A 57,450-nucleotide genomic window follows, 5' to 3' on the forward strand; every position below is an offset into this window, starting at 1 on the left:
GGGTTCGCCTGCGAACTGTTCACGAGATCCCGATCCGACGGTCACCGTCGGATCGGGATCTCGTCGATTGGGCCTCTAATTGTGTGAAAGTCGGCCTGGCGGGCCGCCGGGAAGCGCGGCGAACCGCGTCGGAACGGACCGGGGATAGAGATGCGGGCATGCCGCAGGGACCGCAGGCGTGGAGTCAGGCTCCTGCAGTCTCGCGACGTGTCGATCTTCAATTACGGGGTGTCTGCCCGGTCAGGGGCTGCGGCTCAACACCCGGGGGCGGGGCGTGATTGGCTCTTCAGCCGTCGGGTAGGGCGGGAGGACTTCGCTCGGCCCGAGGTCGAGGCCGGTGACGGGACTCATCTTGCTGGCGACCAGGTACTGCTCAAGTTCCTTGATGTTGTGCACCATGACGGTGATGGCGGACAGGAGAGTCTGCGCGACGCGGCCTCGCGGCTGACGTCTCTCACGGGCATGCAAGGCGGAGTCGACAGATTTCAGTCGCCCGTTGCCGCCCTCGATGTGTGCGCGCAGTGTCTGGTAAGCCAAGGCCCAGGAAGGTGTCTGCCAGGGCAGTTCCTGTCGCGTACGGGGCATGACGTGTGCCTGCACCGTGACAGAGGACTGGCGACAGCACTTAGGGCGTTCGTCGATGGGAAGGTCGGGGGGTGCGACGGTGGGCCGGTTGGCGGGGTGAGCAGCGCGGGGGCTTGCCCCCGGATGGGCCGGCCGGGGCACCTTGCAGTGCATCAAGTCTGTGCGCAGTGCAAGTCGTCCATCTTCATGGGGGCGACGAATTGGGAGGGACACTATGGAACACGCGACGGACGAGCCCGAGGCGTCTCGGCTCCAGAAGGTCGTCGAGGGGATCGCCATCACGCCGGAGGCCGCCACTACGCTCGTGGACGGTTACCGCGCGACCTTCGAGGCCAAGTTCAAGCGGGAGCCCGAGAGCCTGGAGGACAAGCGCCGGGTCGCCAACAAGATCGTTGGCCGGTACTCCAAACTTTCCGCAGCCGCTGGGGCGGTCACCGCAGTCCCGAGCGTGATTCCGGGCGTCGGTACGGCGGTCGCAGTCCTGGGCGGCGGTGTCACCGACATCGCCGCGGCACTCAAGCTCCAGATCGACATGTGCATGTGCCTGGTTGAGGTGTACGAGACCGAGATGAGCGCGGAGGACAAGAAGCACCTCGCCTTCACGATCGCGTTGGCGGGTTCGGCTGAACAGATGGCGACGAAGGGCGGCAAGGCGGCGGTCCAGAAGATCGCCGAGAAGCTGGTCTACCAGTACCTCAGAGGGCCCGCCTTGGTCACGATCAAGCAGTTGTTCAAGCGGGCATCCATCACCTTCACCCAGAAGGCGGCGGCCAAGGCGATCCCAGCCGGTGTAGGTGTCGCTTTCAGCAGCTCGACGAACTACGTCCTGACGACGGTGGTGGGCAAGGTCGCCGTCGCCGTCCTGGCAAAAGATGTGAAGTAGCAACGCTGAAGCGGATCCGCCCCCGCCGACTCAGTTCGTGGGGGCGTCCTGTCGCGGATGAGCCCTCCGGCCAGGCAGCCGAGGTATTCGTCCGCGTACGGCACGGCGGCGGCCTGTAGGGGAGCGCGGCTTCGGCTACGCGGAGGGCTCGGGGGTTTCGGGGAAGGGTGGCAGCGGGTCGGCCACGAACGAACCCCGGGCGCGCACAGTCACCACCAGCCCTCGGTCCCGAAGAATGTCCAGAGCACGGCGGACGGTACCCGGACCGACTTTGTAGTCGTGCGTCATCGTCAGTTCTCCCGGCAGCCGGGTACCGGGCGCGTACTCACCGGAGCGGATCTTCCGCTCAATGATCGCGGCCAGCTGCTCATACACGTACTGCGGCGAGTCAGGGCTGATCGTGTCCACGTTTTGACCGTAGAGCGCCACTCTCCACTACGCATTACCTAGTACTACTACCCACCACTACTACCCACCACTACTCATCACGACTCTCATGAGAGTAGGGTTCGGAGACTCTGCTGCTCAATTCGGCGAGCGATCACGTGCCATGTTTTCAGGGCTCGGCCGCGCCCGGCCTGCCTGCATCTGCGACGCGCTCTGAAGGCCGTATCGGCACGGCGTCATCACGCCGGGTAATTGCGCAGCAGAGTCTTCGGAGGGAACAAAGACGCCCCGGCAGGAAGGTTCAGAGCTTCCACGCCGGGGCTGAGCCGACTGATTGGGAGTCGACCTATGCGCAGCCTACTGGCCGCGATTCTGGCCCTGTTCCTGCCCGCCCGCGGTGCCCATCGCGCCGCAGCGCCGCCACCACTGCCCCCCATCTCCTGTCCGCCCGCTCCGGAACCCGCACCCGTGATCACGTGCCTGCACCCGGCGGACGTCATCACCGTCGACGCCATGCCCCTGGTCCGCTCGTATGTCGTCGAGTGGGAACGCGAGCGGGACGAACATGACCGGCGCCGGGCGGCGGTCCTGGCGACGCTGGGTCAGGACTACGTTGCGGTTCCGTGGGAGGTCGCCGTATGAGCACGCGTACGCCGCGTCTGCGCAGCCTCGGCCTCGACCCGGCCACCGGCAAGGAGGCCCTGGCGGTCACACGCCCCGGTGGCCTCCTTGAGGAGCTGGCCGACGCGCACGCGCTGAAGGCCGCCGCTGTCCTGGTGATGGTCGTCGGCGCCGTACTGGAGGCGGGGAAGGCGTCGGACGCCGAACTCGCCGCCTTCGTCACGCCGTTGCACGCCGCGCTCGAAGAATGCGTCGGGATCATGGCGGCCGACAGGAACAGGGAGTGACGGCGTAGCGGCAAGTCGGCCGCATGGCCGGTGGTGCCTTCTGCTTGCCCTCGCCGTCGCCCGCTTCACCGCGCTGCTCGACAGCGACGACGAGGACGACCCGGAGACGGCGGAGGGCTTCCGCGCCGACCTCAACGACTACGTCAGGAAGTACGGCTTCCTCGCGGCAGATCGTCCCCTACGGCGGCCTGGCGGATGATCCGCCGCGAGAAGGGGCTGGACTACGACATCTGATGCGTGTGCCCCGGCTGGATATGCTGGCCGGGGCATCCCTTGGAGGACATCGTGAGCACACAGCGCGACCACGGCACAGAGCTGATCCCGCGCCCCGCGCGGACCCCCGAGGCCCTCCGGGCCGCCCTTGCCGCCATCGCGCCGGAGCGGCTGCCGGAAATGGACGCCGATCAGCGCAAGGCCGTCGCCGCCGCCATCGAGCAGAGCAGCATCAAGCCCCTCCAGCTCTTCATGATCGCGTGGGCCGCCAACATCGAAATCGAGCGGTTTCCCGAGGCGGTGCGTGAGCTGCGCCGCGCCGAGTACATGGCCAACGCCGCCGAGACTCTTGAAGAAAGCCGCCGCTACGTAAGGATCTCCGGCGACATCATCCGCGCCGCGTACAAGGCGGTGTCCGAGTGACCTGGAGATGGGAGTACGACCCTGGCGAGGAGTACGTGGCGGGCGGAGCTCCGCCGGCCTTCATTGCCGAGGTCGAGAAGAAAGCCGACGAGTTGATCCGCGCCGCTGAAGCTCTCTACCTCGACGGCACGAGGTACGAAGGCATGGGGCCGAAGAGCGAAACCGTGGATGTCCCCGGAGGCATGTTCGTCTTCCTGATCGTCCCCCGGTTCGAGTGCGGCTACGTCCTCCAGGTCACCTGGATCTGACCCCAGCAGGTGGCCCCCGGCTCTTCGGAGCGGGGGGCGTTTTTCTGTCTCGGCTGACCGCCCAAGAATGACAGAGAGGGGTGGCCGTCCGGGCTGATGGTCTGATGGGGCGGGAGGGCGGATGGCCACGCGGGTGTTCTCCGATGAGGAGCTGGAGGGGTTGCGGTCCTTCCCGGCGATCGGCAAGGACGAGCTGATCCGCTACTTCACCCTCACTCCGGCGGATGAGGCGTTCCTGCGGAAGTTTCTGCGTCCCCAGACGGTTCTCGGCGCCGCGGTGCAGTTGTGCACGCTGCCGTGGCTGGGGTTTGTCCCGGACGAGGTTCCCTCTGCGCCGCCGGCGGCGGTGGGGCGGCTGGCGAGGCAGCTTGGCCTGCCGGTCGAGGTGCTGCGCGGCTACGGGGTGTCCCGTGGGCAGACGCGTACAGACCATCTGCGTCAGGTGGCGGGATATCTGGGGTGGCGTGCGGCGAAGGTGCTGGAGCTGGAGGAGCTGGACGAGTTCCTGCTGGCCCGCGCGATGGAGCACGACTCGCCGAGTCTGCTGTTTAGGCTGGGGTGTGAGTACCTGCGGTCGGCGAAGGTGATCCGGCCGGGCGTGGTCTCGCTGCTGGAGAGGGTCGCGACCGCCCGCCGGGCCGCCGAGCGCGAGACCCACGCTCGTGTGGCCCACCTGCTGGATGCCGGGCGCGTGCCGGGGCTGGAGGGGCTGCTGGTCGTCGAGCCGGAGCTGAAGTCCTCGCGGCTGCACTGGCTGGTGACCGGACCGGTGCAGGCGTCGCCGAACAGTGTGGGCGGCGAGGTCGAGAAGCTGAAGTTCCTGCGGGGGTTGGGTGCGGACACACTGGACCTGTCCGGGCTGCCCGCGGAACGGCGCCGCCACCTGGCCCAGATCGGGCGACGGCTAACCGCGCAGGCCCTGGTGCGGCGCGAGCCGAACCGGCGTCACCCGATCCTGCTCACGCTGCTCGCGCAGTCCGCCGTCGATGTCCTGGACTGCGTGGTGCAGCTGTTCGACCAGACCCTGTCCGGTTCGGAGTCCCGCGCCCGGTTCAAGCTGCGCGACGCGCTCGCCGAGCGGGCCAGGCTGTCGGAGGATCGGCTCACCCTCCTCGATGAGATCCTGCCCGTGCTCGCCGACACCGGCATCCCCGACGAGGACGTCGGCACGCTGCTGCGCGAGAAGATCGGCATGGACCGCATCCGCACCGCGCACGCCGGGGCCGCCGTGCGGCTGCCGAGGGATCACGGGCATCTGCGGCTGCTGGAGGGCTCCTACACCTACATCCGGCAGTTCGCGCCCAAGGTGTTGGAGGCGGTGAGGTTCGCCGGCGGGACCGAGGCGAAGCCGCTGATCGAGGCGCTGGAGATCCTGCGGGAGCTGAATGCCACCGGCACCCGCAACGTCCCCCATGGTGCCCCGACGCTGTTCGTGCCGGCGCGCTGGCAGGGCTACCTCGACGAGGCCGCCGCGAAGGGGGACGCGACCGCCTACCGGCACTACTGGGAGCTGTGCACGCTGCTCGCGCTGCGCGACGGCCTGCGCAGCGGGGACGTGTACGTGCCAGGTTCGCGCCGCTACGACAACCCGGCCGCCTACCTGTTCACCCCTGCCCAGTGGGAGTCGCACCGCACGGAGTTCTGCCGCCTGGTCGGCAAGAGCCCCGACGCCTCCCAGGCCCTGCCACTGGTGATGGACGAACTCGACGACGCCCTTGCCGACCTGGAGAGCACCCTGAGGAAGGGTGACGGGCCGGTCCGTCTGGGCGACGACGGGGAACTGGTCATCTCCCCGCTGAGCGCGGAGGACATCCCGTCCGAGGCCGAGGACCTGCACGCGGAGCTGGAGCGGATGCTGCCGAACGTGCCGATCGCCTCGCTGCTGGTGGAGATGGACCGGCACACCCGCTTCCTGGACTGCTTCACCCACGCCGGCGGCAAACAGACCCGCTCCCCGCAGCTCAAGCGCAACCTGATCGCCTGCCTGATCGGGCTGTCCACGAATCTCGGGCTGCACGGGATGGCCGCCTCCTGCGGAATCCCGTACGACGTGCTGGCCTGGACGGCGGAGTGGTACATCCGCGAGGAGACGCTGCGGGAGGCGAACATCTGCCTGGTCAACTACCACCACGCCCTGCCGATGACCGCGATGTTCGGCTCCGGCACCCTGTCCTCGTCGGACGGGCAGCGGTTCCCCACCCGGGGGAAGTCGATCACCGCGCGGCACCTGAACAAGTACTTCGTCGCCGAGGGCATCTCCACCTACACCCACGTCAGCGACCAGCACTCCACCTTCGGCACCAGGGTGATCGTGGCCACCCACCGCGAGGCGCACTACGTGCTGGACGAGATCCTCGGCAACGCCACCGACCTGCCGATCACCGAGCACGCCACGGACACGCACGGCGTCACCCTGGTCAACTTCGCGCTCTTCGATCTCGTGGGCAAGCAGCTCTCTCCCCGCATCCGCGACCTCGGCAAGATCACCCTCTACCGGATGGGCGCGAGGAACGACTACGAGGAGCGGTTCCCGGCAGCGGGGCCGCTGCTGACGAAGAAGGCCAACCTCGACCTCGTGGCAGCGCGCTGGGACGATCTGCTGCGGCTCGCGGGGTCGCTGAAGTACGGGCACGCCACCGCCTCCCTGATCGTCGGCAAGCTGTCCGCATCCTCACGGCAGAACGCGCTCGCCGCAGCGCTGAAGGAGTACGGGGCGATCAGGCGGACGATCTACGCCGCAAAGTACTTGTCCATCGAGTCCTACCGTCGCAAGATCGCGCGGCAGCTCAACAAGGGCGAGTCCATCCACGCCCTGCGCCGCCGGCTCCACTACGCCCGTGAGGGCAAGGTCACCCGCCGCCGGCCCGAGCAGCAGAACGAGCAGGCCTGGTGCCTGACCGTCGCGACGAACACGGTCATCTGCTGGCACACCACCTACCTCGGCCTGGCCGTCGATGAACTGCGCAGGGCCGGCCGCGAGGTGGACGCCGAGGTCCTGGCGCACATCTCCCCGGCCCGCAGCTCCGCGGTCAACTACTACGGCTCCATCACCGTCGACTACGACCGCGAACTCGCCCAGCTCGACGAGCACGGCCACCGCCCCCTGCGCACCGGCGCAGACCGCGCTGATCCCGCCGGAGAGGCCCCGGAACCACGCTGACGCGGGACGCGTTTCATGTTTCACACGAAAAAATCGCGAGACCACAGCAATTGGCGGAGCGTCAGCCAGATCCGGCGGGCCGCCACATGACGAAGGGGGAGGGCCGGCATGACGCAGAGGCGGAAGCCCGCGGTCCTGGTGCTGGCGGTGGTGGGGATCGTCTCCACGCCGCTGATCTGGCTGCTGGACAGCCCCGATGCCGGCCAGCTGGCCGGGGCCTCCATCCAGGCCGCCGTCGGCATCGCCGCCCTGGTCTGGGCCCTGTTCCAGCGCCCGTCCCCGGCCGGCCCCAAAGACAAGGCCACCCGGACCGGGAAAGCCACCCGCGGTGGTGTCACCGGCATCAAGCGGCCTGGCGGCCGCGGTAAGGGCTCGGCCACGGCCGAGCGAACGGGAGAGGCCAGCGGCGAGGGCTCCGTCTCCGGCATCGACTACTCGAACTAGGACCCGCACACCCATGGCGAAAGCACCACGCAAGACGTGGGACGAGGAGCCCGAGCCGTCCGTGACCGTGACGGGCACCGGCAACGCCGAGGCCTCCGGTGGCGGCACGTCCGTGACCGGCTACCGCGGCCCGGCCCCGGGAAGTGGTCCTGCCTTCCCCGCCTCCGTACACCTGTCCGACACCGGGCACGCGACCGCCACCGGGGGCGCAGTCGCCAACACCGGAAACCTGTCCATCGGCACGCTGGCCATGCAGCAGCGCGCCCCTCAGGAACCGGCCCCCTGGCCGCACCAGGTCGGCCTCATCCCTCCCGCGGCACGGTCCTACCAGCAGCGCGCCGAGGCGGACCGGCTGCGCACGAAGGTCGACGGCGGCGGCACCGCCGTGCTGACCCAGCTGCTGACCGGCATGGGCGGCGTGGGCAAGACTCAGCTGGCCGCCGACTACGCCCGCACCGCCTGGAACGACGACAGCCCAGCTGGCGGCCTGGATGTCCTGGTGTGGGTCACCGCGAGCGCCCGCTCCCCCATCGTGACCGGCTACGCCCAGGCCGGCATCGAGTTGTGCCGGGCCGACCCGGGCGATGTGGAGCAGGCCGCCCGCGCCTTCCTGGCCTGGCTCACCCCCAAGGCCGCAGCGAAGCCGTGCCGGTGGCTGATCGTCCTGGACGACGTCGCCGACCCCGACGACCTGAAAGGCCTGTGGCCACCCGACAGCCCCCACGGCCGCACCCTGGTCACCACCCGCCGCCGGGACGCCGCCCTCGCCGCCCACGGCCGCCGCACCATCGAGGTCGGCCTGTTCACCGAGGCCGAAGCCCTCACCTACCTCACCGCCTCCCTGACCGGACACGGCCACGACGAATCCGCCGACGAGCTGACCGCTCTCGCCGAAGACCTGGGGCGCCTGCCGCTGGCTCTCGCCCAGGCCGCCGCCTACCTCATCGACACCGGCGAGAGTGTGGCCGGCTACCGCCAGCTGCTGGCCGACCGCACCACCACCCTCGCCGACGCCGCCCCCGACGCCCTGCCCGACGACCAGGCCCTGCCCCTGGCCGCCGCCTGGTCCCTGTCCATCGATCGCGCTGACGAACTACGCCCGGCTGGCCTGGCTCGCCCGATGCTGCAACTGACCTCTCTCCTCGACGCCAACGGCATCCCCCAGGACGTCCTGACCAGCGCCCCCGCCCTCGCCCACCTCACCGCACACCGCACCCGCACCGGCCCGGAGCACGCCGGAGAACCGGACCCGGTCTCCGCCCGGGACGCCGTACGGGCCCTGAGCGCCCTGCACCGGCTCAGCCTCGTCGACCACGATCGGCAGGCCCCCCACCGGGCTGTCCGCGTCCACCAGCTCATCCAGCGCACCACACGCGACACCCTCACCCCCCACCAGCACGACATCACCGCCCGCGCCGCCGCCGACGCCCTCATCGCCGTCTGGCCCGAGATCGAACGCGACGCCGCCCTCGCCCAGACCTTCCGCGCCAACACCACCGCCCTGGCCGGCCACGCAGGGCAGGCCCTGTACCGGCCGGACGCGCACGCGGTGCTGTACCGCACCGGCCGCAGCCTCGGCGAGACCGGCCAGGTCACCGCCGCCCGCGACCACTTCCAGCACCTCACCGAAACCACCCGCCACCACCTCGGCCCCGATGCCCCCGACACCCTCACCGCCCGGAACAACCTCGCCACCATGCGGGGGGAGGCGGGGGATGCGGCGGGTGCCGCGGAGGCCTTCGCCGAGCTGCTGGCCGACCGCATCCGGGTGCTGGGCCCCGATGCCCCCGCCACCCTCACCACCCGGAACAACCTCGCCACCTGGCGGGGGGAGGCGGGGGATGCGGCGGGTGCCGCGGAGGCCTTCGCCGAGCTGCTGGCCGACCGCATCCGGGTGCTGGGCCCCGATGCCCCCGCCACCCTCACCACCCGGAACAACCTCGCCACCTGGCGGGGGGAGGCGGGGGATGCGGCGGGTGCCGCGGAGGCCTTCGCCGAGCTGCTGGCCGACCGCATCCGGGTGCTGGGCCCCGATGCCCCCGCCACCCTCACCACCCGGGGCAACCTCGCCACCTGGCGGGGGGAGGCGGGGGATGCGGCGGGTGCCGCGGAGGCCTTCGCCGAGCTGCTGGAGCACATGGTGGGGGTGCTGGGCCCCGATGCCCCCGCCACCCTCACCGCCCGGGGCAACCTCGCCACCATGCGAGGCCAGGCAGGGGATGCGGCCGGGGCTGTCACCGTGACCGAGCAACTCCTTGAGCACATGGTGCGGGCGTTGGGCGCCGACCATCCCCACGTGCCGATCATCCGGAACAACCTGGCCCACTGGCGGAAGGAGGCGGAGAGGGCACCCGGGCTGTCGGGTAACGATCGTTCATGAGACACAAAGATCGTCAAGGTGTTTCCGCAGGCCACGACTGACACGCATGCCGTGTCCGCGCCTATGTAACGCACAACCCCCTTCGCGATACACTCCGGCGATGAGAATCGGCGTCGCCCGCGTCAGCACCCGCGACCAGCACCCCGAAGCCCAGGAGGACGCCCTCCGCACGGCCGGCTGCGAGAAGGTCTTCACCGACAAGGCATCCGGAAAGCTCGCCCGCCGCCCCGAACTCGACAAGGCCCTCCTCATCGCCCGCGAAGGCGACCAGCTCGTCGTCACCAAGCTCGACCGGCTCGGCCGCTCCCTGGAGAACCTCATCGACCTCTCCAAGGACCTCCAGGCCCGCGGCGTCGACCTGGTCGTCCTCGACCAGGGCATCGACACCTCCACCGCCCTCGGCCGCATGTTCTTCCAGATCCTCGGCGCCATCGCCGAGTTCGAGCACGCCCTGATGTCCGAACGCACCAGGGACGGCCTGGCCGCCGCCCGCGCCCGCGGCCGCACCGGCGGCCAGAAACCCAAACTCGGCCCCCGCCAGGTCAAGCTCGCCCGCGAGATGTACGACTCCGGCGACTACACCGTCCAGCAGATCGCCGACGAATTCGGCGTCGCCCGCCCCACCATCTACCGCCATCTCAGCAACGTCCCCAGCCAGCCCGAGGGCACCGCGTAACCCGGCATCTCCGCAGCTCAGGCGCTACTCCGTTGGTTTTTCCGCGAGAACTACCGGGACCCCGAAAAGCGACGGCCTTCTTCGCGCAGCAGAAGACGAAGTAGCCGCGCGCTACCGGTTCATCGACGCGGAGAAGGCCGGCGCGGACAATCCCGGCGGCTACAGCGTGTCGTTGCTGTGCCGGGCGCTGAAGGTGGGCCGCTCGGCCTGTTACGCGTATCTGGCGGGCCGGGAGGCTGCCCTGGTCCGGGTGGAGGTCGAGGACGAGCTCGCTGCGGAGATCCGGCGGATCCATGCCGGATCACGTGGTGCCTACGGTTCCCCGCGGGTGGCCGCGGTCCTGCGACGCGACGGGCGGCGGCTCAACCGGAAGAAGGTCGAGCGGATCATGCGGGAGCGGGGCATTCGCGGTATCACCCGCCGTCGGCGTCGCAGCCTGACGAAGGCCGACACCAAGGCGGCACCGTCGCCGGACTTGGTCGGCCGGGACTTCACCGCCGCCGAGCCCGGCACGAAGCTGGTGTCCGACATCACCTACCTACCTACCTACCTACCTACCTACCTACCTACCTACCTACCTACCCGCACTGGCCGCACTGGCCGGCCGGTGGTATCTCGCGACGGTCCTCGACCTGGCCACACGCGAGGTGATCGGGTACGCGATGGCCGACCACCACCGGGCCTGTCTCGTCGTCGACGCCCTGCGGATGGCCGCCGCCCGAGGCGGACTGAAGGAAGGCTGCATCACGCACTCGGACCGTGGCTCGGAATACACATCACGTGAACACCGAGCCCTGATACAGGAGTTGGGCCTGAGGCAGAGCATGGGACGAACAGGGTCATGTTGCGATAAAGCCGCCGCCGGGAGTTTCTTCGGTCTGCTGAAGGCGGAGAGCGGCACCACGGTCTGGGAGTCCCATGAAACCGCCCGGGCCGATGTCTTGCACTTCATCGAGGTCGAGTACAACCGCACCCGCTTGCGCAAGCACCCCGAGTACGGCTACGTCACCCCACTCGAAACCAGAGCCCTGGCGACGCAAGACCTCACCCCCGCAGCGTAAACACCCGCTGTCCAGGCACAGGGTGGAACTTCAGGTGACGCCTCCACCGTGGACGAGCACCACAGCTTGGGGGGTTGGTTGCTCCGGCGTGACCAAGGTGCCCGCCAGGTGGAGGCCGTCGAGAGTGCGGACGCTCACGTCAGTTGAAGGCATGGGGGCGAGCGTAGGGAGTTCGGGGGCGGGGCGGCCAGGTGGAGGGGCTGCTGTCACCACTCGAAACCCACAAGACCATGCAATAGCCGGATCCGCCTACTCGAGCGAATCTGGCATTCAAGCATCTTTGATGAAGATGTCCGAGGTGTCACCTATCCCGCTGTGGAGCGTTGGGCTCCGGAGACTCGGCGCCTCGAGGCAGCAGACGCTTTTCTAGATCATCTCAGTTTGTTCAACGGCCTTGTGAAGGCTGCCGTCCCTATCCGCGACGCCCAGCAGTGCCGCCTCCCGTACTGCCACCGCTCCCGCCTCCACCATTGCCACCACCGCCCGCACCGCCTCCTCCGCCGCCTGGCCGCCCACCACCGGCGCCGCCTCCGCAGTCAGTGCCAATAGTGATCGCACCGTGTGCGGTAGCCGGTGCGTGGACACCGTCACCGATCATGACTGCGTCGTAGCCACTCAGCAGCTCTTGAACGGTTCCAGGGCCGAAGTTCTCCGGACTGGTGATCGAAGCAATGCCTTCGGCGTTGGTATAGGCACTGCCGAGGAGGCGACCGCCGGTGGTGTAGAACTGCACCCTCTGCCCAGCCAGGGGCTGGCCGGTATGAGCGTCGAGTGCGGTCGCGTTCAGGTTCTCCAACTGCATCTGCGTGATGTTGATCGATGCTTGGCTGGCCGACAACAAGGTCGGCCGCAAGGAAGAGCATTCAGCCGCGCCGCCCTCGCACCCGGACGAGGTGGTCGCGGATGCACTGGCACCACTCGCTACACCGAGTGCGGTCAACGCGACAGCTGCCACTGCGACAGCCTTGCGCCCGGGAATTCCCATGAGTTTCCTCCAGTGTGTTCTGACTCGTCGCAGCTCGATATGGGCCCGACGTGTGCCCCTGAGGCTCGGGTAGTTGATGCCAATTGGGGTGGCACGGGGAACACTACGACCCGTAAATGCGACAAATGGAATGCGGAGATTCGGATGCCACGATCGAATGACGAACTCACCCTGAGGTTGTCACCGTCGATCGACCATTCACTCGAGTCTCGGCCGCCCGTTGTTGCTAGCTCGTGAACCACCAGGGGCTGTTGCATGATCGCGATCGGTCCGGAACGTCGGGCTGGTCCGGCCCTGGGGCGGACATCCCGGTTCGGGCAGGGGCAAACGCAGTGCAGGCACGGTCTCGGTGATCATGTGAGTGTCGAAGTCCCATGAACACTTGGCGAGTCCGTGCCTGCTCCTGCATCTTCCCCCATGCCCACCGCGCTGGACCAACTGGCCCAGACTCCCGCACCGGCCCCTCTGGCGGACGCGGTCCGCCTGTCCGGATTTTTGGATCTGCTTCCCGATCCACGAGGCGTCCGGGGCCGCCGCTACTCGCTGCCGGCCCTGGTCGCCGCGGCCGCAGCGAGTGTCCTGGCCGGCGCCCGTTCGTTCACCGCGATCACAGAATGGATCAGCGACGCGCCCGGATGGGCCTGCCGGGCTCTCGGTTTCCCCGTCGACCCGCTGACCGGCACCGTGTCCGTGCCGCACCCCCACATCCTGCGCCGTCTCCTCGTCCAGCTCGACGGCGACGCCCTGGGCCAGGCGATCGGAGCCTTCCTCGCCTCCCGCGCCACCCCGGCCGGTCCCGAGCTGAGGGCGATCGCGGTCGACGGCAAGGCCCTGCGCGGCTCACGCACCGTCACCACCACGCACATCACCCTGCCGGCCGCGATGGACCACGCGGGCCACGTCCTGGCCCAGCGTCAGGTCGCCGACAAGAGCAACGAGATCCCCGCCTTCCAGCCCCTGCTGTCCACCATCGACCTGACCGGCACGGTCATCACCGCCGACGCCCTGCACACCCAGCACGCCCACGGCAGCTACCTCCGCGCCCGCGGTGCCCACCACATCGCCCAGGTCAAGGCCAACCACCCCGGTCTGTTCGACCGCGTCCGCCATCTGCCCCGGCGCGAGATCGCGCTCGACCACTACGACCGCACCCGGGCCCACCACCGCCTGGAGATCCGGCGGCTGAAGACCGCTGCCTTCGCCCACCTCGACTACCCCGACGCCAAGCAGGCCCTCCAAGTCGTCCGCCGGAGGAAGGACTTCACCAGCGGCAAGCTGACCATCGAGCGCGTCTACCTGATCACCAGCCTGCCGCCCGGCACCGCCAGCGGCGCCCGGCTCGCCGACTGGATCAGAGGGCACTGGAAGATCGAAAATCTTCTGCATCACGTCCGCGACCGCACGTTCCGCGAGGACGACTCCAAGATTCACGCCGGCCGCCTCCCACGCGTCATGGCCGGCCTGCGCAACCTCGCCATCGGCGTCCACCGCCAGGACGGCCACATCAACATCGCCGCCGCTCTACGCCACACCGCCCGCGACTGCCACAGGCCCCTGGCCGCCCTCGACCTCACCCGATGAACCCGGACAGATCTTGATCATGCAAGGGCGTGGCGGTGTCGTTCCGTTCCGTCTCGGCTGCGGCAGGGGCCGCCTCGTACGGATCAGGCGTTTCGGAGAACGTGAAGCTTCAGCGGGCCGGTCCCCACGTCTTCGGCATGATCCGCCGGACAGGCTCCAGCAGGCGGTGTCCCGCTGCTACAGGGCCTTCGCGTAGCAGCGGCTCGACTCGTGGAAGCGGTAGTGGCCGAACTTCTCGCAGGGCTCGTAGCCGCTGGAGGTGTACAGGGCGATGGCTTCCGGCTGCTTGGTGCCCGTTTCCAGGACCATGCGCAGGCGGCCGGCCGTGCGGGCGTCCTCCTCCAGGGCGGCCAGGACGCGGCGGGCCAGGCCCCGGCCGCGCATCTGCTCGATCACGTACATCCGCTTCAGTTCGGCGTCCCCGTCGAGGTTGCCCTCGCCGTTGGCGTTCTGGACGCGCCAGCCGCCGGAGGCGACGGGGGTGTCGTTCTCGTCGTAGGCGACCAGGTAGATGCCGTTCGGCGGCTGGAAGTGCGCCGGGTCCATGGGGGTGGCGTCGCCGCCGTCGCCGTAGCGGACGTGGTACTCGGCCTGGACCTCGTCGTTCAGCTTGACGGCGTCGGGGTGGTCGTAGGAGACACGGCGGATATTCATGCGAAGTAAAGTATATCAATCCGATAGGTGGGAGGGATCCGTTTTCGGGCCCCGTCCAGTGTGCCGGTATCGTGCCCTGATGCTCACTGTGACCTCCGTCAACGTCAACGGACTGCGTGCCGCCGCCGAGAAGGGCTTCGTGGAGTGGCTGGCCGGGACCTCCGCCGACACGGTGTGCCTGCAGGAGGTGCGCGCGGAGCCGGAGCAGTTGCCCGGGCACGTCCGGGAACCCGAGGGGTGGCACGTGGTGCACGCGCCCGCCGCCGCGAAGGGGCGCGCCGGAGTTTCGCTGTACACGCGGCGTGAGCCCGATCGCGTCCAGGTCGGCTTCGGGTCGGTCGAGTTCGACGGCAGTGGGCGGTACGTGGAGGTGGACCTCCCCGGGGTCACCGTCGCGTCCCTGTACCTGCCCTCCGGCGAGGTCGGTACCGAGCGGCAGGACGAGAAGCTCCGCTTCATGGGGGAGTTCCTCGCGTACCTGAAAGGGCTGAGGGAGCGGGCCGCTGCCGAGGGGCGGGAGGTCGTCGTCTGCGGGGACTGGAACATCGCGCACGAGCGGGCCGACCTGAAGAACTGGCGCGGCAACACCAAGAACTCCGGGTTCCTGCCGGAGGAGCGGGAGTGGCTGGGACGGGTCCTCGACCCGGCCGACGGCGGGTACGTGGACGTCGTTCGGGCGCTGCATCCGGAGGCCGAGGGACCGTACTCGTGGTGGTCGTACCGGGGGCGGGCTTTCGACAACGACGCGGGGTGGCGCATCGACCTCGCCGTGGCCACCCCCGGGCTCGCCGCCCGCGCGGTCGAGGGCTACGTGGAACGCGCGGCCACGCACGCCGAACGCTGGTCGGACCACGCGCCGGTGACGGTGGTCTTCCGGCCTCGGGACTGATGAACCCGCACGCCGAGGTGGCGCGTGTTCACCGACCGGGGGTCTCGCCAGTCACCCGGAGCAGGAGTGGCGCGTCCGTCAGAGGCGGACAGGAGCGAACGGCCAAAGGCGCGGTCGAAATCGCGCCGCTGGTCAGGCCGTCGTCATCGTGCAGAGGCGCCGCACGTCCTGCGGGAGCGCGTACAGGGTGCTGAGGAAGATCACAGCTTCCGCCGCGATCCATCATGCCGGCGCCCGGAGCGGTACTCACGAACGGCCCCGCCCGTCCCTGCCCACGTGGCCGTCAGTCCCTGTCGGGCGGTGGAGGCAGAACGCCGCAGAGGGCGTCGAGCGCCGCTTCGAAACCGTGGTCGGGAGGTGCGGCGTAGCCGACGACCAGGCCGTCGTGCGCGGGCATGCTGGCGGCCGGGTGCCGGAAGCCGGCGAGCCCGTCCACGGCGATGTGCTGCCAGGCCGCGGCCCTGGTCACCGGGCGTTCGGTGCCGGGCGGCAGGCTCAGCACCGCGTGCAGCCCGGCGGCGACGCCCGTGAGCGTGATGTGCGGCGCCCGGCGGGCGAGAAGCGCGACGAGACGGTCCCTGCGGTCCCGGTAACGTTGCCGGGTCCGGCGGATGTGCCGGTCGTAATGGCCCGACTCGATGAGATCGGCGAGTGTCAACTGGTCCGTGACGCCGGCCCACGCCTCGCGCTCACCCTTGACGCGCAGGACGGGCTCCACCAGGTGGTCCGGCAGTACCATCCACCCCAGCCTCAACGCGGGGGAGAGGCTCTTGCTGAGCGAGCCCAGGTACACGACACGCTGCGGATCGAGACCCTGGACGGAGCCCACCGGCTCCCGGTCGTAGCGGAATTCCCCGTCGTAGTCGTCCTCCAGCAGCACACCCTCGTTCCCGCGAGCCCAGTCCACGGCGGCGGCCCGCCGCTCGGGGTGGAGCGGTCCTCCCGTGGGGAACTGATGGGCGGGGGTGAGCAGCGTCGCCCGTGCGCCCTTCAGCGCGAACAGTTCCGTGGCGCGCGCCCCGTGCTCATCCAGTGTCAGGGGAACGGTCCGGACGCGTGCGGCCCGCAGGATCGACCGGTGGAACGGCAGACCGTAGGACTCCACCGCCAGAGGGCCGCGCAGCACCTTCCCGCCGAAGAGAAGCCGCAGGGCGGGCGCGACACCGGAGCACACGACGATCGTCTCGGGGCTGGTGCGCACGCCTCGCGCGCGTGACAGGTATCCGGCCAGGGCGCGTCGCAGCTCGGGCCGGCCGCGGGGGTCACCGGGCCCGAACGCGTCGTTGGGCGCCGCGTTCAGTGCCCGCCGCGCGGCAGCCAGCCAGGCGGTACGGGGGAAGGAGGCGGCATCCGGCAGGCCCTGCCGCAGGTTGTGGGCGGGTGGTTCCGCACGTGCCGGCATCGGTTTGGGCACGCGGGGGGAACCGACCGGCTTCGCTCTGGGCGCCACCCGCGTCCCCGACCCCTGTCGGGCGACCAGCCAGCCCTCGGCGACGAGTTCGCCGTAGGTCTCGGCGACGGTGTTGCGGGCCAGCCCGAGGTCGGCGGCGAGCGACCGGTAAGGAGGGAGCCGGGTGCCCGGTGCCAGCCGCCCGCTCCCTATCGCCTCGCGCAGCGCGCGACCGAGCGCGGCGCGGCGGCCACCGCCTTTGGCCATCTCCGGGTTCAGGTCCAAGTGCAGGTCGCTGCCGATGCGTTCGGCCGGATTGACCCATGAATCAGCCACGGAAATGCACCCTACACGGGGTCTTTCGAGTGCATAGCGTGGTGGTCAGGAGGGACGGGGACCGGCGCGGGGCCGGGGACCGGACACGGCCCGGGGCAACCCGCGCGGGCCCGCCCCTCCGTGGTTGCACCGATCTGATCGCATCCGGGGAGAACCTCATGAACGCGTCCGCCCGCCCCGTCCTCGTCCGTGCCGGTTCCGCCGAGACGTTGCAGGACGGGCCCACCGGTCTCATCACGCTCCTCGCCGACTCCGCCCAGACCCAGGGGGCGTTGACGGCCAACCGGGCCAGTCTGCGCAGGGGTTCTCCGGGCGCCCCCGTCCACTTCCACACCGAGGCGACCGAGATGTTCTTCGTGCTCGGAGGCAGTCTGCGGGTGCTGCTGGGTGACCGGATCGTCACCCTGGAGCCCGGCGACTTCGTGACGGTGCCGCCGCGGTTGCTGCACGCCTTCGCTCCGGCCCGGGGGGAGGAGGCCGACGTGCTGGTCGCCTTCACCCCCGGTATGGACCGCTTCGACTACTACCGGCTGCTGGAGCGCGTCCATCGGGGGGAGGCCTCCGTCGAGGACATCAAGGCCGGCTCCGCGCAGTACGACAACCACTACCGCACCAGCTCCCTCTGGCAGGCGGAGCTCGCCGGCGACTGACCGGCCCAGGGGGCGGGGCCGCCCGCGGTCAGCCCCGTTTGCGCAGCCGGCGGTCCATCGCCAGGGAGAGTTCGGCGTCGACCACGCTGCGGGCCAGGGGGCGCAGGCGCTGCACGGCCTCCTCGGGGGCGTGGCGCACGATCAGCTCGGCGAAGAGGCCGGCCATGGCCTCGGTGTGGGTACGGACCTCGCGGCCCGCGCGCAGCACCTCCGCGAGCGGGATGCCCTCGCGGACCAGGGCGGACGAGACGTCCAGCAGGCGGCGGCTGATGTGGACGATCTCCCCGCCGTCCGTGCCGAGGTAACCGAGGTCCATCGCGGCGGCCAGGTTCTCCGGGGTCACGTCGCCCGCGAAGCAGTCGGCGAGTTCCTCGGGGGTGAGGCGGACCGGTGTTTCCTCGGTGGGGGTGTCCATGCCGAGGAGTTCGCCGACGTCGCGACCGTGGTCGAAGGCCTCGGCGAGTTCCGCTATGCCGTTCAGGGTGTGACCGCGTTCCAGCAGCGCCGTGATCGTGCGCAGCCGGGTCAGGTGATGGTCGTCGTACCAGGCTATGCGGCCCTCACGGCGGGGCGGCGGCATCAGCTTGCGTTCGCGGTAGAAGCGCAGCGTGCGCACCGTGATGCCGGCCAGGCGGGCCAGTTCCTCCATGCGGTACTCGCGCCGCTCGCCCCTGGGTTCCGCTTCCTCTGCCACATCAGCAGCCTAGGCCCTGCTGTCGAACCCACGTGTGCCCGACGAACGCGGCCCCCGAAGGCGTACCGGCGGTAACTTTTTTCCTGCGTGCCCCCTGCCCGTCAGTAGCCGACTGCTCTACCCTCCCCATTGCGCCAGTGGTCACTGGCAAGGTTCTCTGTGGTGGGCAAGAGCTGGAGGCTTCGGGATGGCCGAGCACGAACACGAGCACGAACACGAGCACGAACACGTACGGGTCGCGGTGATCGGGTCCGGGTTCGGCGGGCTGGGGGCCGCCGTGCGGCTGAGGCGCGAAGGGGTCACCGACTTCGTCGTCCTGGAGCGGGCCGGGTCCGTCGGCGGGACCTGGCGGGACAACAGCTATCCGGGGTGCGCGTGCGACGTGCCCTCGCATCTGTACTCGTTCTCCTTCGCGCCCCACCCCGACTGGCCGCGCTCCTTCTCCGGGCAGGAACACATCCGCGCCTACCTCGAACACGTCACCGACGTCTTCGGGCTGCGCCCGCACATCCGCTTCGACTCGGAGGTGAAGCGGATGGTGTGGAACACGGAACGGCTGCGCTGGGACATCGAGACCAGCAGCGGCAACCTCAGCGCCGATGTGGTCGTGTCCGCCACCGGGCCGCTGTCGGAGCCCAAGGTCCCCGGCATCCCGGGACTCGACGCCTTTCCCGGCAAGGTCTTCCACTCCGCCCGCTGGGACCACGGATACGACCTGCGCGGCAAGCGGGTCGCCATGGTCGGCACGGGCGCGTCGGCGATCCAGATCGTGCCGGCCGTCCAGCCGCTCGTCTCCCGCCTCACCCTCTTCCAGCGCACCCCGCCCTGGGTCCTGCCCCGCGTCGACCGGCCCATCGGCGGAGCCGAACGGGCCCTGCACCGGGCGCTGCCCTTCACCACCCAGCTGCGCCGCGGACTGCTCTGGGGCGTAAGGGAGTTGCAGGTCCAGGCGTTCACCAGGCACCCGGGCGCGCTGGGCTTCGCGGAGCAACTGGCCAAGCGCAACATGGCCCGTGCCGTCAAGGACCCCGCCCTGCGTGCCCGGCTCACCCCCCACTACCGCATCGGCTGCAAGCGCATCCTGCTGTCCAGTACGTACTATCCGGCGATCGCGCAGCCCAACGTCGACGTCGTCGACGGAGGGCTGGGCGAGGTCCGTGGGTCGACCGTCGTGGCGGCCGACGGGACCGAGGCCGAGGTCGACGCGATCGTGTTCGGAACCGGGTTCCACGTCACCGACATGCCCATCGCCGAGCGGGTCGTCGGCGCGCAGGGGAAGAGCCTCGCCGAGACCTGGACGGGCGGCATGGAGGCGCTGCGCGGTGCCGCGGCCGCCGGGTTCCCCAACTTCATGACGCTCATCGGGCCCAACACCGGCCTCGGGAACTCCTCCATGATCCTCATGATCGAGTCCCAGCTGAACTACCTGGCCGACTACCTCCGCCAACTCGACGTCCTCGGCGGCCGGGTCGCCCTCGACGCGCGTCCCGGTGCCGTCCGCGGCTGGAACCGCCGGGTGCAGGAGCGGATGAAGCGCACGGTGTGGAACACCGGTGGCTGCACCAGTTGGTACCTGGACGCCAATGGCCGCAACACCACCGTCTGGCCGGGTACCACCGCCGAGTTCCGGCGGGCCACCCGGCGCGTGGACCTCGCGGAGTACGCCGTCCTGCGGGCGGCGCCCGGGAAGAGGGCCGCGCCCCACGAGAGCGCCGGGGTGGTCGCGTGAGCCGGCCGGCGCACGTCTCCGCGGGCCCCTACGCCCCACCCGTCCCCGCCCGCGAACTCACCGCCGTCTCCGCCGACGGCACCCGGCTGCACGCCGAGGCGCACGGGCCCGACGGGGCGCCCGCGGTCGTCCTCGCCCACGGCTGGGCCTGCTCGACCGCCTTCTGGGCGGCCCAGATCCGCGAACTCGCCACCGACCACCGGGTGATCGCCTACGACCAGCGCGGTCACGGACGTACCCCCGCGAGCCGGAACTGCACCACCGACACCCTCGCCGACGACCTGGAAGCCGTCCTGGCCGCCACGCTCGCACCCGGCCAGCAGGCCGTGATCGCAGGGCACTCCATGGGCGGCATGACGGTCGTGGCCGCGTCCGCCCGGCCCGCCTTCGTCGAGCACGCGGGGGCCGTCCTGCTGTGCAGTACCGGCAGTTCACGGCTGATCGCCGGGTCGACGGTGCTGCCGATCCGGCCGGGACGGGTACGGAACTGGCTGACCCGGCGTGTCCTCGGCTCCCGGGTCCCGCTCGGGCCCGTCACACCGGCCGCCCGCCGCATCCTCAGGTACGCGACGATGGGGCCCGGTTCGACGCCGCACATGGTCGAGGCGTGTGCCCGTATCGTGCACGCCTGCCCGCGCACGGTCCGCCACTCCTGGTCGCACGTGCTCGGCCTGCTCGATCTCGGCCACGCCGTGAGGGAGTTGCGGGTGCCCGCGGCCGTCGTCGTCGGCACCGCGGACCGGCTCACCCCGCCGGTGCACGCGCGGGCGATCGCCGCCGAGCTGCCGCACTGCCTCGGGCTCACCGAACTGCCCGGCGTCGGCCACATGACACCCGTGGAGGCGCCCGGCCTGGTCACCGCGCGGATCCGGGAACTCGCCGCCGCCCACCTGCCTGCCGCGCCTGCTGTACCGATCGTGTCTGCCGCGCCTGCTGTACCGATCGTGTCTGCCGCGCCTGCTGTACTGACCGTGTCTGCCGCGCCTGCTGTACCGATCGTGTCTGCCGCGCCTGCTGTACCGATCGTGTCTGCCGCGCCTGCTGTACCGATCGTGTCTGCCGCGCCTGCTGTACCCGTCGTACCCGCCGCACCTGCCGAGGAGAGCGCATGAGTGGACAGCGCATGACCGGGGGCCGTCTCGAAGGCCAGGTCGCCGTCGTCACCGGAGCGGCGCGCGGGGTCGGGGAGCTGCTTGCCCGCAAGCTGTCCGCGCGGGGGGTGAAGGTGGCGCTGGTCGGGCTGGAGCCGGACGGACTCAAGCAGGTCTCGGCGAGGCTGCACAGCGAGAGCGACCACTGGTACGCCGACGTCACCGACCACGAGGCGATGACCCGGGTCGCGGCGGAGGTGAAGGAGCGCTTCGGGCGGGTCGACATGGTCGTCGCCAACGCCGGTGTGGCGAACGGCGGTCCGTTCGCCGACTCCGACCCGGAGGCCTGGCGGCGGGTCATCGAGGTCAACCTGATCGGGTCGGCCGTCACCGCCCGCGCGTTCCTGCCGCTGCTGACCGAGAGCCGCGGCTACCTGCTCCAGATCGCCTCGCTCGCCGCGATCACCCCGGCCCCGATGATGACCGCGTACTGCGCGTCCAAGTCCGGTGTGGAGGCGTACGCGCACAGCCTGCGCGCCGAGGTCGGACACCGGGGTGTGCGGGTCGGCGTCGGCTATCTGTCGTGGACCGACACGGACATGGTGCGCGGGGCCGACCAGGACACGGTGCTGCGGGAGCTGCGGCAGCGACTGCCGTGGCCGGCGAACAAGACGTACCCGTTGGGCCCCGCGGTGGACCGACTCGTCGCCGGGATCGAACGGCGCTCCAGCCATGTGTACGGGCAGTGGTGGCTGCGCGGGATGCAGGGCGTACGCGGATACCTGCCCGGAATGATCGGGACCGTCGGTCAGCGGGAGGTGCGGCGGTTCTCGGACCGGCTCGCCGGCATGCGGACGGGGCTGGTCGGGGCCGGCGGCACCGCCGACGAACAGCACCGGACCGGGCTCGGAACAGCACCGGACCACGCTGCGTGACTGATCGACGTGCGCAGGGTGATGGCCCGTGTGAATCTGGTCGGGCAACAGCCCCCACACCCCAACGGGAGTGAACCCACATGGGTATGAAGGACCAGTTCCAGGAGAAGTCCGAGCGGATGAAGGACCAGGCCAAGCAGAAGATGGGCGAGGCCGGGGAGCAGCACCAGAACCGCGGCCGCGGTCGCGAGGAGGAACCGGACAACCCCCAGCAGCGCCGGCTGCAGCAGGAGTCCGACGAGCGTCGCGAACAGCGCCGCCAGTCCTGACCTCGTGAACTGAGCTGAGCTGAACCGAGAAGGGGCGTCTCCTCCCCCGGGGGCGCCCCTTTCGTGCCGTGTCCGATCAGCCCTCGTACATCCTCGGCGGCAGCTTCGGGCGGGAGCGGTCGGGGACGTCGCTGTAGGTCGGGGGCGTGGCCGGGGGCTCGGAATCCAGGAGCTCCAGGGCCAGTCGGACCGCGTCGTCCAGTACGGCGTGCCGGCCCTCCGCCCAGTCCAGCGGGGTGCGCAGTGCCTCCAGGTCGGGAGCGACGCCCTTGTTCTCCACCGACCAGCCGTACGCGTCGAACCAGGCCGCGTTCATCGGCACCGTGATCACCGTGCCGTCCCCCAGCCGGTGCCGGCCGGTCATGCCGACGACGCCGCCCCAGGTGCGCTGCCCGACCACCGGCCCCAGTTCCAGCAGCTTGAACGCGGCCGTGATCATGTCGCCGTCGGAGCTGGTCGCCTCGTCCGCCAGGGCGACCACCGGCCCGCGCGGGGCGTTGGCCGCGTACGACACGGGCTGCGCGTCGCGGGTGAGGTCCCAGCCGAGGATGGTGCGGGTCAGGGTCTCCACGACGAGTTCGCTGATGTGGCCGCCGGCGTTGCCGCGCACGTCCACGATCAGGGCCGGGCGGGACACCTCCATGCGCAGGTCGCGGTTGAACTGGGCCCAGCCCGAGCCGCCCATGTCGGGGATGTGCAGGTAGCCGCACCGGCCGCCGCTCAACTTCCTCACCACCAAACGCCGTTTGGCCACCCAGTCCTGGTAGCGCAGCGGGCGCTCGTCGATCAGCGGGACCACGGCGACCCTGCGGGGCGGGCCGGCGCCCTCGGCGGGGGTGAACGTCAGCTCCACCGTCGTACCGCCCGCCCCCGCGAGCAGCGGGTAGGGCCCGGTGACCGGGTCCACCGGGCGGCCGTCGACATGGGTGAGGACGGCGCCCTCGCGGATGCCGGTGCCGGCCAGCGGGGAGCGGGCCCGGGAGTCGGAGGAGTCGCCGGGGAGGATCCGCCTGACTGTCCAACCACCGTCACGGAGAACGAGGTTGGTGCCGAGGAAGCCCTGGCGGCGCTGGTAGTGCGGCGGGCCCTCGTTGCGGCGGGCGGCGGTGACGTAGGCGTGGGACGTGCCGAGTTCACCGAGGAGTTCGCGCAGCAGGTCCGCGAACTCGTCGGGAGAGGCGACCCGTTCGACCAGCGGACGGTACTGGGCGAGCACCGCGTCCCAGTCGATGCCGCACATGCCGGGTTCCCAGAAGTAGGACCGGGTCAGCCGCCCCGCCTCTTCGTACGCCTGTCGCCACTCGGCCCCGGGATCGGCCTCGTGCAGGATGCGGCGGACGTCGATCCACACGGTGGAGTCGCTGTCGCCCGGCTCGTTCGCGGGCACCGCGCGCGGCTCGCCCTCGTCCGCGACGACCAGCCGGGTGCCGTCGCCGCTGACCGCGAAGAAGTCGAGGTGCTCCACGAGTTCGGACTTCTTCGCCCGGCTGATGCCGAAGTGCTCCAGCGTCGGCCGGCCGCTGGTGTCGTCCGGGTTGGCGAAGGTCTCGCCGAGCGCGCCCGAGATCGGCCAGCGCAGCCAGACCAGTCCGCCGCCCGCGACCGGGTGCAGCGCAGAGTATTTCGAGGCGGCGACCGGGAAGGGGGTGACCCGGTTCTCCAGGCCCTCGGTCTCGACGGTCACCGCCCCGCTGTCGCCGGCGTCCCCGGTGTCGTCGGCCTCCACCGGGTCGAGGCCCCCGGCGGCCGGCCGGCCCTCGGGGCTGAGGGCGAAGGGGGAGAGGGTCGCCGACGACAGCGGCACCAGGTACGGGCGGCAGCCCAGCGGGAAGGACAGGTCGCCGGTGTGCACGTCGTACACCGGGTCGAAGCCGCGCCAGGACAGGAAGGCGAGGTAGCGGCCGTCCCGGGTGAAGACCGGATTCTCGTCCTCGAAGCGGCCGTTGGTGACGTCGATGACCAACCGGTCCTTCATCCGGGCCAGTTTGATCTGCCGCAGCGACCGCCCGATGCCGGGGTGCGACCAGGTGAGCCACCCGCCGTCGGGTGAGAACGCGAGGTCGCGCACCGGGCCGTTGACGGACCGGATCAGCTCGGTGACCCGGGGGCCGGGGGCGGCGCCGGAACTTTCTCCGGAGCCCGCGCCGCCGTCGTCATCGGTGCTCTCACCGCCACCCTCGGACTCCCCTGCCTCCTGGGCCTCCCCCGCCTCCTCGCCGGTGTCGACGAGCAGCAGACGTCCGTCGTGGGAGGCGACGGCCAGCCGCCCGCCGTCCGGGTCGGCGACCATCTCCAGCACCCGGCCCAGCTCCCCCGAGGCCAGCCGCCGGGCGGGGCGGTGGCCGCTGGCCCGGGGCAGGGAGGCGATCTCGACGGCGTCCTCGCCGTTGGCGTCCGTCACGTACGCCACCCGCCCGCCCGCGCCGAGCATCTCCGGCAGCCGCACCCGTACGCCCGGGGTGTCCGTGAGGGTGCGGGCGGGGCCGTCGCGGTGGGTGAGCCAGTACAGGCTGCCGCGTACGATGACGGCGCTGGCCCGGCCCGTCTCGTCCACGGAGATGCCGTCCAGGTGGTGGGCGGCGGGCACCTGGTAGCGGCGCCGCCCCGCGCGCGGCCCGCTCAGTGCGATGCCGAGCCGGCGCGGCACCGAGCCCGGGGACAGGTCGTCGACGATCCACAGGTCACTGGCGCACTGGTAGACGACCCGGGTGCCGTCACTGGACGCGTGGCGGGCGTAGAACGCGTCGTGATCGGTGTGACGGCGCAGGTCGGAGCCGTCGTACGCCACGGAGTACAGGTTGCCGACGCCCTCGTGGTCGGAGAGGAAGGCGACCCGGCCGCCGACGAACATCGGGGAGTGCAGATGCCCGTCGACGTCTTCGGCGCCGCCGCCTTTGCCGGTTTCCCCGCTCCCGCAGAGCAGGCGCCGTCCGTGCAGCCACAGCCTGCCCGTCGCCCCGCCCCGGTACCGCTTCCAGGAGGCCGGTTCGTGCGGTGCGGTGCCGGTGAGCAGCAGGGTCTGCCGTTCCCCGCCGATGTCGGCGACCTGGAGGTCGGTCACCGGGCCCCAGGGCAGTTTGCGGCCGGGACTGCCGTCGGGGGAGAGCTTGTAGGCCCAGGTGAAGTACGAGAACGGCTCACCGTGCGAGGCGACGGCGAGGATCTCGGCGTCCGTGTTCCCGTTCCGGGGAGCCCAGCCGCAGACCCGGGTGTCGGAGCTGCCCCAGTAGGTGAGCCGGCGTCCGGGCCCGCCGTCCACCGGGACCAGGTGGACCTCGGGGGCGAGGCTGCGCCAGCTCGTGTACGCGATGTGGCGGCCGTCGGGGGAGAAGCGGGGGTGGCCGAGTCTGGTGCGGTCGACGGTGAGCCGCCAGGCCCGGCCGCCCGGGGCGTTGAGCGGGGCGAGCCAGAGGTCGTCCTCGGCCACGAAGCACAGCAGGTCCCCGTTGAGGTGCGGCAGGCGCAAATAGCTCACCACCCCATGCTTTTCCGGAGGACGGGCCGCAGCAACTCGTGCGGGGGCGCGGCGGTTCTCCCGGACGTGACCCAGCACACGTACGAAACGGTTTCGTACTCTTGAGGTCTCGGGTACATTCGTCAGACAGGAGATCGCGTACGAATCCGCGTACGCGACGGCGGACGTACGGCACCATGTGTACGGACGCGTGCCGTGTGACGCGGCGACACCCCTGAGGGGGGCGAGGACGTGGGAAGGTGAGTGGGATGACCGAGGTCGCGACCGTGCGGCGCAGCCGGATCACCCCCGAGCGCGAGACCGAGTTGTACGCGGCCGTACTCGACCTGCTTCGCGAGGTCGGATACGACGCACTCACCATGGACGCCGTGGCCGCCCGCACCCGGTCCAGCAAGGCCACGCTCTACCGCCAGTGGGGCGGCAAGGCCGAACTGGTGGTCAGAGCCATGCGGCATCAGAAGCCCGGCATCGTCGGCGGCCTCGACACCGGTTCCCTGCGGGGCGATCTGCACGGCATCATGGGCTGCGAGGACGACTGCGTCATGGAACAGAACGCCGCCCTGATGCGGGCGCTCGCCATGGCGATGCACACGAACGACGACCTGCGGCGGGCCTTCAAGGACCTGCTAGTGGAGCCCGAGGTCGATAAGTTCCAGCGAATCGTCCGGCGCGCGGTCGAGCGAGGTGAGGTCCGCCCGGACAACCCGGCGCTGGCCTACATCGTGCACATGCTCGTCGGCGCGTTCGCCACACGGACGCTGATGGACGACCTGCCGCCCACGCGGGACTTCCTCACCTCGTACATCGACGCCGTGGTGCTCCCCGCCCTCGGCGTGTCCCCTCGCTGACCGGACCCCGCCGGTCGGCGAGCACCACCAGTACCACCCCTGTCTCCTGACGGACGCAACCGCTCACGTCGTCGGGCCTGTCTCCCCTGCCCTGGACCACCCACGACCTGACCGGGAGTACTCCCTCGTGGCCACTTTGCTCTATCGACTCGGCCGCTTCGCCTTCAGGCGACGGCACTTCGCAGCCCTGTTCTGGGTGGCGCTGCTGGCGCTCGCCGGCGCCGGCGCTGCCGGTGCCCCCGTCGCCGGCAACAGTTCGTTCTCCATCCCCGGCACCGAGGCCCAGAAGGCCTTCGACGTGCTGGAGGAGCGTTTCCCCGGGAGCAGTGCCGACGGAGCGACCGCACGTGTCGTCTTCAAGGCACCCGCCGGCGAGAAGATGACCGACGCCGACCACAAGGCGACCGTCCAGGACACCGTCGAGGAACTCGCCGACGGCTCCGAGGTCGCCCGTGTCACCGACCCGTACGCGGGCGGAGGCGTCAGCAAGGACGGCACCGTCGCCTACGCCTCGGTGACCTACCAGGTCTCCGGCATGGAGCTGGAGGAGTCCTCGCGCGACTCCCTCGAGGACTCCGCCGAGAGCGCCCGGGACACCGGCCTGACCGTGGAGGTCGGCGGTGACGCGCTCCAGGCCGTCCCGGCGACCGGTGCCGCCGAGATCATCGGCATCGGTGTCGCCGCGGTCGTCCTGGTCATCACCTTCGGCTCGCTGGTCGCGGCGGGCCTGCCGCTGCTCACCGCGCTGATCGGGGTCGGCATCGGCGTCGCGAGCATCACCGCGCTGGCCTCGACGCTCGAACTCGGCTCGACCACGTCCATCCTGGCCATGATGATCGGCCTCGCCGTCGGCATCGACTACGCGCTGTTCATCGTCTCCCGCTACCGCGCCGAACTGGCCGAGGGCCGGGAACGCGAGGACGCGGCGGGCCGCGCCGTCGGCACCGCGGGGTCCGCGGTCGTCTTCGCCGGCCTCACGGTCGTCATCGCCCTCGTCGGCCTGTCGGTCGTCAACATCCCGATGCTGACCAAGATGGGCATCGCCGCCGCCGGCACGGTCGCCATCGCCGTCCTGATCGCCCTCACCATGGTTCCGGCACTGCTCGGCTACGCGGGCCGCAGGGTCCGCGCGGCCGGCGAGAAGGGCAAGCCGCGCAGGAACGAGAACGAAAACAAGAACGAAAACAAGAACGAGGAGAGGAATCCGCAGGGGCAGGCGCAGCGTCCGAACCTGGGCACCCGCTGGGCGAGCTTCGTCGTCCGGCGCCCCGTGGGCGTCCTCCTGCTCGGCGTCGTCGGCCTCGGTGCGGCGGCCATACCGGCGTCCTCCCTCGAGCTGGGCCTGCCCGACGACGGCTCGCAGCCGACGTCCACCACCCAGCGTCGCGCCTACGACCTGCTCTCCGAAGGCTTCGGCCCCGGATTCAACGGCCCGCTCGTCGTCGTGGTCGACGCCAAGAGCAGCGACGACCCGGACGCCGTCTTCCAGCAGGCCGGCGACGACATCAAGGCGCTCGACGGCGCCGTCTCGGTGAGCCCCGCGGCACCCAACAAGGCCGGCGACACGGCGACGATCACCGTCGTCCCGGACTCGAAGCCCTCGTCCGTCGCCACCGAGGACCTGGTGCACGACATCCGGGACGCAGGGGCGGACGTCAGGGCCGACACCGACGCGGACGTCCTGGTCACCGGTGCCACGGCGATGAACATCGACGTGTCGCAGAAGCTCAACGACGCGCTGCTCCCGTACCTGACCCTGGTGGTGGGCCTGGCGTTCCTGCTGCTGATCGTGGTCTTCCGGTCGATCCTGGTCCCGCTGAAGGCGGCCCTCGGCTTCCTCCTCTCGGTGATGGCCGCGCTGGGCGCCGTGGTCGCGGTCTTCCAGTGGGGCTGGCTGTCCGGCCTGATGGGCGTGGAGGAGACCGGCCCGGTCATGTCGATGATGCCGATCTTCATGGTCGGCGTGGTCTTCGGACTGGCCATGGACTACGAGGTGTTCCTCGTGACCCGGATGCGCGAGGCCTACGTCCACGGTGAGAAGCCCGGCCAGGCCGTGGTGACCGGCTTCCGGCACGGCGCCCGTGTGGTGAGCGCGGCCGCGGTGATCATGATGGCGGTCTTCGCCGGCTTCATCGGCTCCAGCGAGGCGATGGTCAAGATGATCGGCTTCGGTCTCGCCATCGCCGTCTTCTTCGACGCGTTCGTCGTCCGCATGGCGCTCGTGCCGGCGGTACTGGCCCTGCTGGGCAAGAAGGCCTGGTGGCTCCCGAAGTGGCTGGACCGCGTCCTGCCCAACGTGGACGTCGAGGGCGAGGGCCTGCGCGCCGACGCGGAGGAGAAGGGCGGCAGCCCGGACGACGACCGGGACCTGGCCCGCGTCTGACAGCCGTACCGCACCGCAGCACCAGCCGGTGAGGGCCCCGTGGGGACGGGGAGCCCTCACCGGCCTCCGTCTTTGCCCGGACGGCCGACTCTGCTGCTCCATTCGGCGAGCGATCACGTGCCGTGCTTTCAGGGCTCGGCCGCGCCCGGCCTGCCTGCATCTGCGACGCGCTCTGAAGGCCGTATCGGCACGGCGTCATCACGCCGGGTAATTGCGCAGCAGAGTCACGGCCGACTCTGTTGCTCAATTCGGGGGAGGGTCACGCACCGCGTCCGGGAGGGGCCGGCCGGGGCCGGACCGCTTCCTCGCGAGGCCCGTTCCCTGCGCCCCGTCGACGGGCCGGCGTCACTCTCCGCAATGGAGCGACAGAGTCACGGCCCTGTGCGAGTACGCCTCGCACCTCGCCGGTGCCCGCATGCCGTGGGCGCTGTTCCCTGCACATGTCGTGAAGTGACCCGGGGTGCCTGTGCCGTCCTGTGGGGTCAGACCTGCAGAACCCTGCCGGCCGTCACCCCGGGGGGAGTCCTCGGTCCTCGCCGGTGCCGCGATCGGGGCCCTGTTCCTCGAGGAGCGCTTCGGCGTCCCGCGCACCGCCGCGGCCGGGCTGCTGGTCGTCGGGACCGGGCTGATGCTGCGCGTCGAGGAGGGCATGCGGGCTGCCCGGGGCCCGCTCGTGGGGAGGGGCCGACGGGTCTCCCCGGACGTGCCGTTCGGCGGGCAGGTGCGGCGGGCCGGTGCGGGGCGCACCCTGGAACTAGGTATTCCGGAGGTGATCGTCATGACGGACACCATGCGCACCACGGTGGGGTGGCATGTCGAGATGGAGTTCATGGAGGACGACCAGCACACGCGGGCGGTGGCCATGGTGCGCTTGCCCGACGGGACCGAGATACGGGGCCACGGGCACGCGAGCCGGCACCGGGTCGACGAGAACCAGCCCAGGGTCGGGGAGGAGGTCGCCGGTGCCAGGGCGCTCAACGAGCTCACGATGCAGCTGCTGACCAAGGCGCACGACGAGATCGACGCGATGTCGGGGCGGACCTCGCACCCGATCCACGTCTGAGCCACGGCGCCCGAGTCACCACGTCTCAGCGGTGGTGCACGGGCCGGCCGAGGACGACGGAGCGTACCGCCCGCACCAGGGACTGGGCGCGGGGATCCGAGGTCACCGTGGTGCGGAAGCCGTTGGTGACGTAGCCGAAGGCGATGCCCGTGTCCGGGTCGGCGAAACCGAGGGAGCCGCCGCGGCCGGGGTGGCCGAAGGAGCCCGGGGTCAGCAAGGGCGACGCGCTCCCGTGCAGCATGTAGCCCAGGCCGAAGCGGGTGCCGACGATCAGGACGCGGTCCGGGCCCGCCGACTCCTCGGCGCGGGCGCGTTCGACGGTGGCCGCATCGAAGAGGCGTACGCCGTCGACCTGCCCGATGAGCGCGGCGTAGAAGCGGGCCAGGCCGTCCGCCGTCGCGATGCCGTTGGTGGCGGGGTGGGGCACCGCGCGGAACTCCGGGTCGTTGTGGTCCGGGAACGGGTCGATCGCGGCGAAGGCCCGGCGGGTGACGGAGCCGGGGTCCTTGGAGGCCTCGGTGACCGAGCGCTTGGGGCGGGCGCGCAGCGCGCCGGACGGCTCGGGGCCCTGGACCGGGCCGGCCCTCCCCACCCGGCCGGTCTCCGCGTCCGGCAGGCCCAGCCAGAAGTCCAGCCCCAGGGGAGCGGCGATCCGCCCCGCGATCCACTCACCGGCGCCCCGGCCGCCCGTCACGCGTCGTACCAGCTCGTCGAGCAACCAGCCGTAGGTGAGGGGGTGGTAGCCGTGGTCTGTGCCCGGCTCCCACACGGGTGCCTGGGCGGCGACGGCCTCGGCGCCCCGCAGCGGGTCGAGCGCCTCCCGCGGAGTGAGCGGGCGGTCCAGGAGCGGGAGCCCGGCCCGGTGGTTCAGGACGTGCCGGACGAGGACCCCTTCCTTGCCCCGGGCCTTGAACTCGGGCCAGTAGTGGCCGACCGGAGCGTCCAGGTCCAGTTCGCCGTACTGGTGCAGCAGCAGGGGCACGGCGGCGGCGACGCCCTTGGTCGCCGAGCGGACGAGCTGGGCCGTGCCCCGCTCCCACGGCTCGGGACCGGCACCCTGACCGCCGGCACTACCGCCGGCGTTCTTCGCGCCGGCCCACAGATCGACGACCCGCCGTCCGTCCCGGTACACGGCGACGGCCGCGCCCTGCTCGCCGAGGTGCCCGAAGTTCCCTGCGAACGCCTCCCTGACCGGCTCGAAGCCCCCGCTCACCGTGCCGTGCACCTCGATGCCCACGTCCGTCGGTCCTTTCCGTGCCGTCCCCTGTGCTTCTGCCCGCCGCCCGGTGCACTCGCCCGTGACATGAGACGCAACGGCGGCTCCCCGTCTGGGATTCCTCACCCGGGGAGGACGGTCGGGCGGCCGGGCGCGACCGGGTACCCGTGACCGCGATCCGGCCGCCGTTCACCTACGGAGAGTCGTATTCCGTAATCTGTGCGATATTGGAGGCAGGGGCGGGTATGCGGCTTTCGTGCAGGTAGTGCACCCTGAGGGGCCACCGATGAACGTAGTCGAACAGTACGCACGCGCCCAGCTCGTCGCGGACGCGGACGCCCCGCAGTCCGTGGGCCGGACGGTGCCGGTGAGGCTGAGCTACGACCCCGGGCGCGACCCCCGGGCCGTGCGGGTGACTCTTTCCGGCCCCGCCGGCCACGAGTGGAGCCTGCGCCGGGAGTTGCTCGAACGAGGGCTGCGCGCCCCCGCGGGCAGCGGTGACGTGCAGGTGTGGCCGTGCGGCCGGGTGCAGGTGGTCGTGGAGTTCCACTCGGCGCAGGGGGTGTTCATGGTGCAGTTCGAGACGAAGGCCCTGACGCGGTTCCTGCGCCGTGCGCACGTGGCCGCGGCAGCCGCCGAACCGGTCCCGCACTGACGGACGGCCGCTTCGAGGGCCGCGGGGCCGCACCCGGACCGGTCAGTCGCCGAGCTTCAGCAGGCTCGCCACGAGCGGGCCCGCCGTCGAGCCGCCGTGGCCGGCCGCCTGTACGACAGCCGCCGCGGCGAGGTCCCCGCGGTACGCGGTGAACCAGCCGTTGGGTTTCTTCTGCCCGTCGACCTCGGCCGAGCCGGTCTTCGCGCCCTTGTCGCCGCCGACCCCGGCCATCGCCTCCGCCGCGGTGCCGCTGGTCGCCGTGTAGGACATCAGCTGCCGCAGCTGCGTCACCGTCCCGGCCGACATGGTGCGCGAGGCGGTGGCCGGCTTCCGGCCGTCCACCGCCGGCGACACCAGGTACGGCTGATGGAACTCGCCCGCCTTGACGGTCGCCGACACCGACGCCATGTTCAGCGGGTTCATCCGGACCCCGCCCTGCCCGATCAGGGAGGCCGCCATGGGGGCGTCCTTCTGCACCGGCACCGAGCCGTCGAAGGACGGGACACCGATCTGCCAGTCGTTGCGCGAGAGCCCGAAGACCTCCCGCGCCTGCCTGGTCAGGTCGTCGTCCTTCAGCTCGGACGCCTGGCTGATGAAGGCGGTGTTGCAGGAGGCGCCGAAACTGTCGCGGAACGTGCCGCCCTTGATCTCGAACTTGTCGAGGTTCTGGAACTTCCAGCCGCCGTAGCTGGAGTACTTCGGGCACGGGTGCTTCTCGTCGATGGACGCGAGGCCCTTCTCGATGAGCAGCGAGGCGGTGAGCACCTTCATCGTCGAACCCGGGGCCAGCGAACCCTGGAACGCGGTGTTGAACCCGCGCGAGGCGTTTGCGGCGGCGAGGATCTCGCCGGTCGACGGCCGCATCAGCACCACCGACGACTTGGCCTTCTTGGCCACCTGCTCCTCGGCCGCCGCCTGGAAGGCCGGGTCCAGCGTGGTCTGCACCGTCCCGGGGGTGCCCTCGCTCACCTCCAGCACGGTCTTGTCGGCGGCCTTCGCCCTCCTGGACTCCTCGCCGCGGACGACCCGCAGCTCGATGCCGGCCTCGCCGCCCGCCGTTTTCCCGTACTTCTCGCGCAGCCCGTCGAGGACCGGGCCCAGGGACGGGTAGTCCTTGGTGGTCAGCTCGTCGCCGTCCCGGTCCAGCGCCCTGATCGGCGGCGTGTCGGTCTTCCCGGTGACCAGCTTGTCGCCGTCCTTGAGGTCGGGGTGCACGACCGCGGGCTGCCACGCGACCCGCGGTTCGCCGTCCCCGTCCCGGCGTACGACGGTCAGCCTGCTGTCGTACGCCAGCGGCTCGGTGATCTCCTCGTAGGCCACCGTGCCCTTGACGGAGAACGGGACCTCGGTGCCGGTGCGGGCGCCGGCGGTGAGGGTGACGTCCTCGACGCGGGCGTCCTTGGCGTAGCCGGTGAGCAGGGCGGCTGCCGCCTCCGGATCGTCGGTGGCGTCGGAGGCCGCGCCGACCTCTCCCTGCTGCCAGGCGGTGAGGAAACGGTCGGCCGCGGTGGTGACCTCGGCGGCGGACAGCGGGCCGCTCTTGGCCCTGGCCTGCTGGGTGGCGGCCGCCCGGGTGTCGCCCCCGGAGCCGGGCCCGCCCGCGAACAGCGCGTAGGCGCCGAATCCGGCACCTCCGACGACGACGGCGATCACTCCGCCGAGTACGGCGGGGTTGGTCTTCCGTCGCTCGGCGACGCGCTTTCTGCTGCCCACTGCTGTCCGATCCTCCGCAAAGTCCGTATCCGTCGAGCTGACAGGCCGGCAGACGGATAGCCATACCGTCTACCGGCCCGGTGTTCGTACGGCGCTCACATGTCCATGACGGCCACCAGCCTAGAGTCCCGCCTTCCGCGCGTCGCGGTCAGCCGCCCGCTCGTAGCACAGCTGCGACAATCGGGCCGGCCGCGTCGCCGCCGTGGCCGCCCTGCTGGGTCATGGCCGCCGCCGCGATGTCGCCCCGGAAGCCGGTGAACCAGCTGTCGGAGATGGCGTTGCCGTCGACCTCGGCGGAGCCGGTCTTCGCGCCGATGTCGCCGCCGAGCCCGGCCATCGCCCGCGCGGCGGTGCCCTGCGTGGCCGTCAGGCGCATCATCTGCTTCAACTGACTCGCGGTGTCGGCCGACAGGCCCTTGGCCTGCGCCAGTTGCCGGCCGTCGAGCTCCGGGGAGACGAGGTGGGGCTGGCGGAAGGTGCCGGTGATGGCGGTGGCCGTCACCGACGCCATGTTCAGCGGGTTCATCTGCACCTGGCCCTGGCCGATGGCGTTCGCCGCGCGGTCCGGGCCGCTGACCGAGGGGACGCTGCCGTCGAAGGAGACGACGCCGGTCGCCCAGTCGTCCCGGCCGAGCCCGAACCGCTCCTGCGCCTCCTGGGTGAGCGAGGCGTCGGTCAGCGGGTGCTCGTCGATGAGCTTGATGAAGGCCGTGTTGCAGGAACGCAGGAAGCTGTTGGCGAGGGTGGCGCCCTCGTTCGGCTCCATGCCGGTGAGGTTGTTGAAGGTCTGGCTCTGCCAGGTCGCGGTGGGCGGGCAGGGCGCCGGGCCGTTCATCGAGGCCACGCCGTTGTCGATGAGCATGGCCGCGGTGATGATCTTCATGGTGGAGCCGGGGGCGACCCGGCCCTGGAACGCCGCGTCGAACCCGTCCTCGCGGTGGTTGGCCACGGCCAGCACCTCGCCGGTGCTCGGCTGCACGGCGACCACCGACGACTCGGCGAACTCTTTCACCGCCTTCTCGGCGGCGGCCTGCACGCCCGCGCTGAGCGTCGTGCGCAGCTTGCCGGGCTCGCCCTTCGCGAGGGTCACCAGCGTGGAGTCGGCGGCACCCGCCTCACCGGCGGCGCCTTCGGCGTGCCGGATCGTCAGCTCGATGCCGGGGGTGCCGCCCGCCTTGTCGCCGTACTTCTCGCGCAGCGTGTCGAGGACCGGTCCGAGGGAGGGGTGGTCGTCCTCCGTCAGTACCGTGCCGTCCCGGTCCACGGCCTCGATCGGCGGCTGCGCGGCCTCCCCGGTGACCAGGGTGTCGCCGTCCCCGAGTTCAGGGTGCACGACGGACGGCTCCCAGTCGACCAGCGCCCGCCCGGTGGTCTGCCCGCGCACCACAGTCAACTCGCTGCTGTAGGCGAGCGGTTCGGACTTCCCGTCGTACGAGACGGTCGCCTTCACGCGGAACGGCACGGTGGTGCCGGAGACCGTGCCGGGCGTGATCTCGACATCGGCTATGTGGGCGTCCTCGCCGTAGGCCGCCAGCAGCGGGGCGGCGCCCCCGGCGTTGTCCGTGTGCGTCGCCGCCTGCGTCGCCTGACCCTTCTCCCAGGCCGCGAAGAACGCCGCGCTCACCTTCTCGACCTCCCCCTTGTCCGGCGGCCCGGACTTCTTCGTCACGGCCGCGTCCGAACCGCCGTCGCCCCCGTCGCCCCCGTCGCCGTTCACCGCCGACACGATGTTGTGGACCCCGTACCCGGCCCCACCCACCATCACCGCGAACACACCGCCGACGACGGCCGCCTTGACCCCCTTGCCCATCGGGCGCTTCCCCTCCCCCGCCGCACCCCCCACGTCTTCTGAACGTGTTCAGAAAGTTCGGCGAGTGAGTACTCTACGCACAAGGAGTGACGGCGTGGACGGCAGTTGCCCTTTGTTGTCCGAAAGGAGATCGGGCCGGACCGACATCTGTCCTCGGTCGACCCGTCCTCGAACGGATGAAGGGGCGTTCATCCTCCGAGTGCCCCGTACGCCCCGCCCCGTAGCCCTCTTCAGGCGCTGCGAAGGCCGGCGCGCACGGACCCGCCGCCGGCGCCCGGGGCCAGGGCCGGAGCGGGTGCCGGCCGGCGGCGCGGGTGAGGAGGTCGACGACCTGCAGGGCTCCGGTCACCTCCGTGGAGGCGGATCGGGGGTCGATCCTTCGGCTGAGGGCTGCCGCGATCGTCGAGAAGTCGTCGCCCCGGCCGTGTGCGGAGTCCAGGCCGGCGCCGAGGGGTTCACGACGGGCGGAGCCCCGAAGGCCTTCGCCGACCTTCCGGGGCTCGGCCAGAACGAGGCCGGCCAGCTCGCGCAGGTGCGCGTCGTCGAACCCGGCGCGGGACCGGTCGACGGTGTCGCGAGCCTGGGAACGCCCCAGACGACGAACGTGAAATCCTGCATCGCCGTGGAGACCGTGACCCGGCGGGTGATCCCGGACGACGTGTTCGTGACCTTCTCGGCGGAGGGCAGGAAGACACTGAACGCGCCCCGCACGCGGTTGACGCCGTGGGACCTGAACACGAGCCGGCGGTTCGTCAGACGGACGCGGCCACCGATGGCCTCCTCCCGCGCATCCCCACCGCCCCCGTCAGACCGGCGAGGGCGAACCGGGACAGCCCCGCCTCCCGGACGCCGATGACGGCGTTGGCGTTCTTGCGCGGCATCAGCCCCTCGCCGGGGAACAGGCCCCCGGGGTTCAACGGTGCCACCGCCACAGCCTTACCTCCGGGGGCAAGCGGGTCAGACCCACGTGTCCAGCCACATCCGCGCCCGCCAGTCCTCGATCGGGATCGGTGTGCCCGTGTGGATCGGCCAGAAGTAGATGAAGTTCCAGACGATCAGGAGGGTCAGGACACCCGCTGCCGTGGCACCTGCCACGCGGCGGGTGTCGCCTGCCCGGGGCGGGCCGACGAGCGCGCCCAGGAGCATCGCCACCGCCAGGCACAGGAAGGGGAGGAAGACGACGGAGTAGAAGAAGAAGATCGTGCGCTCCTGGTAGAAGAACCAGGGCAGATAGCCGGCCGCGATACCGCAGGCGATGGCGCCCGCCCGCCAGTCGCGGCGGAAGAACCAGCGCCACAGGACGTAGAGGAGCGCGAAGCAGCCCACCCACCACAGCAGGGGCGTGCCCAGGGCCAGCACCTCGCTGGCGCACTTCTCGGCCGCGTCGGCCGGGCAGCCCTCCGCGCCGGGCGCCGGGGACTCGTAGAAGAACGAGACGGGGCGGCCCTCGACGATCCAGCTCCACGGGTTGGACTCGTAGGGGTGCGGCGAGGACAGGCCGACGTGGAACTCGTACACCTGGGTCTCGTAGTGCCAGAAGCTGCGCCACCAGTCGGGGAACAGCCACGACCAGGAGCTGTCCTTGCCGTCGGTCACCGCCCAGTCGCGGTAGTAGCCGCCGCTGCCGTCGTCGGCGGAGAGGAACCAGCCGGTCCAGGACGTGACGTAGGCGGCCAGGGCGACGGGGACCGTGGACAGGAACGCCCAGCCCAGGTCGCGCCGCACGACGGCCCGGACCGGGTGGTGGGCGCCCGCGGTCCGGCGGGAACCGACGTCCCACAGCACCGACATCACACAGAACGCGGCCATGATGTACAGGCCGTTCCACTTCGTGGCGAACGCCAGGCCCATCATCAGCCCCGCCGCCAGCCGCCACGGCCGCAGGCCCGGTCGCGCGGTCCCGGCGACGTGCGCGTCCGGCAGGGTCCTGCCGTCGGTGCCCACGGGCAGCGCGGCCGCGAGTCTCTCCCGCGCCCGGTCCCGGTCGACGACCAGGCAGCCGAAGGCCGCCAGTACGAAGAACATCAGCACCCCGTCGAGCAGCGCGGTGCGGCTCATCACGAAGTGCAGCCCGTCCACCGCCATCAGCGCGCCCGCCAGGCACCCGAGGAACGTCGAACGGAACAGACGCCGGCCGATCCGGCACAGCATCAGCACCGACAGCGTGCCGAGCAGCGCCGTCATGAACCGCCAGCCGAACGGGTCGAACCCGAACATCAGCTCGCCCAGCCCGATGACGTACTTCCCGACCGGCGGATGCACCACGTACGCCGCTTCGATCGGGAGGGAGACGTCCCCGCCGGAAGAGAGGACCAGGCTGTCGGCGTTCTTGTCCCAGTTGACCTCGAAGCCGCGGTGGACCAGTGCCCACGCGTCCTTCGCGTAGTACGTCTCGTCGAATATCACCTTCCTGGGGCTGCCCAGGTTCCAGAAGCGCAGCACCCCCGCCACCAGCGTGACCAGCAGCGGACCGCCCCAGCCCGACCAGCGGGTGATCCTCTCGCCGAGCGCCGGCGGTACCCCGAGCGCCGTCCACATCCTGCCGGACGGCTTCGTGTACGGCGGGACCAAGCGGTCGCGGACGTCGCCCCCGGACCTCGCCGTGTAACCGAAACGGCTCAGCCGCTGCTGCCACAGCGGTTGCTGGTCCTGCGGCGGCTGTTCCTGCCGGGTGTCCGTGGAGGACGCGGTACTCGTCACCGCGCCATCGTAGGGAACGGCGCTGTGCACGTCCCGTGCATGGGAGGGATGGGCCCGGTATGCCCCAGGTGTGCCCGGCCGCGGAGGCCAGGGGAGGGGCACGCCGGGTGCGGGTACGGGCCGTTCCTGTGGGGACGCCGGTGCTGGGAGGATGACAGGCGTGACCGGAATCCTCGTACTCGCAGGCACCCCCATCGGCGACGTCTCCGACGCCCCGCCCCGGCTCGCCGAGGAGCTGGCCGGCGCCGACGTCGTCGCCGCCGAGGACACCCGGCGGCTGCGGCGGCTGACCCAGGCACTCGGCGTCACCCCCAAGGGGCGGGTCCTCTCCTACTTCGAGGGCAACGAGTCCGCCCGTACGCCCGAACTGGTCGAGGAGCTGGCGGGCGGCGCCCGCGTGCTGCTCGTGACGGACGCCGGGATGCCGTCCGTGTCCGACCCCGGCTACCGGCTGGTCGCCGCCGCCGTCGAGCGGGACATCAAGGTCACCGCCGTGCCCGGACCGTCCGCCGTACTCACCGCGCTCGCCCTGTCGGGGCTGCCCGTGGACCGGTTCTGCTTCGAGGGGTTCCTGCCCCGCAAGGCAGGGGAACGGCTGGGGCGGCTGCGGGAGGTCGCCGGGGAGCGGCGCACCCTCGTCTACTTCGAGTCCCCGCACCGGCTCGACGCCACCCTCGCCGCGATGGCCGAGGTGTTCGGCACGGAACGCCGCGCCGCCGTCTGCCGTGAGCTGACCAAGACGTACGAGGAGGTCAGGCGCGGTCCCCTGGCCGAGCTGGCCGCATGGGCGGCCGAGGGCGTACGCGGCGAGATCACCGTCGTCGTCGAGGGCGCCCCGGACCGCGGGCCCGAGGAAGTGGACGCCGCCGAACTGGTGCGCCGGGTACGGGTGCGCGAGGAGGCGGGGGAGCGGCGCAAGGAGGCCATCGCGGCGGTCGCCGTGGAGGCGGGGGTGCCCAAGCGGGAGGTCTTCGACGCGGTGGTGGCGGCGAAGCGCTCCGCGGGGTGAGCCGGGGCGGTCGGCACCGCCGGAGGCCTGCTTCCTCGTCGCGGGGCGGCGGTGGCGCACGGCGGGGTGACGGTGGAGCGGTGGCGCGCGGCGGGGCGGCCTCGGCTCGCGGCCGGGCGGTGGAGCCGCAGGCCGATACGGTCCCGTGCTCCCTCGGGCGGGGACGGTGTGCCTGGCGGCGACCGCCTCCCGAGCCGGACCGCCGCCCGCGTCGCCTCGGGTCCGGACGGTGCGTCCGCGGCCTTCCGTAGGATCGGGGCATGCCTTCGAAGACTTCCGGCGCCTCCGACCGGAACGCCGCCCCGCCGCTTCCGGAGCCGCTGCGGGTACCGGTCGCAGACTCGCACACCCACCTCGACATGCAGTCCGGCACGGTGGAGGAAGGGCTCGCCAAGGCCGCGGCGGTGGGTGTGACGACGGTGGTCCAGGTCGGCTGCGACCTCGCGGGCTCGCGCTGGGCCGCGGACACGGCCGCCGCGTACGAGAGCGTGCACGCGACCGTCGCCCTGCACCCGAACGAGGCTCCCCGCATCGTGCACGGAGACCCCGATGGCTGGTCCCGGCAGGGCGCGCGGGAGCCGGGCGGGGACGCGGCCCTGGACGAGGCACTCGCCGAGATCGACCGGCTGGCCGCGCTGCCCCGGGTCAAGGGCGTCGGCGAGACCGGACTCGACTACTTCCGCACCGGACCCGAAGGCAAGGAGGCGCAGGAGCGGTCCTTCCGGGCCCACATCGAGATCGCCAAGCGGCACGGCAAGGCCCTGGTCATCCACGACCGCGACGCCCACGCCGACGTACTACGCGTGCTCAAGGAGGAGGGCGCGCCGGAGCGCACCGTCTTCCACTGCTACTCGGGGGACGCGGAGATGGCGGAGATCTGCGCCCGCGCCGGGTACTTCATGTCGTTCGCCGGCAACGTCACCTTCAAGAACGCCCAGAACCTGCGCGACGCCCTCGCCGTCGCCCCGCCGGAGCTCCTCCTGGTGGAGACGGACGCCCCGTTCCTGACACCGGTGCCCTACCGCGGCCGGCCCCATGCCCCGTACCTGGTGCCCGTCACCGTGCGCGCCATGGCGGCCGTACGCGGCACGGACGAGGACACCCTCGCCACGGCCCTCGCGGCGAACACGGCACGGGCCTTCGGTTATCCACAGGCGTGACCTGCGGGGTCCCGCGCCCCGTACCCTTGTCCCGTGACGAGCCCCACCCCCGACGCCCTCCTGGGCCCCGCCGACGTCCGCGAACTCGCGGCCGCGCTCGGCGTACGGCCCACCAAGCAGCGCGGCCAGAACTTCGTGATCGACGCGAACACGGTCCGCCGTATCGTGCGTACCGCCGAGGTCCGCCCCGACGACGTGGTCGTCGAGGTCGGCCCGGGGCTCGGCTCGCTCACCCTGGCGCTGCTGGAGGCCGCCGACCGGGTCACCGCCGTCGAGATCGACGACGTCCTGGCCGCCGCGCTGCCCGCGACCGTCGCGGTCCGGGTGCCGCAGCGCGCCGACCGGTTCGCGCTGGTCCACTGCGACGCGATGCGGGTCACCGAGCTGCCGGGCCCCGCCCCGACCGCGCTGGTCGCCAACCTGCCCTACAACGTGGCCGTCCCGGTACTGCTGCACATGCTCGAGACCTTCCCGAGCATCGAGCGCACCCTCGTCATGGTCCAGGCCGAGGTCGCCGACCGGCTCGCCGCCCCGCCCGGCTCGAAGGTGTACGGCGTGCCCTCGGTCAAGGCCAACTGGTACGCCGAGGTCAAGCGGTCCGGTGCCATCGGGCGGAGCGTGTTCTGGCCGGCGCCCAACGTCGACAGCGGCCTGGTCTCCCTCGTCCGCCGCGACGAGCCGCCGAGGACCACCGCCACCCGGCGCGAGGTCTTCGCCGTCGTCGACGCGGCCTTCGCCCAGCGCCGCAAGACCCTGCGGGCGGCCCTCGCCGGATGGGCGGGCTCGGCCGCGGCGGCGGAGACCGTGCTGGTCGCCGCCGGGGTGTCGCCGCAGGCTCGCGGCGAGTCCCTGACCGTCGAGGAGTTCGCGCGCATCGCCGAGCACAAGCAGTCCAAGGAGCCCGAGCCGTCCAAGGAGCCCGTCGCGTGAGCGTCACCGTCCGCGTGCCCGCCAAGGTCAACGTCCAGCTCGCGGTCGGCGCGGCCCGCCCCGACGGCTTCCACGACCTGGCCAACGTGTTCCTCGCGGTCGGCCTCCACGACGAGGTCACCGTCACGCCGTCCGCCGACGGCCTGCGCGTCACCTGCGAGGGGCCGGACGCCGCCGAGGTGCCCCTGGACCGTACGAACCTCGCCGCCCGCGCGGCCCTCGCGCTCGCCGGGCGCTACGGCCGGGACGCCGACGTGCGCCTCCACATCACCAAGGACATCCCCGTCGCCGGCGGCATGGCGGGCGGCAGCGCGGACGGCGCCGGCGCCCTGCTGGCCTGCGACGCGCTGTGGGGAACCGGCGCCTCACGGCGGGAACTGCTCGACATCTGCGTCGAGCTGGGCAGCGACGTGCCGTTCGCGCTGGTCGGCGGGGCGGCGCTGGGCACCGGGCGGGGCGAGAAGCTGACGGAGCTGGAGGTCGGCGGCACCTTCCACTGGGTCTTCGCGATGGCCCGGCGTGGGCTGTCCACCCCGGCGGTCTTCCGGGAGTTCGACCGGCTCTCCGAGGGCCGGGACGTCCCCGAGCCCGTGGCCTCGCAGGACCTGCTCGACGCCCTCGCCAAGGGCGATCCCGAGGCGCTCGCCGCCGCGGTCTCCAACGATCTCCAGCCCGCGGCGCTGTCGCTGTTCCCCGAGCTGGCCGACACCCTGGCGGCGGGACGTGCGGCAGGTGCGCTGGCCACGCTGGTCTCGGGCTCGGGGCCGACCACGGCCTTCCTCGCCCGGGACGCGGAGTCGGCGGAGGCGATCTCGGACGCGCTGGGCGACTCCGGCACCTGCCGCACGGTGCGCACGGCGTCGGGGCCGGTGCCGGGGGCGACGGTGGTGTGAGGGCCCGGTTCAGAGCTCGGTGATGGCGGCCAGGTCGATGTCGATGGCGTACGGGTGGTCGACCTTGACCCGGTCGCGGTGCATGCCCATGTGCACGTAGGCCTTGGTGAGTGGGTCGAGTTCGTAGACATGGATGGCGGGGCTGCCGCTGATTCCGCCCTGCTCCACGCGCCAGAAGTTCGGGATTCCGGCGGCGGCGTACTTCTGCGGCTTCGTCGTGCGGTCACGGGACTCCGAGTCGGGGGAGACGACCTCGACGGCGAGCAGGACGTCTGCGGTCGTGTACCTGGTCCGGTCAATGCCCGTGGCTTCCTTCCGGAGAACGACGACATCCGGCTCGGGGCCGTTGTGACGATCGATGAGCATGGTCACTTCCCGGCGGACACTCAGCTCCGGCGGCGCGATGCTGCGCAGCCCGTACACCAGCACGTCCATCGCAAGGGGGCTCTTCGAAGTGGGTGGGGGGTGATCGTCGGCCGACGCGCCTCGGCCGCCCCACGGAGCGCCGCCCGACCAGGACGTTCGACGGGCAGTCGGCGCGTGCCGAGGTGCCGACGGTCGGCGGTACCCCCATCAAGTTCGAAGACCCCGCAAGGGGGGGGGAACTCCCGTTGCGGACTCACAAAAACCAGACTCCCGTCGATCAGCTCGGTGTGCGGCGGGAGATCCGGCAGTGTGAACAGGTCGTCCACGGTGTATCCGCCCACGGGCGGCACCGGCCAGTGGTGGCGGTGCTCCACGGACTCGGCGGTCGTGGTTCCTCCCATGGACGGGATCCTGCTGCCTGCCCCCACGGTAGCCGCCCGTTTCCGATCATGTCATCACAAAGAGTGACGACTCTCTCGCGTCCCGCCCGCTGTCCGCCAGGGCCTACGCTGGACAGCTGATCGACCCCCCAGGCAGGAGCGTAATGGCCGTCAATCTGGTCAATGTCGAGAACGTCAGCAAGGTGTACGGCACCCGTGCCCTCCTCGACGGCATCTCCCTGGGCGTCTCGGAGGGGGACCGCATCGGTGTCGTCGGGCGCAACGGCGACGGCAAGACCACCCTGATCCGGATGCTCGCCAAGCTGGAGGAGGCGGACACCGGGCGGGTCACGCACTCCGGCGGGCTGCGGCTCGGCGTGCTGACCCAGCACGACTCCCTCGACCCCGGGGCCACCGTCCGGCACGAGGTCATCGGCGATATGGCCGACCACGAGTGGGCGGGCAACGCCAAGGTCAGGGACGTCCTGACCGGCCTGTTCGGCGGGCTCGACCTGCCGGGGTTCCCCAAGGGCCTGGACACCGTCATCGGACCGCTCTCCGGTGGCGAGCGGCGCCGGATCGCGCTCGCCAAGCTTCTCATCGACGACCAGGACCTGGTCGTCCTCGACGAGCCCACCAACCACCTCGACGTGGAGGGCATCGCCTGGCTCGCCCGGCACCTGCGGGAGCGGCGCTCCGCCCTCGTCTGCGTCACCCACGACCGCTGGTTCCTCGACCAGGTCTGCACCCGCATGTGGGACGTGCAGCGCGGCGACGTGTACGAATACGAGGGCGGCTACTCCGACTACGTCTTCGCCCGCGCGGAGCGGGAGCGCATCGCCGCCACCGAGGAGGTCAAGCGGCAGAACCTGGTCCGCAAGGAGCTGGCCTGGCTGCGCCGCGGGGCACCCGCGCGGACGTCCAAGCCGCGCTTCCGCGTCGAGGCCGCCAACGAGCTGATCAAGGACGTCCCGCCGCCCCGGGACAGCAGTGAGCTGATGAAGTTCGCCTCCTCCCGGCTCGGCAAGACGGTCTTCGACCTGGAGGACGTCACCGTCCAGGCCGGGCCCAAGGTGCTGATCGAGCACCTCACCTGGCAGCTCGGCCCCGGTGACCGGATCGGCCTGGTCGGCGTCAACGGCGCGGGGAAGACGTCCCTGCTGCGGGCGCTGACCGAGGCCGCCCGCAGTGAGGGCGAGATCCAGCCTGTGGCGGGGCGGGTCCACGTCGGCAAGACGGTCAAGCTCGCCTACCTCTCCCAGGAGGTCGCCGAGCTCGACCCCGCCTGGCGGGTGCTCCAGGCCGTGCAGGCGGTCCGGGAGCGCGTCGACCTGGGCAAGGGGCGTGAGATGACCGCCGGGCAGCTGTGCGAGACGTTCGGCTTCAACAAGGACAAGCAGTGGACGCCCGTGGGCGACCTGTCCGGCGGTGAGCGGCGGCGGCTCCAACTGCTGCGGCTGCTCATGGACGAACCCAACGTCCTCCTCCTCGACGAACCCACCAACGACCTCGACATCGAGACCCTCACCCAGCTCGAGGACGTCCTCGACGGCTGGCCCGGCTCGATGATCGTGATCTCCCACGACCGGTTCTTCGTCGAGCGCACCACCGACCGGGTGTTCGCCCTGCTCGGCGACGGCGCCCTGCGGATGCTGCCCCGCGGTATCGACGAGTACCTGGAGCGGCGCAGGAAGATGGAGGAGACGGCCGCCACCTCCGCCGCCTCGTCGGCGAAGCCGGCCGCGGACGCCGTTCCCGAGAAGAGCGCCGCCGACGCGCGCGCCGCCAAGAAGGAACTGCAGAAGATCGAACGACAGCTCGACAAGGTCTCCGAGAAGGAGGCCAAGCTGCACGCCGCGATCGCCGAGAACGCCACGGACTTCACCAGGGTGGCCCAACTCGACGCCGAACTGCGGGAGATGGCGGGGCAGCGGGACGAGCTCGAACTGAGGTGGCTGGAACTCGCCGAGGACGCCTGACCTCCGGACCCACCCCACTCGCGCCCCCACACCCGGTACAGGCGCCCGTACGCCCCCGCTCACCCCCGAGCGCGGGGCGTGCGGTGGGTGAAGGGGGAGTGGAGGCGCGTAACGAGGGCATCACAGGCCGGTTCTTCCTTGGGAACAGGGGTGGACGGGGCCCGGTGACCTGTCGGTCCCGGGTGATAGAAAGACCCCGTCCGAGAAGAGCAAGAACCGCGTGCATACGACTCTGGGAACCTCACGTACCTCAGGGTGTGGCGAAAAGTCAGTGAGCAAGGGGGAACACGCTGATGGCTCAGCCGCCCAGTCAGCCGCCGCAGGGTGGCTTCGGAGCACCGCAGGACCCGCCCGCGTCGGGTGGTGGTTTCGGGGCTCCGACTCCGCCGCCTCCGCAGGGCCCGCCCCAGACTCCGCCGCCCCCGCAGGGCGCACCGTCCGGTCAACCGCCGCAGCCGGGGTACGGCTACCCGCAGCAGGTCCCGCCTGCGCAGCAGCCGGGACCGTACGGGCAGCAGCCGGGGCCGTACGCCCCCGGACCGTACGCACCCGGCCCCTACGGTCCGCCGCAGCAGCCCGGACCGTACGGGCAGCAGCCGGGGTACGGCTATCCGCAGCCGCAGTTCCCGGGCGGGCCCGGCACCCCGCCGCCCGGCCCCGGTTCCGGCAATCCCTTCAAGGGCAAGCCCGTCATGATCATCGGTGCCGCGGTGGCGGCGCTGCTGGTCGTCGGCGGCACTGTCTGGGCGGTCTCCGGCGACGACGAGGAGAGCGGGAAGCCCGTCGCCCGGCAGACCGGCGACGACCCCAAGCCCCGGCCGTCCGGCGCCCCGGCCAATCCGGGCGACGGCGAGGGCGACGGCGGCTCGGACCCCGAGGACCTCAACGCGGGCCGCAAGTCCGGCGAGGCCAAGGTGCTCTGGTACAAGGAGGCGCCCGACGCGCCCGGTTCCGGAGCCGACGCCCCCGGCATGTGGATCACCGACAGGACGGCGGTGAAGGCGGCCTACAAGGAGCTCTCCGCCTACAACGTCGCCGACGGCAAGCCGACCTGGGAACCCGTGGTCTTCCCGCAGAAGATCTGTGCGGTCACCTCGGAGAAGACGGCCGACGACAAGGTCGTCGTCGCGTACATGAGCGGCGGCAGCGACCGCGCCCAGTGCAACCAGCTCCAGCTCGTCGACCTCGACACCGGTGAGAAGGGCTGGACGCAGAAGGTCGCCGACGGCGCGCTGTTCGACTCCGCGCTCTCCATCGAGATGACCCTCAGCGGCGACACGCTGATGGTGGGCCGCTCGCAGTCCGGCACCGCGTTCGACGTGACGTCCGGCGACAAGATGTACGACAAGAAGAAGTACGGCGAGGCCTGCTTCCCCGCCGGGTTCGCGGGCGGTGAGCGGCTGATCCAGGTCGCGTCCTGCGGCGTCGGCGGTGACAACGAGCACGACGAGGTCCGGGAGCTCGACCCGAAGACCGGCAAGGTCAAGTGGACCCAGGAGTTCGACAAGGGCTGGCGCGTCTCGCGCGCCTACTCCGTCGACCCGGTGGTCATCTACAGCACCAACGAGGACAAGAAGGCGTGGAACATCTCCACGCTCGGCGCCGACGGCTCGATCCGTTCCCAGGTCGACGTCGACGAGGACTTCTCCGCCGACTGCGGCTGGGCCATCCTCGCCCGTGACCTCCAGGGCTGCGAGGGCGTCGTCGTCGAGGGGGACACCCTCTACCTGCCCACCGAGGCGACCACCGGGGCCAACGAGATCGTCGCGATCAGCCTCGCCACCGGCAAGGAGAAGTGGCGGGTGAAGTCCCCCGCGGCGGACTCGATGGTGCCCATGAAGGCCGGGGGCGGCAACCTCGTCGCCTACGTGGAGCCGTCGTACGACGGGGGCGGCCGGGTCGTCTCCGTCCCGACCGCGGGCAGCAGCCACGAACCGGTCACGCTGCTGCGGAACCCGCAGGGCACCGCGTCCATCGAGAACAGCTTCTTCAGCAAGTCGATCGACTGGGTCGACGGCCGCTTCTACATCTCGACGAACCGGCTGACCGGCAACGACGAGGCGAAGGAGAAGCTGATGCTCGCCTACGGCAAGTGAGGCGCGCAGCAGCGGCGAGGCGCGCCGGCCCCGGCCGGCCGGCGCTCTCGCCCCTTCCGGTCCCTTTCCCGCCGCCGCCCGTCCCCTTCGTCCTCGCCGAGTCATTCGAGGTATCCACGTCATGACGCAGCCGCCCCAGCCGCCCAACCAGCCGGGCTTCGGCCCGCCGCCCGAGCCGTCCCGGCCCGAGCAGCCCGAGCAGCCGGAGCAGGGGCAGCAGTCCGGGCCGTCGGCTTCGCAGGCTTCCGCGGTCCCGCAGGCCCAGCCGGGCTTCGGCCCGCCGCCCGAGCCGTCCCAGGCGCCCCACCCGCAGACGCCGCCGGAGCAGCAGCCGTCGGCCGCACCGGGCGGGCCCGACCTCACCAAGACCCCGGAGCCGGGCTACGGCTACCCGCAGGCGCCCCAGCCCTCGCAGACGCCGCCGCCGGCCGCTCCGGCGCCGGGCGGTCCGCAGCCGCCGCCCGGGTACGGCTACCCGCAGCAGCCCCCGGCCGGTTACGGGTACCCGGGTCAGCCGCAGCCCGGTCAGCCCGGAGCGTACGGCCATCCCCAGCCGCTGCCCGGGTACGGCTACCCGCAGCAGCCCCCGGCCGGTTACGGGTACCCGGGTCAGCCGCAGCCCGGTCAGCCCGGAGCCTACGGCCATCCCCAGCAGCCCTACGGTCAGCACGGCCACGGCGGCTCTCAGCAGCCGACCATGCCGATGCAGCCGCAGCCCGGCCGGCCCGGCGGCGGGCGGAAGATCAACGCGCAGCTGGCGATCATCGTGGCGGCGGTCGTGGCCATCGCCCTGATCGTCGGCGGCGGTGTCTGGTACGCCTCGTCCAGCGACGACGACAGGAAGAACACGGCGAACTCGGGCGACGGCGGCGACACGAAGGGCGCCGAGGGCGGCGGCTCCGGCAGTGACACCACTACCGGCGGCGACGAGAAGGCCCCGGCAGACCCCTCCGCCAAGGTCCTCTTCCAGGTGCCGGCGCCGAAGGTCCCGAAGGACACCACGACCATCGTCACCTCCGGCTCCTGGCTGACCGACCAGGTGTACGCCAAGAGCGGCGTCGCCGAGGTCGTCGGGTACGACGCAGCCAAGGGCAGCGAGCTGTGGACGCTCGACCTGCCCGGACCGGTGTGCGAGGCCAGCGACCACGCCACCGAGGACGGCACGACGGCGATCATCTACAAGCCGAAGATGCCGACCAAGACCGATCCGCAGAGATGCACGCAGGTCGCGGCCTTCGACCTCGCCACCGGCGAGAAGCTGTGGTCCGGGACGGCCAAGTCCGGCACCCAGGAGATCAGCTTCAACAACGTCACCGTCAGCGGGAACACCGTCGCGGCGGGCAGCACCAGCGGCGGTGCCGCCTGGGACATCACCTCCGGCAAGTCCCTGTGGACACCCAAGACGTCCGACGCCTGCTACGACTCCGGCTACGGCGGCGGCCCGAAGATGGTCGCGGTGCGCAAGTGCGGTTCGTACGACCAGCGGCAGCTGCACATCCAGACCATCGACCGGAAGGACGGGAAGGTGATCTCGGAGTACAAGATGTCCGAGGGCATCGAGTACGCGGCCGTGGTGTCCACCGACCCGCTGGTCGTGGCCGCCGACGTCGGCGACTCCGCCGGTGACGGCAGCGGCATCTCGGACTTCTTCTCCATCGACAACAAGAGCGGCGAACTGCGGACCCGTATCTCCGCGCCCGGTGAGGAGTACGCGGCCCGCTGCGACGGCATCACCAAGATCGAGCACTGCACCGGCCTGACCGTCGGCAACGACCGCCTGTACATCGCGACCGAGGAGCACGACGGCACGGGCGAGTACAGCCAGACCAACGAGGTGGTGGTCTTCGACCTGTCCACCGGCAAGCAGACCGGCCAGCGCGCCGACGCGGGCGACGGCTACACGATCGTCCCGCTGCGCATGGACGGCGGCAGCGTCATCGCGTACAAGCGTCCCCCCTACGACAGGGGCGGGCAGATCGTCGGCATCGACGGCGGTTCCTTCAAGGAGACCAAGCTGCTGGAGAACCCGGCGACGGAGTCCGTACGGGACGTGGAGACGCGGATGTCGCCCGAGTACTCGGAGATCCTGTACTCGCGGGGCCGCCTGTACATGTCGGACGTGTACGCCAGTGAGTCGTCCTCGGGCGACAAGAAGTACCTGGCGGTCGCTTTCGGCACCGGCTGACCGTTCTCCGGCCCGGTCCGCGCCGGTCCGCTCGTGAGGCCTGCCCGTACGGCCCCGCCCATGACACAGGGGCGGGGCCGTACGCGTAGCGCTCAACAGGTGCTCACCGCCGTCGAATACGAGAATTTCGGCGATCCGGGGCGATTCTCGCCGGTAGGGGGAGCGCAACGTCGAACAAGCGTGTAGCTTCCGGGACCGGGGAGGCGGCGCACGGGGGTGCGCTCGCGGTTTGGGGGGATGATCGATGGGCGTGCGGTTGATGGTGGTCGACGACCACCGGCTGCTCGCGGAGGCGTTGGCCTCGGCGCTGAAGCTGCGGGGGCACCGGGTACTGGCCGCGGCGGCACCCGTGGCGGGAGCGGCGGATCTGGTGATCAGCAGAGCGCCGGAGGTGTGCCTGCTGGGGACGGCGGCTCCGGCGGAGCCCGGGATCTTCGACCCGGTGGTGAAGGTCAAACGGGAGCGGCCGCAGGTGGCGGTGCTGGTGCTGGGCCCGGTGCCCAGTCCTCGCGGGATCGCGGCGGCGTTCGCGGCGGGCGCGTCCGGCTATGTCCGGCACGACGAGCGCATCGAAGGCGTCGAACGGGCGATCATGAAGGCGCGGGCGGGGGAGGCCGCAGTGGCGCCGCAACTGCTGCAGGGCGCGTTCGGCGAGCTGCTGAACCCGGCGGTCCAGCCGGACGACGAGGGCCAGCGGCTGCTGAGGATGCTCACCCCGCGGGAGGTGGAGGTCCTGCTCCGGGTCGCCGAAGGCGAGGACACCCGGCTGATCGCGGCGGGCATGGGTATAGCCCCGTCCACGGCGCGTACGCATGTGCAGCGCGTCCTGATGAAACTCGACGTGGGCTCCAGGCTGGAGGCGGCGGCGCTGGCCGCCCGGACGGGTCTGCTGGACCGGGCGGGCCCGGTGCGTCAGGCGTCGTCCTCCGCGGAGTGAACGCGCTCGCGGGGCCGGGGGCCGCGGTACCGGCGCCTGTGTGCTGCCGGTACCACGGTCACCCCGCCCCGCGAGCGCCCCGCCGCGTGCTGCGGGTGCTCAGTCGCCCCGCTGTTTCTCTTGCACGGCGTCCGTGACGTCCGGCGTCGGCGGAGCGATGGGCCGCAGTTTCAGCCAGACGAGGAAGAACAGGCCCAGGGCCAGCATGCCCAGACCGGTCCACAGGTTGATGTTGACGCCCGCGGCCTTGTCGATGTCCGCGTCGGACGCGGTGATGCCCGCGATCGTGACGATGACGCCGTACACCACGAACAGGGCGCCGATCAGGCGGCGGATGTCGAAGAGGCGGGCCGCGGTCGCGGACTTGGTCCGCAGTTCGGAGACCTCCTCCTGGAGGTCCTTGTCCGAATAGTGCGCCGCGTGCGCGGACGACGAGGATTCGGGGTGGGGCCCGGACCGGGAGGACCGGGGACGGTGCTGCTCGGAATGGTGTTCGGACATGGTCTCTCAATCCTCCCGCGATCAGAACGAGAACGGGATGTAGCAGGCTGCCGCCAGGATCACCGCGCTCCAGCCGAGCAGCGCCGGCTTGCGGTACCAGGCGTCGTCGCCCTCGGCGGGCGGCTCGGCCATGCCGGGCGAGGTGGTGCCGTAGACCAGGCCCTGGAGGTCCTCGGCCGGCTTGGGCGCGGTGAACAGTGACACCGCGACCATCACCACCGCGCCGGCGACGAAGCCGGCGATCGCGGAGACGAAGTTGGCGCCCTGGTCGGTGGGGATGCCGACGATGCCCTGCTCGTAGAGGACGAAGTAGTTGACCATCGCGGCGGTGGTGCCGGCGAGCAGGCCCCAGAAGCCGGACCTCATCGACGCACGCTTCCAGAACATGCCGATGATGAAGACCACGAACATCGGCACGTTGAAGAAGGAGAACAGGGTCTGGAGGTAGCTCATGATGTTCGAGAACGACGAGGCGAGGAAGGCCGTGCCGATCGATGCCAGGACCCCGACCACGGTGATCAGCCGGCCGAAGCGGACGTAGTACGCGTCCTCGCGGTCCTTCACCACGTACCGTGCCCAGATGTCGGTGGTGAAGACCGTGTTGAAGGCCGAGATGTTGGCCGCCATGCCCGCCATGAACGCCGCCAGCAGACCGGTCACCGCGATGCCCAGGACACCGTTGGGCAGCAGCTGTTCCATGAGGTACGGGATGGCGTCGTTGTACTGGAGATCGGAGTCGGGGGTGCCGATCTGCGGTACCAGGACGGCCGCGACCAGGCCGGGGATCATCACCAGGAAGACGATGAAGATCTTCGGGAACGCGGCGATGAGCGGGGTGCGCCGGGCCGCGGAGAGGTTCTTCGCGGACAGGGCGCGCTGCACCTCGGCGAAGTTGGTCGTCCAGTAGCCGAAGGACAGGACGAAGCCGAGGCCGAGGACGATGGTCAGCCAGTTGGCCCCGAGCGGGTTGTCGCTGCCGATGCCGGTGCCGCCCCAGGAAGTCATGAAGTCGGCGCCGCGGGACTCGGTGAGGGAGGCGGACAGACCGTCCCAGCCGCCCACGCTCTTCAGCCCGAGCACGGTGATCGGGATGAGCGCGGCGAGGATGACGAAGAACTGCAGCACCTCGTTGTAGATGGCCGAGGACAGGCCGCCGAGGGTGATGTACGCGAGCACGAAGAAGCCCGCGACCACGATGGCCACCCACTGCGGCCAGCCCAGCAGCGCCTCGACCACGATCGCCAGCGCGTAGAGGTTGACGCCGGCGATGAGGATGGACGCGCAGGCGAACAGCAGCGAGCTGAGCAGGTGGGCCGCCTTGTCGAAGCGCAGCAGCAGGAACTCGGGGACCGAGCGGACCTTGGAGCCGTAGTAGAACGGCATCATCACCAGGCCGAGGAAGACCATCGCCGGGATGGCGCCGATCCAGTACCAGTGCGTGGTGTAGACGCCGTACTGCGCGCTGTTGGCGGCCATGCCCAGGATCTCGGTGGCGCCCAGGTTGGCGGCGACGAACGCCAGGCCGGTGACCCAGGCGGGCAGGGACCGGCCGGACAGGAAGAAGTCGAGGCTGGTCTTCACGGACCTGCGGGCCGCGAAGCCGATGCCGAGGACGACGACGAAGTAGATCCCGAGGATCGTGTAGTCGAGCCAGTTGGTGGGCAGCCGCAGCTCGGCGGCGAGGTGGAACGTGCCGACGGTGTCGGCGGGTCCGGCGGAAATATTCAGGTGTGCAGTCAGATCTGTGGGGGTCTGCATGAGTACTCGCTTCGTTGCGCGAACCGATACGTCGCGGAACCTAATGCCTCCGTGTTCAGTGATTGAACACGCCCACTGATGCTCTTTGTTTGATTGTGATGCGGACCGCCCAGGTGAGTCATGTTTTGGTATGTTGATTTCTGTTGGAAGTGTGCGAAGATATGTGATGACGGCGCGGCGAAGACGGCGCGGCGAACAGCTCGAATGGAGCGTCCGGCGTGAAGAAGACCTCGACCCGGCTGGCCGACGGTCGCGAACTCATCTACTACGACCTCAGCGACGACGCCGTGCGCGACGCGGCCGACCGCCGCCCGCTGGACGCCACCGTCACGACGTCCGAGATCCGCCGCGACCCGCTGCTCGGCGACTCCGTGGCCGTCGCTTCCCACCGCCAGGGCCGTATCTACCACCCGCCGGCCGACGAATGCCCCCTGTGCCCCTCCGAGGGTGACCGGCTCAGCGAGATCCCCGACTCCTCGTACGACGTCGTGGTCTTCGAGAACCGCTTCCCCTCCCTGGCCGGCGACTCCGGCCGCTGTGAGGTCGTCTGCTTCACCTCCGACCACAACGCCTCCTTCGGCTCCCTGGACGAGGAGCAGGTACGCCTGGTCCTGGACGCGTGGACGGACAGGACGTCGGAGCTGTCCCATCTGCCCTCCGTCGACCAGGTGTTCTGCTTCGAGAACCGGGGGGCCGAGATCGGCGTCACTCTCCAGCACCCGCACGGGCAGATCTACGCCTACCCCTTCACCACCCCCCGTACCGCCCTGATGCTCCGCCAAGTGGCCGCACACAAGGAGGCATCCGGCGGGGCGAACCTGTTCGACACCGTCCTGGCGGAGGAACTGGCGGGGGAGCGGGTCGTCCTGGAGGGCGACCACTGGGCCGCCTACGTGCCGTACGCCGCGCACTGGCCCTACGAGGTCCACCTGTATCCCAAGCGCCGGGTCCCCGACCTGCTGGGGCTCGACGAGGCGGCACGCACAGAGTTTCCCCGGGTCTATCTGGAACTGTTGCGACGGTTCGACCGGATCTTCGGCGAGGGCGAGCCTGTGACCCCGTACATCGCGGCCTGGCACCAGGCCCCGTTCGGCGCGCTGGAGGAGTTCGACGGGGTCACGCGCGACGACTTCGCGCTCCACCTCGAGCTTTTCACCATTCGCCGCACATCCGGCAAGCTGAAGTTCCTCGCGGGCTCCGAATCCGGCATGAACGTGTTCATCAACGACGTGCCGCCGGAGCGCGCGGCCGAGCGACTGCGAGAGGTAGCGAGTTCATGAGCGGGAAGTACCTGGTCACCGGTGGCGCGGGTTACGTCGGAAGTGTCGTCGCCCAGCACCTGCTGGAGGCGGGCCACGAGGTCGTCGTCCTGGACAACCTCTCCACCGGCGTACGCGAGGCCGTCCCGGCCGGTGCTTCCCTCGTCGAGGGCGACATCCGTGACGCGGCGGCGTGGCTGGACCCCTCCTTCGACGGCGTGCTGCACTTCGCCGCGTACTCCCAGGTCGGCGAGTCCGTCGTGAAGCCCGAGAAGTACTGGGAGAACAACGTCGGCGGCACCATGGCCCTGCTCGGCGCCATGCGCGGGGCGGGGGTGCGCCGGCTGGTGTTCTCCTCCACGGCGGCCACCTACGGCGAGCCCGAGCAGGTCCCGATCGTCGAGTCCGCCCCGACCAGCCCCACCAACCCCTACGGTGCCACCAAGCTCGCCGTCGACCACATGATCACCGGCGAGGCGGCGGCCCACGGCCTGGGCGCGGTCTCGCTGCGCTACTTCAACGTGGCCGGCGCGTACGGACAGTACGGGGAGCGGCACGATCCCGAGTCCCACCTGATCCCGCTCGTCCTCCAGGTCGCCCGGGGCCGCCGCGAGGCGATCAGCGTCTACGGCGACGACTACCCGACGCCGGACGGCACCTGCGTACGCGACTACATCCACGTCGCCGACCTGGCCGAGGCCCACCTGCTGGCCCTGACCGCGGCGGCCCCCGGCGAACACCTCGTCTGCAACCTCGGCAACGGCAGCGGCTTCTCCGTCCGCGAGGTGATCGAGACGGTCCGCCGGGTCACCGGCCACCCGGTCCCCGAGATCGTGGCCCCCCGCCGGGGCGGCGACCCGGCGGTCCTGGTGGCGTCGGCCGCCGCGGCCCACGAGAAGCTGGGCTGGAAGCCCACCCGCCCGGACCTCGCCGGAATCGTCGCGGACGCGTGGGAGTTCGCGCAGCGGCGGCAGCAGAGCAAGCAGTAACAGGACGTTCGGGATGTTCAGGACGTTCGGTACGACGAAGGGTCAGGTCAGGGCATGAGCGAGTCCATCGCCGGTGAGGCGGTCGCGGGAGCGGTCGGCGAGCGCTTCCGGGAGCTGTACGGGGCCGAGCCGCAGGGGGTCTGGGCGGCACCGGGCCGGGTCAACCTCATCGGCGAGCACACCGACTACAACGACGGCTTCGTCATGCCGTTCGCCCTGCCGCACACCGCTGTCGCGGCGGTCTCCCGGCGCGACGACGGCGTCCTGCGCCTGCACTCCGCCGAGGTGGCGGCGCCGGTCGTGGAACTGACGGTGGACTCCCTGACCCCCGGCGCGGACAAGAACTGGACCGCTTACCCGGCGGGCGTGGTCTGGGCCCTGCGCGAGGCCGGCCACGCCGTGACCGGCGCGGACATCCACCTCGCCTCGGCGGTCCCGGCCGGCGCCGGTCTGTCCTCCTCGGCGGCCCTGGAGGTCGTCGTCGCCCTGGCTCTCAACGACCTGTACGCACTGGACCTGCGAGGCTGGCAGCTGGCCCGCCTGTGCCAGCGCGCGGAGAACGTGTACGTCGGCGCCCCCGTCGGCATCATGGACCAGACGGCGTCCGCCTGCTGCGAGAGCGGGCACGCCCTGTTCCTCGACACCCGCGACCTCTCCCAGCGCCAGATCCCCTTCGACCTCGCCGCCGAGGGCATGCGCCTGCTGGTGGTCGACACCCGGGTCAAGCACAGCCACAGCGAGGGCGAGTACGGCAAGCGCCGCGCCGGCTGCGAGAAGGGCGCCGCCCTCCTGGGTGTCGACGCCCTGCGGGACGTCCCGTACGCCGACCTCGACGCGGTGCTGGAGCGGCTGGGCGACGGCGAGGACGAGGTGCGCCGCCTGGTCCGGCACGTGGTGACGGAGGCCGAGCGGGTCGAGCGGGTCGTCGCCCTCCTGGAAGCGGGCGACACCCGCGCCATCGGCCCGGTCCTCGTCGCGGGCCACGCCTCGCTGCGCGACGACTTCCGCGTCTCCTGCCCGGAACTCGACCTGGTCGTCGACACGGCCGTCGCCTCCGGCGCCCTCGGCGCCCGCATGACCGGCGGCGGCTTCGGCGGCTCGGCCATCGTCCTGGCCGAGGAGGCCGACGTCCCGGCCATCACGAAGTCGGTCGAGGGCGCCTTCACGACCGCGGGCTTCAAGCCCCCCCGGGTCTTCGAGGCGGTGCCTTCGGCGGGGGCGCGACGGGTGCGCTGAAGCGGGCCGGTGGTGCCGGTCGGGCCCCGGCGTCACCGGCCGCGAAGCACATGGGCGACACGAGAGCGACGCGGACCGGGCCGGGTTCGGGCGTCGGGACGTCCGGGCAGCCCTGCGGGCCGTTTGCCTCTCGGCGACGGTTGCGGCCCTCTTTCGCGATGCCTGTTTCACGGTACTCGTAGGCGCGAGGCCATCAGGGCGCGTTTCCGTCCGGGGACCGCCCCGCGGCCCCTGTCGTCACCCTTTGTGATGACGATCAACGAAACCGGCGGCTACCGTGGGCGGGCAGGCCGAGAGTCCCTCCCCGTGGGAGGAACCATGACCGCCGAGCCCCTCGCCGAGCCGACCGCAGAGCCCGGCTGCCGCCGGCCGGTGCCGCCCCGGGACGGATACACCGTGGACGCCCTCCCGCCGCACACCGGGCTGATCGACGAGAGCCTGGTTTTCGTGAGTCCGCAGTGGTATTCCCACAGCACCGTGTCGGCCTTTTGGTGGCGGTCTGCGCCGCACGGTTCCCAGGGACAGGAAGGTCGTCCGGGGGGACCATCGTCCTAGACCGCCGCGACGGACCGGAACCCGACATCTCCGTAGTGCGCGCCGGGGCCGTCACCGGCAGGGAACAGACCCGTTTCCAGGCCACGGACGTCCTGCTCGCCGTCGAAGTGATCTCCCCGGATTCAGAGGCTCGTGACCGCGACACCAAGCCGCGCAAGTACGCCGCCGCGGGCATCCCGCACTTCCGGCTGGCCGACACGGGCGGTGCGGACCGGCACCCGGTCGTCCGGGTCCACGAACTCGACCCGGTGACCAAGGCCTACGACCTGACAGGCACCCGGCGTGAACTGCTCGAACTCGGTGCGCCGTACGACAGCGACATCGACGTCACCTCGGAAGCGCTCGACGGTCTCTGACCGGTCCCGCCCCAGCGGTTCGGAGCCCGGACGGTCCGACGAGCCCCGACGTCTCACCCCAGCCGCTTGACCAGGGTGTACTCCGTGATGCCCGGCGGGTAGTCCGGGATCACGCAGACCACCTTGTAGCCGTGGCGTCGGTAGAACTCCGGGGCCTGGAAGTCCCAGGTCTCCACGCGGGAGGAGCGGCAGCCGCGGGCCGTGGCGAGGCGTTCCGCCTCGGTGAGCAGGAGGGTGCCGAGGCCCGCTCCGCGGTGGCGTTCGTCGACCCACAGGTACGTCACGTGCAGCCAGGCCGCCCAGGTGTGGCCGACCAGGCCGCCCGCGAGACCACCGTCCGGGTCCGATGCCCACACGTGCAAAGGGGAGTCGCGTTCCTGTGAGGTGCCGCGCAGCGCCCGCAGGACCGAGGACGCCGCCGTGTTGG

General features: G+C 71.1%; 48 protein-coding genes and 4 pseudogenes (1 of these 52 only partly in view). 34 read left to right on the plus strand and 18 right to left on the minus strand.

The window, feature by feature from the left end; translation table 11 throughout:
- Positions 1 to 240 precede the first annotated feature (240 nt).
- Positions 241 to 585 (minus strand): hypothetical protein, encoded by a 345-nt coding sequence (locus HUV60_RS19725; protein ID WP_257848578.1) that lies wholly within the window; start codon positions 583 to 585, stop codon positions 241 to 243.
- 214 nt (positions 586 to 799) lie between these two features.
- Between HUV60_RS19725 and HUV60_RS19730 the strand changes: the two genes are divergently transcribed.
- On the plus strand, positions 800 to 1,468 hold the full coding sequence (locus tag HUV60_RS19730) for an EcsC family protein (RefSeq protein WP_257848579.1): 669 nt from the start codon (positions 800 to 802) through the stop codon (positions 1,466 to 1,468).
- Between the two features lie 135 nt (positions 1,469 to 1,603).
- On the opposite strand, the gene HUV60_RS19735 is transcribed toward HUV60_RS19730, so the two are convergent.
- Positions 1,604 to 1,876 (minus strand): GntR family transcriptional regulator, encoded by a 273-nt coding sequence (locus HUV60_RS19735; RefSeq protein ID WP_152170339.1) that lies wholly within the window; start codon positions 1,874 to 1,876, stop codon positions 1,604 to 1,606.
- 327 nt (positions 1,877 to 2,203) lie between these two features.
- On the opposite strand from HUV60_RS19735, the gene HUV60_RS19740 reads away from it, so the two are divergent.
- The 10 genes and pseudogenes from HUV60_RS19740 (at position 2,204) to HUV60_RS19780 (ending at position 11,368) form a co-directional block, all read left to right on the plus strand.
- The gene (locus tag HUV60_RS19740) at positions 2,204 to 2,497 is read left to right on the plus strand and encodes a hypothetical protein (RefSeq protein ID WP_257848580.1); all 294 of its coding nucleotides are present in this window, start codon (positions 2,204 to 2,206) and stop codon (positions 2,495 to 2,497) included.
- Complete coding sequence (locus tag HUV60_RS19745) at positions 2,494 to 2,763, plus strand: hypothetical protein (protein WP_257848581.1); 270 nt, start codon at positions 2,494 to 2,496, stop codon at positions 2,761 to 2,763. Before HUV60_RS19740 ends, HUV60_RS19745 begins: the two co-directional genes overlap by 4 nt.
- 285 nt (positions 2,764 to 3,048) lie before the next feature.
- Positions 3,049 to 3,399 carry a hypothetical protein gene (locus HUV60_RS19750; RefSeq protein WP_152170346.1) on the plus strand — a complete coding sequence of 117 codons (351 nt, stop codon included), beginning with the start codon at positions 3,049 to 3,051 and terminating at the stop codon, positions 3,397 to 3,399.
- The gene (locus HUV60_RS19755; protein ID WP_228033985.1) at positions 3,396 to 3,647 is read left to right on the plus strand and encodes a hypothetical protein; all 252 of its coding nucleotides are present in this window, start codon (positions 3,396 to 3,398) and stop codon (positions 3,645 to 3,647) included. The genes HUV60_RS19750 and HUV60_RS19755 overlap by 4 nt, the downstream gene beginning before the upstream one ends.
- Positions 3,648 to 3,768: 121 nt before the next feature.
- Positions 3,769 to 6,807 (plus strand): Tn3 family transposase, encoded by a 3,039-nt coding sequence (locus HUV60_RS19760; protein WP_257848584.1) that lies wholly within the window; start codon positions 3,769 to 3,771, stop codon positions 6,805 to 6,807.
- A 108-nt stretch (positions 6,808 to 6,915) separates the two neighbouring features.
- Positions 6,916 to 7,251: a hypothetical protein gene (locus tag HUV60_RS19765; protein WP_257848585.1), complete on the plus strand. Its 336-nt coding sequence runs from the start codon at positions 6,916 to 6,918 to the stop codon at positions 7,249 to 7,251.
- A 13-nt stretch (positions 7,252 to 7,264) separates the two neighbouring features.
- Positions 7,265 to 9,631 carry a tetratricopeptide repeat protein gene (locus tag HUV60_RS19770; RefSeq protein WP_269441209.1) on the plus strand — a complete coding sequence of 789 codons (2,367 nt, stop codon included), beginning with the start codon at positions 7,265 to 7,267 and terminating at the stop codon, positions 9,629 to 9,631.
- A 100-nt stretch (positions 9,632 to 9,731) separates the two neighbouring features.
- The gene (locus HUV60_RS19775; RefSeq protein ID WP_257848587.1) at positions 9,732 to 10,307 is read left to right on the plus strand and encodes a recombinase family protein; all 576 of its coding nucleotides are present in this window, start codon (positions 9,732 to 9,734) and stop codon (positions 10,305 to 10,307) included.
- Between the two features lie 250 nt (positions 10,308 to 10,557).
- A pseudogene (locus tag HUV60_RS33970) lies at positions 10,558 to 10,725 on the plus strand (IS3 family transposase); the annotation flags it as partial.
- 178 nt (positions 10,726 to 10,903) lie between these two features.
- Positions 10,904 to 11,368: a DDE-type integrase/transposase/recombinase gene (locus tag HUV60_RS19780; RefSeq protein WP_269441279.1), complete on the plus strand. Its 465-nt coding sequence runs from the start codon at positions 10,904 to 10,906 to the stop codon at positions 11,366 to 11,368.
- A 30-nt stretch (positions 11,369 to 11,398) separates the two neighbouring features.
- Here HUV60_RS19780 and HUV60_RS19785 read toward each other — a convergent pair whose 3' ends face one another.
- Complete coding sequence (locus HUV60_RS19785) at positions 11,399 to 11,521, minus strand: hypothetical protein (RefSeq protein WP_257848590.1); 123 nt, start codon at positions 11,519 to 11,521, stop codon at positions 11,399 to 11,401.
- A gap of 213 nt (positions 11,522 to 11,734) precedes the next feature.
- Positions 11,735 to 11,914, minus strand: a complete 180-nt coding sequence (locus HUV60_RS19790; protein WP_257848591.1) for a hypothetical protein — start codon at positions 11,912 to 11,914, stop codon at positions 11,735 to 11,737.
- Positions 11,915 to 12,770: 856 nt separating this feature from the next.
- On the opposite strand from HUV60_RS19790, the gene HUV60_RS19795 reads away from it, so the two are divergent.
- Positions 12,771 to 13,934 carry an ISAs1 family transposase gene (locus HUV60_RS19795; protein WP_257848592.1) on the plus strand — a complete coding sequence of 388 codons (1,164 nt, stop codon included), beginning with the start codon at positions 12,771 to 12,773 and terminating at the stop codon, positions 13,932 to 13,934.
- A gap of 177 nt (positions 13,935 to 14,111) precedes the next feature.
- Here the strand turns inward: HUV60_RS19795 and HUV60_RS19800 are convergent, their stop codons facing one another.
- Entirely contained in the window at positions 14,112 to 14,588 is a 477-nt protein-coding gene (locus HUV60_RS19800) for a GNAT family N-acetyltransferase (RefSeq protein WP_257848593.1), read from the minus strand.
- 79 nt (positions 14,589 to 14,667) lie between these two features.
- Between HUV60_RS19800 and HUV60_RS19805 the strand changes: the two genes are divergently transcribed.
- A complete protein-coding gene (locus HUV60_RS19805; protein ID WP_257848594.1) occupies positions 14,668 to 15,477 on the plus strand; it encodes an exodeoxyribonuclease III in 810 nt (269 codons plus the stop codon).
- A 283-nt stretch (positions 15,478 to 15,760) separates the two neighbouring features.
- On the opposite strand, the gene pdxR is transcribed toward HUV60_RS19805, so the two are convergent.
- A complete protein-coding gene (gene pdxR / locus HUV60_RS19810; RefSeq protein ID WP_257848595.1) occupies positions 15,761 to 17,203 on the minus strand; it encodes a MocR-like pyridoxine biosynthesis transcription factor PdxR in 1,443 nt (480 codons plus the stop codon).
- Positions 17,204 to 17,361: 158 nt separating this feature from the next.
- Between pdxR and HUV60_RS19815 the strand changes: the two genes are divergently transcribed.
- A complete protein-coding gene (locus HUV60_RS19815) occupies positions 17,362 to 17,853 on the plus strand; it encodes a cupin domain-containing protein (RefSeq protein WP_257848596.1) in 492 nt (163 codons plus the stop codon).
- Positions 17,854 to 17,881: 28 nt separating this feature from the next.
- Here the strand turns inward: HUV60_RS19815 and HUV60_RS19820 are convergent, their stop codons facing one another.
- Complete coding sequence (locus tag HUV60_RS19820) at positions 17,882 to 18,502, minus strand: MerR family transcriptional regulator (protein WP_257850167.1); 621 nt, start codon at positions 18,500 to 18,502, stop codon at positions 17,882 to 17,884.
- A gap of 232 nt (positions 18,503 to 18,734) precedes the next feature.
- Here HUV60_RS19820 and HUV60_RS19825 point away from each other — a divergent pair, with 232 nt between their 5' ends.
- The 4 genes from HUV60_RS19825 to HUV60_RS19840 all read left to right on the plus strand — a co-directional run bounded on the left by HUV60_RS19825 (position 18,735) and on the right by HUV60_RS19840 (position 22,571).
- A complete protein-coding gene (locus HUV60_RS19825) occupies positions 18,735 to 20,276 on the plus strand; it encodes a flavin-containing monooxygenase (protein ID WP_257848597.1) in 1,542 nt (513 codons plus the stop codon).
- Positions 20,273 to 21,388 carry an alpha/beta fold hydrolase gene (locus HUV60_RS19830; protein ID WP_257848598.1) on the plus strand — a complete coding sequence of 372 codons (1,116 nt, stop codon included), beginning with the start codon at positions 20,273 to 20,275 and terminating at the stop codon, positions 21,386 to 21,388. The genes HUV60_RS19825 and HUV60_RS19830 overlap by 4 nt, the downstream gene beginning before the upstream one ends.
- A gap of 11 nt (positions 21,389 to 21,399) precedes the next feature.
- Positions 21,400 to 22,302, plus strand: a complete 903-nt coding sequence (locus HUV60_RS19835; protein ID WP_257850168.1) for an SDR family oxidoreductase — start codon at positions 21,400 to 21,402, stop codon at positions 22,300 to 22,302.
- Positions 22,303 to 22,382: 80 nt separating this feature from the next.
- Positions 22,383 to 22,571: a hypothetical protein gene (locus HUV60_RS19840; RefSeq protein WP_257848599.1), complete on the plus strand. Its 189-nt coding sequence runs from the start codon at positions 22,383 to 22,385 to the stop codon at positions 22,569 to 22,571.
- Positions 22,572 to 22,647: 76 nt separating this feature from the next.
- Here the strand turns inward: HUV60_RS19840 and HUV60_RS19845 are convergent, their stop codons facing one another.
- Positions 22,648 to 26,046 carry a S41 family peptidase gene (locus HUV60_RS19845; RefSeq protein ID WP_257848600.1) on the minus strand — a complete coding sequence of 1,133 codons (3,399 nt, stop codon included), beginning with the start codon at positions 26,044 to 26,046 and terminating at the stop codon, positions 22,648 to 22,650.
- Between the two features lie 248 nt (positions 26,047 to 26,294).
- Here HUV60_RS19845 and HUV60_RS19850 point away from each other — a divergent pair, with 248 nt between their 5' ends.
- The 3 genes from HUV60_RS19850 (at position 26,295) to HUV60_RS19860 (ending at position 30,340) form a co-directional block, all read left to right on the plus strand.
- A complete protein-coding gene (locus HUV60_RS19850; RefSeq protein WP_257848601.1) occupies positions 26,295 to 26,894 on the plus strand; it encodes a TetR/AcrR family transcriptional regulator in 600 nt (199 codons plus the stop codon).
- A gap of 127 nt (positions 26,895 to 27,021) precedes the next feature.
- Positions 27,022 to 29,277: an MMPL family transporter gene (locus tag HUV60_RS19855; RefSeq protein WP_257848602.1), complete on the plus strand. Its 2,256-nt coding sequence runs from the start codon at positions 27,022 to 27,024 to the stop codon at positions 29,275 to 29,277.
- Positions 29,278 to 30,055: 778 nt separating this feature from the next.
- Entirely contained in the window at positions 30,056 to 30,340 is a 285-nt protein-coding gene (locus tag HUV60_RS19860) for a DUF1876 domain-containing protein (protein ID WP_257850169.1), read from the plus strand.
- 25 nt (positions 30,341 to 30,365) lie between these two features.
- Here HUV60_RS19860 and HUV60_RS19865 read toward each other — a convergent pair whose 3' ends face one another.
- Complete coding sequence (locus HUV60_RS19865; protein WP_257850170.1) at positions 30,366 to 31,571, minus strand: serine hydrolase domain-containing protein; 1,206 nt, start codon at positions 31,569 to 31,571, stop codon at positions 30,366 to 30,368.
- Between the two features lie 271 nt (positions 31,572 to 31,842).
- Between HUV60_RS19865 and HUV60_RS19870 the strand changes: the two genes are divergently transcribed.
- Positions 31,843 to 32,211 (plus strand): SsgA family sporulation/cell division regulator, encoded by a 369-nt coding sequence (locus tag HUV60_RS19870; protein WP_257848603.1) that lies wholly within the window; start codon positions 31,843 to 31,845, stop codon positions 32,209 to 32,211.
- Positions 32,212 to 32,253: 42 nt separating this feature from the next.
- Here HUV60_RS19870 and HUV60_RS19875 read toward each other — a convergent pair whose 3' ends face one another.
- The 4 genes from HUV60_RS19875 to HUV60_RS19890 form a co-directional block, all read right to left on the minus strand.
- A complete protein-coding gene (locus HUV60_RS19875; RefSeq protein WP_257848604.1) occupies positions 32,254 to 33,924 on the minus strand; it encodes a penicillin-binding transpeptidase domain-containing protein in 1,671 nt (556 codons plus the stop codon).
- A gap of 148 nt (positions 33,925 to 34,072) precedes the next feature.
- Complete coding sequence (locus HUV60_RS19880; protein WP_257848605.1) at positions 34,073 to 35,734, minus strand: penicillin-binding transpeptidase domain-containing protein; 1,662 nt, start codon at positions 35,732 to 35,734, stop codon at positions 34,073 to 34,075.
- A gap of 752 nt (positions 35,735 to 36,486) precedes the next feature.
- Positions 36,487 to 36,660, minus strand: coding sequence for a hypothetical protein (locus HUV60_RS19885; protein ID WP_257848606.1), 174 nt, complete (start codon positions 36,658 to 36,660; stop codon positions 36,487 to 36,489).
- A 31-nt stretch (positions 36,661 to 36,691) separates the two neighbouring features.
- The gene (locus HUV60_RS19890; protein WP_257848607.1) at positions 36,692 to 38,434 is read right to left on the minus strand and encodes a dolichyl-phosphate-mannose--protein mannosyltransferase; all 1,743 of its coding nucleotides are present in this window, start codon (positions 38,432 to 38,434) and stop codon (positions 36,692 to 36,694) included.
- A 160-nt stretch (positions 38,435 to 38,594) separates the two neighbouring features.
- Between HUV60_RS19890 and rsmI the strand changes: the two genes are divergently transcribed.
- From rsmI to HUV60_RS19910, 4 genes are all read left to right on the plus strand, one after another.
- Complete coding sequence (gene rsmI, locus HUV60_RS19895; RefSeq protein ID WP_257848608.1) at positions 38,595 to 39,443, plus strand: 16S rRNA (cytidine(1402)-2'-O)-methyltransferase; 849 nt, start codon at positions 38,595 to 38,597, stop codon at positions 39,441 to 39,443.
- A 260-nt stretch (positions 39,444 to 39,703) separates the two neighbouring features.
- Positions 39,704 to 40,603, plus strand: coding sequence for a TatD family hydrolase (locus tag HUV60_RS19900; protein ID WP_257848609.1), 900 nt, complete (start codon positions 39,704 to 39,706; stop codon positions 40,601 to 40,603).
- Positions 40,604 to 40,636: 33 nt separating this feature from the next.
- Positions 40,637 to 41,533 (plus strand): 16S rRNA (adenine(1518)-N(6)/adenine(1519)-N(6))-dimethyltransferase RsmA, encoded by an 897-nt coding sequence (gene rsmA / locus HUV60_RS19905; RefSeq protein WP_257848611.1) that lies wholly within the window; start codon positions 40,637 to 40,639, stop codon positions 41,531 to 41,533.
- Positions 41,530 to 42,426 carry a 4-(cytidine 5'-diphospho)-2-C-methyl-D-erythritol kinase gene (locus HUV60_RS19910; RefSeq protein ID WP_257848612.1) on the plus strand — a complete coding sequence of 299 codons (897 nt, stop codon included), beginning with the start codon at positions 41,530 to 41,532 and terminating at the stop codon, positions 42,424 to 42,426. The genes rsmA and HUV60_RS19910 overlap by 4 nt, the downstream gene beginning before the upstream one ends.
- A 9-nt stretch (positions 42,427 to 42,435) precedes the next feature.
- On the opposite strand, the pseudogene HUV60_RS19915 reads toward HUV60_RS19910, so the two are convergent.
- Positions 42,436 to 42,861: pseudogene (locus HUV60_RS19915) on the minus strand (Uma2 family endonuclease); the annotation flags it as partial.
- Between the two features lie 167 nt (positions 42,862 to 43,028).
- A pseudogene (locus tag HUV60_RS19920) lies at positions 43,029 to 43,193 on the minus strand (Uma2 family endonuclease); the annotation flags it as partial.
- Positions 43,194 to 43,336: 143 nt separating this feature from the next.
- Between HUV60_RS19920 and HUV60_RS19925 the strand changes: the two are divergent.
- From HUV60_RS19925 to HUV60_RS19940, 4 genes are all read left to right on the plus strand, one after another.
- On the plus strand, positions 43,337 to 45,151 hold the full coding sequence (locus HUV60_RS19925; protein WP_257848613.1) for an ABC-F family ATP-binding cassette domain-containing protein: 1,815 nt from the start codon (positions 43,337 to 43,339) through the stop codon (positions 45,149 to 45,151).
- 293 nt (positions 45,152 to 45,444) lie between these two features.
- Positions 45,445 to 47,247, plus strand: a complete 1,803-nt coding sequence (locus HUV60_RS19930; RefSeq protein ID WP_257848614.1) for a PQQ-like beta-propeller repeat protein — start codon at positions 45,445 to 45,447, stop codon at positions 47,245 to 47,247.
- Between the two features lie 121 nt (positions 47,248 to 47,368).
- Complete coding sequence (locus HUV60_RS19935) at positions 47,369 to 49,432, plus strand: outer membrane protein assembly factor BamB family protein (RefSeq protein WP_257848615.1); 2,064 nt, start codon at positions 47,369 to 47,371, stop codon at positions 49,430 to 49,432.
- A gap of 244 nt (positions 49,433 to 49,676) precedes the next feature.
- Positions 49,677 to 50,369 (plus strand): helix-turn-helix transcriptional regulator, encoded by a 693-nt coding sequence (locus HUV60_RS19940; RefSeq protein ID WP_257848616.1) that lies wholly within the window; start codon positions 49,677 to 49,679, stop codon positions 50,367 to 50,369.
- Positions 50,370 to 50,468: 99 nt separating this feature from the next.
- On the opposite strand, the gene HUV60_RS19945 is transcribed toward HUV60_RS19940, so the two are convergent.
- Positions 50,469 to 50,870: a hypothetical protein gene (locus tag HUV60_RS19945; RefSeq protein WP_257848617.1), complete on the minus strand. Its 402-nt coding sequence runs from the start codon at positions 50,868 to 50,870 to the stop codon at positions 50,469 to 50,471.
- Between the two features lie 21 nt (positions 50,871 to 50,891).
- Entirely contained in the window at positions 50,892 to 52,628 is a 1,737-nt protein-coding gene (locus HUV60_RS19950; protein WP_257848618.1) for a sodium:solute symporter family protein, read from the minus strand.
- A gap of 218 nt (positions 52,629 to 52,846) precedes the next feature.
- Between HUV60_RS19950 and galT the strand changes: the two genes are divergently transcribed.
- The 4 genes and pseudogenes from galT (at position 52,847) to HUV60_RS19970 (ending at position 57,023) form a co-directional block, all read left to right on the plus strand.
- On the plus strand, positions 52,847 to 53,908 hold the full coding sequence (galT, locus tag HUV60_RS19955) for a galactose-1-phosphate uridylyltransferase (protein WP_257848619.1): 1,062 nt from the start codon (positions 52,847 to 52,849) through the stop codon (positions 53,906 to 53,908).
- Entirely contained in the window at positions 53,905 to 54,876 is a 972-nt protein-coding gene (gene galE, locus HUV60_RS19960; protein WP_257848620.1) for a UDP-glucose 4-epimerase GalE, read from the plus strand. Before galT ends, galE begins: the two co-directional genes overlap by 4 nt.
- A 54-nt stretch (positions 54,877 to 54,930) precedes the next feature.
- Positions 54,931 to 56,112, plus strand: a complete 1,182-nt coding sequence (gene galK / locus HUV60_RS19965; RefSeq protein WP_257848621.1) for a galactokinase — start codon at positions 54,931 to 54,933, stop codon at positions 56,110 to 56,112.
- Between the two features lie 318 nt (positions 56,113 to 56,430).
- Positions 56,431 to 57,023 (plus strand): annotated as a pseudogene (locus tag HUV60_RS19970) (Uma2 family endonuclease).
- A 53-nt stretch (positions 57,024 to 57,076) separates the two neighbouring features.
- Here HUV60_RS19970 and HUV60_RS19975 read toward each other — a convergent pair.
- Positions 57,077 to 57,450, minus strand: the 3' portion of a protein-coding gene (locus HUV60_RS19975; protein WP_257848622.1) for a GNAT family N-acetyltransferase. Its footprint extends 79 nt past the window's final position; only the last 374 of its 453 coding nucleotides appear in the window; its start codon lies beyond the right edge, outside the window; its stop codon occupies positions 57,077 to 57,079.

The sequence above is a fragment of the Streptomyces sp. KMM 9044 genome, assembly GCF_024701375.2.
Lineage (GTDB): Bacteria > Actinomycetota > Actinomycetes > Streptomycetales > Streptomycetaceae > Streptomyces.

Coding starts and splice junctions, on each gene's coding strand:
- HUV60_RS19725 (WP_257848578.1), bottom strand. CDS start 585: ATGCCCCGTACGCGACAGGAACTGCCCTGGCAGACACCTTCCTGGGCC.
- HUV60_RS19730 (WP_257848579.1), top strand. CDS start 800: ATGGAACACGCGACGGACGAGCCCGAGGCGTCTCGGCTCCAGAAGGTC.
- HUV60_RS19740 (WP_257848580.1), top strand. CDS start 2,204: ATGCGCAGCCTACTGGCCGCGATTCTGGCCCTGTTCCTGCCCGCCCGC.
- HUV60_RS19745 (WP_257848581.1), top strand. CDS start 2,494: ATGAGCACGCGTACGCCGCGTCTGCGCAGCCTCGGCCTCGACCCGGCC.
- HUV60_RS19760 (WP_257848584.1), top strand. CDS start 3,769: ATGGCCACGCGGGTGTTCTCCGATGAGGAGCTGGAGGGGTTGCGGTCC.
- HUV60_RS19765 (WP_257848585.1), top strand. CDS start 6,916: ATGACGCAGAGGCGGAAGCCCGCGGTCCTGGTGCTGGCGGTGGTGGGG.
- HUV60_RS19770 (WP_269441209.1), top strand. CDS start 7,265: ATGGCGAAAGCACCACGCAAGACGTGGGACGAGGAGCCCGAGCCGTCC.
- HUV60_RS19775 (WP_257848587.1), top strand. CDS start 9,732: ATGAGAATCGGCGTCGCCCGCGTCAGCACCCGCGACCAGCACCCCGAA.
- HUV60_RS19785 (WP_257848590.1), bottom strand. CDS start 11,521: ATGCCTTCAACTGACGTGAGCGTCCGCACTCTCGACGGCCTCCACCTG.
- HUV60_RS19795 (WP_257848592.1), top strand. CDS start 12,771: ATGCCCACCGCGCTGGACCAACTGGCCCAGACTCCCGCACCGGCCCCT.
- HUV60_RS19800 (WP_257848593.1), bottom strand. CDS start 14,588: ATGAATATCCGCCGTGTCTCCTACGACCACCCCGACGCCGTCAAGCTG.
- HUV60_RS19805 (WP_257848594.1), top strand. CDS start 14,668: ATGCTCACTGTGACCTCCGTCAACGTCAACGGACTGCGTGCCGCCGCC.
- HUV60_RS19815 (WP_257848596.1), top strand. CDS start 17,362: ATGAACGCGTCCGCCCGCCCCGTCCTCGTCCGTGCCGGTTCCGCCGAG.
- HUV60_RS19820 (WP_257850167.1), bottom strand. CDS start 18,502: ATGGAGGAACTGGCCCGCCTGGCCGGCATCACGGTGCGCACGCTGCGC.
- HUV60_RS19825 (WP_257848597.1), top strand. CDS start 18,735: ATGGCCGAGCACGAACACGAGCACGAACACGAGCACGAACACGTACGG.
- HUV60_RS19835 (WP_257850168.1), top strand. CDS start 21,400: ATGACCGGGGGCCGTCTCGAAGGCCAGGTCGCCGTCGTCACCGGAGCG.
- HUV60_RS19840 (WP_257848599.1), top strand. CDS start 22,383: ATGGGTATGAAGGACCAGTTCCAGGAGAAGTCCGAGCGGATGAAGGAC.
- HUV60_RS19850 (WP_257848601.1), top strand. CDS start 26,295: ATGACCGAGGTCGCGACCGTGCGGCGCAGCCGGATCACCCCCGAGCGC.
- HUV60_RS19860 (WP_257850169.1), top strand. CDS start 30,056: ATGACGGACACCATGCGCACCACGGTGGGGTGGCATGTCGAGATGGAG.
- HUV60_RS19870 (WP_257848603.1), top strand. CDS start 31,843: ATGAACGTAGTCGAACAGTACGCACGCGCCCAGCTCGTCGCGGACGCG.
- HUV60_RS19880 (WP_257848605.1), bottom strand. CDS start 35,734: ATGGGCAAGGGGGTCAAGGCGGCCGTCGTCGGCGGTGTGTTCGCGGTG.
- HUV60_RS19900 (WP_257848609.1), top strand. CDS start 39,704: ATGCCTTCGAAGACTTCCGGCGCCTCCGACCGGAACGCCGCCCCGCCG.
- HUV60_RS19925 (WP_257848613.1), top strand. CDS start 43,337: ATGGCCGTCAATCTGGTCAATGTCGAGAACGTCAGCAAGGTGTACGGC.
- HUV60_RS19930 (WP_257848614.1), top strand. CDS start 45,445: ATGGCTCAGCCGCCCAGTCAGCCGCCGCAGGGTGGCTTCGGAGCACCG.
- HUV60_RS19935 (WP_257848615.1), top strand. CDS start 47,369: ATGACGCAGCCGCCCCAGCCGCCCAACCAGCCGGGCTTCGGCCCGCCG.
- HUV60_RS19940 (WP_257848616.1), top strand. CDS start 49,677: ATGGGCGTGCGGTTGATGGTGGTCGACGACCACCGGCTGCTCGCGGAG.
- HUV60_RS19945 (WP_257848617.1), bottom strand. CDS start 50,870: ATGTCCGAACACCATTCCGAGCAGCACCGTCCCCGGTCCTCCCGGTCC.
- HUV60_RS19950 (WP_257848618.1), bottom strand. CDS start 52,628: ATGCAGACCCCCACAGATCTGACTGCACACCTGAATATTTCCGCCGGA.
- galE (WP_257848620.1), top strand. CDS start 53,905: ATGAGCGGGAAGTACCTGGTCACCGGTGGCGCGGGTTACGTCGGAAGT.
- galK (WP_257848621.1), top strand. CDS start 54,931: ATGAGCGAGTCCATCGCCGGTGAGGCGGTCGCGGGAGCGGTCGGCGAG.